This window comes from Sphingopyxis sp. MWB1 (assembly GCF_000763945.1).
Classification (GTDB): Bacteria; Pseudomonadota; Alphaproteobacteria; order Sphingomonadales; family Sphingomonadaceae; genus Sphingopyxis.
Genome location: NZ_JQFJ01000002.1, coordinates 1590441 through 1644597 on the forward strand (window position 1 = coordinate 1590441; position 54157 = coordinate 1644597).

General features: G+C 63.7%; 60 protein-coding genes and 1 tRNA gene (2 of these 61 only partly in view). 25 read left to right on the plus strand and 36 right to left on the minus strand.

The window, feature by feature from the left end:
- Positions 1 to 1171: the 3' portion of a hemolysin family protein gene (locus tag JV18_RS0108090; protein WP_033074107.1), read on the plus strand. 152 nt of this gene lie to the left of the window's left edge; the window shows 1171 of its 1323 coding nt (coding positions 153-1323); its start codon lies beyond the left edge, outside the window; its stop codon occupies positions 1169 to 1171.
- A 29-nt stretch (positions 1172 to 1200) separates the two neighbouring features.
- Here JV18_RS0108090 and JV18_RS14665 read toward each other — a convergent pair whose 3' ends face one another.
- Entirely contained in the window at positions 1201 to 2079 is an 879-nt protein-coding gene (locus tag JV18_RS14665; RefSeq protein WP_160174185.1) for a MarR family transcriptional regulator, read from the minus strand.
- Between the two features lie 383 nt (positions 2080 to 2462).
- Between JV18_RS14665 and JV18_RS0108100 the strand changes: the two genes are divergently transcribed.
- The 6 genes from JV18_RS0108100 (at position 2463) to JV18_RS0108125 (ending at position 6615) form a co-directional block, all read left to right on the plus strand.
- Positions 2463 to 3041, plus strand: a complete 579-nt coding sequence (locus tag JV18_RS0108100; protein ID WP_081944741.1) for a thermonuclease family protein — start codon at positions 2463 to 2465, stop codon at positions 3039 to 3041.
- Positions 3042 to 3442: 401 nt separating this feature from the next.
- The gene (gene crcB / locus JV18_RS0108105; RefSeq protein WP_033074109.1) at positions 3443 to 3820 is read left to right on the plus strand and encodes a fluoride efflux transporter CrcB; all 378 of its coding nucleotides are present in this window, start codon (positions 3443 to 3445) and stop codon (positions 3818 to 3820) included.
- The gene (locus tag JV18_RS0108110) at positions 3817 to 5058 is read left to right on the plus strand and encodes an RluA family pseudouridine synthase (protein WP_081944742.1); all 1242 of its coding nucleotides are present in this window, start codon (positions 3817 to 3819) and stop codon (positions 5056 to 5058) included. The genes crcB and JV18_RS0108110 overlap by 4 nt, the downstream gene beginning before the upstream one ends.
- On the plus strand, positions 5058 to 5678 hold the full coding sequence (locus JV18_RS0108115; protein WP_033074110.1) for an FMN-binding negative transcriptional regulator: 621 nt from the start codon (positions 5058 to 5060) through the stop codon (positions 5676 to 5678). The genes JV18_RS0108110 and JV18_RS0108115 overlap by 1 nt, the downstream gene beginning before the upstream one ends.
- Positions 5675 to 5929 carry a hypothetical protein gene (locus JV18_RS0108120; RefSeq protein WP_052071827.1) on the plus strand — a complete coding sequence of 85 codons (255 nt, stop codon included), beginning with the start codon at positions 5675 to 5677 and terminating at the stop codon, positions 5927 to 5929. The genes JV18_RS0108115 and JV18_RS0108120 overlap by 4 nt, the downstream gene beginning before the upstream one ends.
- Positions 5926 to 6615: an ATP12 family chaperone protein gene (locus tag JV18_RS0108125; RefSeq protein WP_033074111.1), complete on the plus strand. Its 690-nt coding sequence runs from the start codon at positions 5926 to 5928 to the stop codon at positions 6613 to 6615. The genes JV18_RS0108120 and JV18_RS0108125 overlap by 4 nt, the downstream gene beginning before the upstream one ends.
- 80 nt (positions 6616 to 6695) lie before the next feature.
- Here the strand turns inward: JV18_RS0108125 and JV18_RS0108130 are convergent, their stop codons facing one another.
- The 3 genes from JV18_RS0108130 to JV18_RS0108140 are packed head-to-tail and all read right to left on the minus strand — an operon-like array spanning position 6696 to position 9650.
- Positions 6696 to 7499 (minus strand): crotonase/enoyl-CoA hydratase family protein, encoded by an 804-nt coding sequence (locus tag JV18_RS0108130; protein WP_033074112.1) that lies wholly within the window; start codon positions 7497 to 7499, stop codon positions 6696 to 6698.
- The gene (locus JV18_RS0108135) at positions 7496 to 8116 is read right to left on the minus strand and encodes a 2-hydroxychromene-2-carboxylate isomerase (protein WP_033074113.1); all 621 of its coding nucleotides are present in this window, start codon (positions 8114 to 8116) and stop codon (positions 7496 to 7498) included. Before JV18_RS0108135 ends, JV18_RS0108130 begins: the two co-directional genes overlap by 4 nt.
- 1 nt (position 8117) lies before the next feature.
- Positions 8118 to 9650: an acyl-CoA synthetase gene (locus tag JV18_RS0108140; RefSeq protein ID WP_033074114.1), complete on the minus strand. Its 1533-nt coding sequence runs from the start codon at positions 9648 to 9650 to the stop codon at positions 8118 to 8120.
- Positions 9651 to 9780: 130 nt separating this feature from the next.
- Between JV18_RS0108140 and JV18_RS0108145 the strand changes: the two genes are divergently transcribed.
- Complete coding sequence (locus tag JV18_RS0108145; RefSeq protein WP_033074115.1) at positions 9781 to 11310, plus strand: class I adenylate-forming enzyme family protein; 1530 nt, start codon at positions 9781 to 9783, stop codon at positions 11308 to 11310.
- Here JV18_RS0108145 and JV18_RS0108150 read toward each other — a convergent pair.
- A complete protein-coding gene (locus JV18_RS0108150) occupies positions 11301 to 12260 on the minus strand; it encodes a phytoene/squalene synthase family protein (protein ID WP_052071828.1) in 960 nt (319 codons plus the stop codon). The genes JV18_RS0108145 and JV18_RS0108150 overlap by 10 nt on opposite strands.
- Entirely contained in the window at positions 12260 to 12841 is a 582-nt protein-coding gene (locus JV18_RS0108155) for a TIGR00730 family Rossman fold protein (protein ID WP_033074116.1), read from the minus strand. The genes JV18_RS0108150 and JV18_RS0108155 overlap by 1 nt, the downstream gene beginning before the upstream one ends.
- A gap of 119 nt (positions 12842 to 12960) precedes the next feature.
- On the opposite strand from JV18_RS0108155, the gene lnt reads away from it, so the two are divergent.
- The 5 genes from lnt to JV18_RS0108180 all read left to right on the plus strand — a co-directional run bounded on the left by lnt (position 12961) and on the right by JV18_RS0108180 (position 17954).
- Complete coding sequence (lnt, locus tag JV18_RS0108160; protein ID WP_033074117.1) at positions 12961 to 14568, plus strand: apolipoprotein N-acyltransferase; 1608 nt, start codon at positions 12961 to 12963, stop codon at positions 14566 to 14568.
- A gap of 49 nt (positions 14569 to 14617) precedes the next feature.
- Positions 14618 to 15844, plus strand: a complete 1227-nt coding sequence (gene metK, locus JV18_RS0108165) for a methionine adenosyltransferase (RefSeq protein WP_033074118.1) — start codon at positions 14618 to 14620, stop codon at positions 15842 to 15844.
- Between the two features lie 82 nt (positions 15845 to 15926).
- The gene (gene trmB / locus JV18_RS0108170) at positions 15927 to 16646 is read left to right on the plus strand and encodes a tRNA (guanine(46)-N(7))-methyltransferase TrmB (RefSeq protein WP_033075124.1); all 720 of its coding nucleotides are present in this window, start codon (positions 15927 to 15929) and stop codon (positions 16644 to 16646) included.
- Between the two features lie 40 nt (positions 16647 to 16686).
- Positions 16687 to 17373, plus strand: coding sequence for a guanitoxin biosynthesis heme-dependent pre-guanitoxin N-hydroxylase GntA (gene gntA, locus JV18_RS0108175; protein ID WP_033074119.1), 687 nt, complete (start codon positions 16687 to 16689; stop codon positions 17371 to 17373).
- Positions 17370 to 17954: a DUF1989 domain-containing protein gene (locus tag JV18_RS0108180; protein ID WP_033074120.1), complete on the plus strand. Its 585-nt coding sequence runs from the start codon at positions 17370 to 17372 to the stop codon at positions 17952 to 17954. Before gntA ends, JV18_RS0108180 begins: the two co-directional genes overlap by 4 nt.
- A 25-nt stretch (positions 17955 to 17979) precedes the next feature.
- Here JV18_RS0108180 and JV18_RS0108185 read toward each other — a convergent pair.
- Together JV18_RS0108185 and JV18_RS0108190 are read right to left on the minus strand one after the other, a co-directional pair.
- Positions 17980 to 18054, minus strand: a tRNA-Gln gene (locus JV18_RS0108185).
- Between the two features lie 70 nt (positions 18055 to 18124).
- Positions 18125 to 19210 (minus strand): branched-chain amino acid aminotransferase, encoded by a 1086-nt coding sequence (locus JV18_RS0108190; RefSeq protein WP_200879079.1) that lies wholly within the window; start codon positions 19208 to 19210, stop codon positions 18125 to 18127.
- Between the two features lie 78 nt (positions 19211 to 19288).
- Between JV18_RS0108190 and JV18_RS0108195 the strand changes: the two genes are divergently transcribed.
- Positions 19289 to 19795 carry a MarR family winged helix-turn-helix transcriptional regulator gene (locus tag JV18_RS0108195; protein WP_033074122.1) on the plus strand — a complete coding sequence of 169 codons (507 nt, stop codon included), beginning with the start codon at positions 19289 to 19291 and terminating at the stop codon, positions 19793 to 19795.
- 52 nt (positions 19796 to 19847) lie between these two features.
- On the opposite strand, the gene ligA is transcribed toward JV18_RS0108195, so the two are convergent.
- The 7 genes from ligA to JV18_RS0108230 form a co-directional block, all read right to left on the minus strand.
- On the minus strand, positions 19848 to 21992 hold the full coding sequence (ligA, locus tag JV18_RS0108200) for an NAD-dependent DNA ligase LigA (RefSeq protein WP_033074123.1): 2145 nt from the start codon (positions 21990 to 21992) through the stop codon (positions 19848 to 19850).
- Positions 21989 to 22297: a putative quinol monooxygenase gene (locus tag JV18_RS0108205; protein ID WP_327195758.1), complete on the minus strand. Its 309-nt coding sequence runs from the start codon at positions 22295 to 22297 to the stop codon at positions 21989 to 21991. Before JV18_RS0108205 ends, ligA begins: the two co-directional genes overlap by 4 nt.
- Positions 22298 to 22383: 86 nt before the next feature.
- Positions 22384 to 23067 carry a GNAT family N-acetyltransferase gene (locus JV18_RS0108210; protein ID WP_033074124.1) on the minus strand — a complete coding sequence of 228 codons (684 nt, stop codon included), beginning with the start codon at positions 23065 to 23067 and terminating at the stop codon, positions 22384 to 22386.
- Between the two features lie 10 nt (positions 23068 to 23077).
- Complete coding sequence (locus JV18_RS0108215) at positions 23078 to 23731, minus strand: hypothetical protein (RefSeq protein WP_235302989.1); 654 nt, start codon at positions 23729 to 23731, stop codon at positions 23078 to 23080.
- Positions 23728 to 25395, minus strand: coding sequence for a DNA repair protein RecN (gene recN / locus JV18_RS0108220; protein WP_033074125.1), 1668 nt, complete (start codon positions 25393 to 25395; stop codon positions 23728 to 23730). The genes JV18_RS0108215 and recN overlap by 4 nt, the downstream gene beginning before the upstream one ends.
- 32 nt (positions 25396 to 25427) lie before the next feature.
- The gene (locus JV18_RS0108225; RefSeq protein WP_033074126.1) at positions 25428 to 26222 is read right to left on the minus strand and encodes an outer membrane protein assembly factor BamD; all 795 of its coding nucleotides are present in this window, start codon (positions 26220 to 26222) and stop codon (positions 25428 to 25430) included.
- A gap of 68 nt (positions 26223 to 26290) precedes the next feature.
- Positions 26291 to 26989 carry a peptidylprolyl isomerase gene (locus JV18_RS0108230; protein ID WP_033074127.1) on the minus strand — a complete coding sequence of 233 codons (699 nt, stop codon included), beginning with the start codon at positions 26987 to 26989 and terminating at the stop codon, positions 26291 to 26293.
- A gap of 135 nt (positions 26990 to 27124) precedes the next feature.
- Between JV18_RS0108230 and JV18_RS0108235 the strand changes: the two genes are divergently transcribed.
- Positions 27125 to 27514 (plus strand): ArsR/SmtB family transcription factor, encoded by a 390-nt coding sequence (locus JV18_RS0108235; protein WP_033074128.1) that lies wholly within the window; start codon positions 27125 to 27127, stop codon positions 27512 to 27514.
- On the plus strand, positions 27507 to 28046 hold the full coding sequence (locus JV18_RS0108240; protein ID WP_033074129.1) for an SRPBCC family protein: 540 nt from the start codon (positions 27507 to 27509) through the stop codon (positions 28044 to 28046). Before JV18_RS0108235 ends, JV18_RS0108240 begins: the two co-directional genes overlap by 8 nt.
- A 6-nt stretch (positions 28047 to 28052) precedes the next feature.
- On the opposite strand, the gene JV18_RS0108245 is transcribed toward JV18_RS0108240, so the two are convergent.
- Positions 28053 to 28982, minus strand: a complete 930-nt coding sequence (locus tag JV18_RS0108245) for an isopenicillin N synthase family dioxygenase (protein WP_033074130.1) — start codon at positions 28980 to 28982, stop codon at positions 28053 to 28055.
- 131 nt (positions 28983 to 29113) lie between these two features.
- On the opposite strand from JV18_RS0108245, the gene JV18_RS0108250 reads away from it, so the two are divergent.
- Complete coding sequence (locus JV18_RS0108250; RefSeq protein WP_033074131.1) at positions 29114 to 29539, plus strand: EVE domain-containing protein; 426 nt, start codon at positions 29114 to 29116, stop codon at positions 29537 to 29539.
- A 6-nt stretch (positions 29540 to 29545) separates the two neighbouring features.
- On the opposite strand, the gene JV18_RS0108255 is transcribed toward JV18_RS0108250, so the two are convergent.
- The 6 genes from JV18_RS0108255 to JV18_RS0108280 all read right to left on the minus strand — a co-directional run bounded on the left by JV18_RS0108255 (position 29546) and on the right by JV18_RS0108280 (position 33122).
- The gene (locus tag JV18_RS0108255) at positions 29546 to 29881 is read right to left on the minus strand and encodes a PilZ domain-containing protein (protein WP_052071830.1); all 336 of its coding nucleotides are present in this window, start codon (positions 29879 to 29881) and stop codon (positions 29546 to 29548) included.
- Between the two features lie 65 nt (positions 29882 to 29946).
- A complete protein-coding gene (locus JV18_RS0108260) occupies positions 29947 to 30546 on the minus strand; it encodes an SOS response-associated peptidase family protein (protein WP_052071831.1) in 600 nt (199 codons plus the stop codon).
- Between the two features lie 12 nt (positions 30547 to 30558).
- Entirely contained in the window at positions 30559 to 30960 is a 402-nt protein-coding gene (gene arfB, locus JV18_RS0108265) for an alternative ribosome rescue aminoacyl-tRNA hydrolase ArfB (protein ID WP_033074132.1), read from the minus strand.
- Positions 30953 to 31636 carry an RluA family pseudouridine synthase gene (locus JV18_RS0108270; protein ID WP_033074133.1) on the minus strand — a complete coding sequence of 228 codons (684 nt, stop codon included), beginning with the start codon at positions 31634 to 31636 and terminating at the stop codon, positions 30953 to 30955. Before JV18_RS0108270 ends, arfB begins: the two co-directional genes overlap by 8 nt.
- A gap of 99 nt (positions 31637 to 31735) precedes the next feature.
- Positions 31736 to 32338 carry an NAD(P)H:quinone oxidoreductase gene (gene wrbA, locus JV18_RS0108275; RefSeq protein ID WP_033074134.1) on the minus strand — a complete coding sequence of 201 codons (603 nt, stop codon included), beginning with the start codon at positions 32336 to 32338 and terminating at the stop codon, positions 31736 to 31738.
- Between the two features lie 88 nt (positions 32339 to 32426).
- Positions 32427 to 33122 (minus strand): pirin family protein, encoded by a 696-nt coding sequence (locus JV18_RS0108280; RefSeq protein WP_033074135.1) that lies wholly within the window; start codon positions 33120 to 33122, stop codon positions 32427 to 32429.
- A 129-nt stretch (positions 33123 to 33251) separates the two neighbouring features.
- Here JV18_RS0108280 and JV18_RS0108285 point away from each other — a divergent pair, with 129 nt between their 5' ends.
- Both JV18_RS0108285 and ctrA read left to right on the plus strand, forming a co-directional pair.
- Positions 33252 to 34160 (plus strand): LysR family transcriptional regulator, encoded by a 909-nt coding sequence (locus JV18_RS0108285; protein WP_033074136.1) that lies wholly within the window; start codon positions 33252 to 33254, stop codon positions 34158 to 34160.
- Positions 34161 to 34419: 259 nt separating this feature from the next.
- Positions 34420 to 35127: a response regulator transcription factor CtrA gene (ctrA, locus tag JV18_RS0108290; RefSeq protein WP_033074137.1), complete on the plus strand. Its 708-nt coding sequence runs from the start codon at positions 34420 to 34422 to the stop codon at positions 35125 to 35127.
- Positions 35128 to 35325: 198 nt separating this feature from the next.
- On the opposite strand, the gene JV18_RS0108295 is transcribed toward ctrA, so the two are convergent.
- The 9 genes from JV18_RS0108295 to JV18_RS0108335 form a co-directional block, all read right to left on the minus strand.
- Positions 35326 to 35760 carry a PilZ domain-containing protein gene (locus JV18_RS0108295; protein WP_033074138.1) on the minus strand — a complete coding sequence of 145 codons (435 nt, stop codon included), beginning with the start codon at positions 35758 to 35760 and terminating at the stop codon, positions 35326 to 35328.
- Positions 35761 to 35862: 102 nt separating this feature from the next.
- Positions 35863 to 37185: a M20/M25/M40 family metallo-hydrolase gene (locus JV18_RS0108300; RefSeq protein WP_033074139.1), complete on the minus strand. Its 1323-nt coding sequence runs from the start codon at positions 37183 to 37185 to the stop codon at positions 35863 to 35865.
- Positions 37186 to 37282: 97 nt separating this feature from the next.
- Complete coding sequence (locus JV18_RS0108305; protein WP_033074140.1) at positions 37283 to 37807, minus strand: hypothetical protein; 525 nt, start codon at positions 37805 to 37807, stop codon at positions 37283 to 37285.
- A 171-nt stretch (positions 37808 to 37978) separates the two neighbouring features.
- Entirely contained in the window at positions 37979 to 40282 is a 2304-nt protein-coding gene (gene pnp, locus JV18_RS0108310) for a polyribonucleotide nucleotidyltransferase (RefSeq protein WP_033074141.1), read from the minus strand.
- Positions 40283 to 40531: 249 nt separating this feature from the next.
- Positions 40532 to 40801 (minus strand): 30S ribosomal protein S15, encoded by a 270-nt coding sequence (gene rpsO / locus JV18_RS0108315; RefSeq protein WP_033074142.1) that lies wholly within the window; start codon positions 40799 to 40801, stop codon positions 40532 to 40534.
- 25 nt (positions 40802 to 40826) lie between these two features.
- Positions 40827 to 41783 (minus strand): tRNA pseudouridine(55) synthase TruB, encoded by a 957-nt coding sequence (truB, locus tag JV18_RS0108320; RefSeq protein ID WP_033074143.1) that lies wholly within the window; start codon positions 41781 to 41783, stop codon positions 40827 to 40829.
- Between the two features lie 32 nt (positions 41784 to 41815).
- Entirely contained in the window at positions 41816 to 42238 is a 423-nt protein-coding gene (locus JV18_RS0108325; protein WP_052071832.1) for a DUF6491 family protein, read from the minus strand.
- Positions 42239 to 42297: 59 nt separating this feature from the next.
- Positions 42298 to 42855 (minus strand): GNAT family N-acetyltransferase, encoded by a 558-nt coding sequence (locus JV18_RS0108330; protein ID WP_033074144.1) that lies wholly within the window; start codon positions 42853 to 42855, stop codon positions 42298 to 42300.
- Complete coding sequence (locus JV18_RS0108335; protein ID WP_033074145.1) at positions 42848 to 43438, minus strand: thymidine kinase; 591 nt, start codon at positions 43436 to 43438, stop codon at positions 42848 to 42850. Before JV18_RS0108335 ends, JV18_RS0108330 begins: the two co-directional genes overlap by 8 nt.
- Positions 43439 to 43494: 56 nt before the next feature.
- On the opposite strand from JV18_RS0108335, the gene JV18_RS0108340 reads away from it, so the two are divergent.
- Positions 43495 to 45096: an AbgT family transporter gene (locus JV18_RS0108340; RefSeq protein WP_033074146.1), complete on the plus strand. Its 1602-nt coding sequence runs from the start codon at positions 43495 to 43497 to the stop codon at positions 45094 to 45096.
- Between the two features lie 84 nt (positions 45097 to 45180).
- Here JV18_RS0108340 and rbfA read toward each other — a convergent pair whose 3' ends face one another.
- The 5 genes from rbfA to rimP form a co-directional block, all read right to left on the minus strand.
- Complete coding sequence (gene rbfA / locus JV18_RS0108345; RefSeq protein ID WP_033074147.1) at positions 45181 to 45582, minus strand: 30S ribosome-binding factor RbfA; 402 nt, start codon at positions 45580 to 45582, stop codon at positions 45181 to 45183.
- 162 nt (positions 45583 to 45744) lie between these two features.
- Positions 45745 to 48303, minus strand: coding sequence for a translation initiation factor IF-2 (gene infB, locus JV18_RS0108350; RefSeq protein ID WP_033074148.1), 2559 nt, complete (start codon positions 48301 to 48303; stop codon positions 45745 to 45747).
- Between the two features lie 17 nt (positions 48304 to 48320).
- Positions 48321 to 49079, minus strand: a complete 759-nt coding sequence (locus JV18_RS0108355) for a DUF448 domain-containing protein (protein ID WP_052071833.1) — start codon at positions 49077 to 49079, stop codon at positions 48321 to 48323.
- A complete protein-coding gene (nusA, locus tag JV18_RS0108360; RefSeq protein ID WP_033074149.1) occupies positions 49060 to 50709 on the minus strand; it encodes a transcription termination factor NusA in 1650 nt (549 codons plus the stop codon). The genes JV18_RS0108355 and nusA overlap by 20 nt, the downstream gene beginning before the upstream one ends.
- Complete coding sequence (gene rimP / locus JV18_RS0108365; RefSeq protein ID WP_033075131.1) at positions 50709 to 51254, minus strand: ribosome maturation protein RimP; 546 nt, start codon at positions 51252 to 51254, stop codon at positions 50709 to 50711. Before rimP ends, nusA begins: the two co-directional genes overlap by 1 nt.
- 600 nt (positions 51255 to 51854) lie before the next feature.
- Between rimP and JV18_RS0108375 the strand changes: the two genes are divergently transcribed.
- From JV18_RS0108375 to JV18_RS0108395, 5 genes are all read left to right on the plus strand, one after another.
- Entirely contained in the window at positions 51855 to 52061 is a 207-nt protein-coding gene (locus JV18_RS0108375; RefSeq protein ID WP_033074151.1) for a cold-shock protein, read from the plus strand.
- A gap of 2 nt (positions 52062 to 52063) precedes the next feature.
- Positions 52064 to 52324, plus strand: a complete 261-nt coding sequence (infA, locus tag JV18_RS0108380) for a translation initiation factor IF-1 (protein ID WP_033074152.1) — start codon at positions 52064 to 52066, stop codon at positions 52322 to 52324.
- 223 nt (positions 52325 to 52547) lie between these two features.
- Entirely contained in the window at positions 52548 to 52757 is a 210-nt protein-coding gene (locus JV18_RS0108385) for a hypothetical protein (RefSeq protein WP_235302997.1), read from the plus strand.
- 113 nt (positions 52758 to 52870) lie between these two features.
- A complete protein-coding gene (locus JV18_RS0108390) occupies positions 52871 to 54019 on the plus strand; it encodes a cell wall hydrolase (RefSeq protein WP_052071834.1) in 1149 nt (382 codons plus the stop codon).
- Between the two features lie 30 nt (positions 54020 to 54049).
- On the plus strand, positions 54050 to 54157 hold the 5' end (the start) of the coding sequence (locus JV18_RS0108395) for a VOC family protein (RefSeq protein WP_033074154.1). Its footprint extends 279 nt past the window's final position; 108 of the gene's 387 nt are visible here — the first part of the coding sequence; its start codon is at positions 54050 to 54052; its stop codon lies off the right edge, out of view.

The window sequence follows — 54157 nt, forward strand, 5'->3', positions numbered from 1 at the left end:
CCGCCAGCTTGCCGCCGATCCGGGGCGATTCCTGTCAACCGTTCAGGTCGGCATCACCCTGATCGGCATTCTGGCCGGTGCCTATTCGGGCGCCAGCCTGGGCGGACCGGTCGGCGAACGGCTGCAAAGCTGGTTCGGCCTTGATCCGCAAACGGCGAACACCGCCGGTTTCGCGGTGGTAATCGCACTCACCACCTATGCCTCGCTGATTGCGGGCGAGCTGGTGCCCAAGCAATTTGCCCTGCGCGCGCCCGAAGCCATCGCCAGCGTCGTCGCGCCGATCATGTTCTGGCTGTCGCGCGTTGCGGCGCCGCTGGTCTGGTTGCTCGATACCAGTTCCGCACTGGTGTTCCGCCTGATGGGCCTCAAACGCGAATCCGAAGACCGGGTGACGGCCGAGGAATTGCACCTGATCGTCGCCGAAGCGTCGAAATCGGGGGTGATTGAGGAAAGCGAACGCGCGATCATCTCGGGCGTGGTGCGCCTCGCCGACCGGCCGGTGCGCGAGGTGATGACCCCGCGCAAGGATGTCGACTGGATCAATATCGCCGCCGATGCCGATGCGGTGCGCGCCAAGCTGCTGGAAACCCCGCACACCCGCCTGCCCGTCGCGCGCGGTTCGGTCGATGACATCGTCGGCATTGTGCAATCGCGCGACATTGCCGCTGCCCTGTTTCGCGGCGAAACGCTCGACCTTGAAAAGCTCACGCGCCCGGCAAAGGTCATCCACGACCAGATTGACGCAATGGATGCGCTCGAAAGCCTGCGCGCCGCCGAAGTGCCGATGCTGCTGGTCCATGATGAATATGGCCATTTCGAAGGGTTGGTGACCCCCGCCGACCTCATGTCCGCAATTGCGGGCGAATTCGCCTCCGACCAGGATATCGGCAGCGAACCGTTCGTCACCGAGCGCGAGGACGGCAGCTTGCTGATCGCGGGGTCGATGCCCGCCGACCAGATGGCCGACCGGCTGGGGATCGAACTCGACGATGATCGCGACTATGCCACCGCCGCCGGCCATGCGCTCGCCATTTTGAAGCATCTTCCGACCGAGGGCGAAAGCTTCATCGACCGCGGCTGGCGCTTTGAAATCGTCGATATGGACGGGCGCAAGATCGACAAGCTGCTCGTCAGCCAGCATTCACGCGCCGAAAGCGAAGCGACCGCCTGACGCGCGCCGCGCGGGCGCCCGCCCCCCGGTCACTCCTCCAGCGCGTCGAAATAGCGGCCCATTGAATCAAACGCGCCTTGCGCCAGCGCGATGAAGATGCGCCGCCCGTCATGCGGATCGGCCTCGCGCAGGAAAAGCCCCGCGTCGGTCATCGTCTTGATCCAGCGCAGCGCGGTTGTCGCAGGCACCGCCGCCGCGATGCACAGGCTCGACACCGAAACCGGCTGTTTTTCCAGCCGCGCCGCATATAGGTCGAGCAGCATGTCCCAGGCGGGATCGGCGAACATGTCGGCGGGGAAATATTGCTCGCGCATCCGCCGCTGTCGCAGCAATCGGCGCACCTGTTTCGCGCGCTGCCGCTCGAAATTCCCGTCGTCCGCTGTCAGCGCCCCCGGCATTCCCCGAAAGCTGCGCCCCGGCGCCTGGACCTGCGCCAGCGGGTCGGGCCGCGCCCTGTCGGCGCCCAGCCCGTCATATCCCGGCAAGCCGCTTTCGCGCGCGGTCAATTGCCCCAGAAAGCGGGAAATGCGCGCCACTTCCTCCTGCAGCCGGTCGATCCGTTCCATGGCCGTGTCGCGCGCAATATCATGCAGGACCAGCCGCCGGTCGGGCTGCGCCGAAACCAGCGCCGCGAGCCGCTCCGCCGCGGTCGGATCGACAAGCCATTGCACCGGCCTGTCGGCAGGCAGCATGGCCATCATCCGGTCCAGCCCGGCCAGCGAGGTTTCGCAGACGAGGCCGCATGTCCCCGCATCGGCAAAGTCCGCAATGGCGGAAAGCAGCCCCTCCTCCACCTTGTCGTCCGTGCGGAGCCAGATGATGTCGAGCCGCACCATCGCACGCATATGATCGACCGCCTGCGCGGGCGGAAGGGCCGCGGCGAGCCGGGCGCCGGGCAATTTTTCCATAAAGGAAAAGTTTGCGGGATCGCCAATTCCCAGAATTACGGCTTCAAATTGTCGATCGCTCCCAAATTGGAAGTAATAATCAAGGCCAGCCCCGCCGCCTTCCACTTCATTCTGATTACAAAGCGTCCCGTCATATTGCGTCATATGCCCTGCCCTTTGTTACTCCGTCTCGGCGTCCTTATGCCGTCACTTCGGCCCCATCATTCTTTTCTTCGGTCCTATTTGCCGTCAAAGCGGAGTGAGCCACCCCTTGTCAGAAAAGACGATGGGACAAGGCCGGGGAGAATTTGGTCCGATTTGGACATTATTTACTCTGACCGTCAACCATCTTTCCGCCATCACCTCGCTTGCCAATGAGCATTTGAGCGGGCAGTCATAGGGACATGACGAACCGCCCACCTTCCTTGTGGCGCGTGAAATGGCGTCGGCGGCTGCGGTCGCTGATCTCATTGATATTGCTGGCGGGCATTGCCTATGCCGCCTGGGTCTGGGCGCCTGCGCCGCCGACCAAAGTCCCGCTGGTCCATGTAATCGACGGCGACAGCCTGGAAGTGCGCGAGGGCGAGGAGGCGCTGACCTTGCGCCTGATCGGCGTGGACGCGGTGGAATATCGCCAGACCTGCAAGCGCGCGAGCGGCGCCCCATGGGATTGCGGCAAGGAGGCGCGCACCGCGCTCGTCAAAATGGCGGGCAAGGGACCGCTGAGCTGCGACCTGCGCGCGCGCGACCATTATCAGCGCACCCTTGCCACCTGTCGCACCGCCCCCGCGCCCGACGGCATCGACCTTGCCGCCGAAATGGTGCGCGCGGGCTGGGGCGTCGCGAACAGCGACGATTATCGCTATGAAGAGGTGGAAGCACGCGAGGCCAAGCGCGGCATATGGCAGGGCACGTTCGACCGCCCCGACTATTGGCGCACCACGAACCGGCAGACCGAAACCCCGCCGCCCGGCGGCTGGTGAAGCGCAAGGCCCCCGGCGTTTGGGGATAAGCGCGGAGACGGGGAGAAGCCGTGCCGCGATGCGGATTTCTTTTGGCGAGATGGACCCCGGATCAAGTCCGGGGTGACGAAGCAGTTAGGCGGCGGCGACCAATATCTGATTATTTAGCGCGGAGGCCGCAGAGAACGCAGAGATGGGCGATGTCTCTCCCCACATACACACCGTCATTGCGAGGCGCCCGGATGCAATCCGGGGGGCGAAGCAATCTCCTGCTATAGGCCTTGCATGGACGCCCGCTGGGGATTGCTTCTTCCCCGCTTTCGCCGGGGCTCGCAATGACTTTACGGGGAAGGGGGAAGGAGGCCGCAGCTTCCTTTCCGCAATACTAGGCGCTGCGCGATTTTACCGCTAGGGCAAGGGGCATGAACAGCCTGATTTTCGTGATGCTGGGCGGCGCGGTGGGCGCGGGGCTGCGCCATTTGCTGGGCCAGGCGATGCTGGCGCGGCTGGGGCCGGGCTTTCCCTGGTGGACTTTGACCGCGAATATTGTAGGCAGCCTGGCGATGGGCCTGCTGATCGGTTGGCTCGCACGGCAAGGCGGCAGCGATGGCGCGCGGCTGTTCCTGGGGGTCGGGCTGCTTGGCGGCTTCACCACCTTTTCTTCTTTCAGTATGGAATTCTGGATGCTTTTCGAACGCGGTCAGGCCGCTCAGTCGCTGATCTATGCGCTGGCGTCGCTCGTCGGCGCGCTTCTTGCCTGTGCGCTGGGCCTTTATATCATGCGGCAGGTGCCGGCATGAGCGGGAAGGACAAGATGATGGGCGCGATCGACGCGAAGGACAGCGCCACCATCGGCGAAGAGGATGACGGCATCCGCCTCGACCGCTGGTTCAAACGGCATCGCCCCGGCACCCCCCATGCGCTGCTCGCGCGCTGGGCGCGATCGGGCCAACTGACGCTTGATGGGCAAAAGGCCGATGTGTCCGACCGCATTGTTGCGGGGCAAAAGCTCGCCATGCCGACGCCCCCCGCCCCGGCGACCCCGCGCCCCGCGCGCAAGGACCGCCCGCTGACCGACGCCGATATCGCCCTCGCCGAATCGATGCTGATCCACCGCGACGCGGCGGCGCTGGTGATCAACAAGCTGCCCGGCCTTGCGACGCAGGGCGGGACCAAGACCGACGCCCATGTCGATGGCCTGCTCGACGCGCTGAAATATGATGCGCCCGTCCGGCCCAAGCTCGTTCACCGGCTCGACAAGGATACGTCGGGCGCGCTGCTCATCGCGCGCACCCCGCGCGCCGCGGCCTGGTTCGCCAAGGCCTTTTCGAACCGCAGCGCGCGCAAAACCTATTGGGCGATTGTCGTCGGTGTTCCCGATATCGCGCAGGGGGAGATTGACCTGCCGCTCGCCAAACAGCCGGGTTCAGGGGGCGAGAAAATGCACGTCCATGACGATGGCCTGCCCTCCAAAACCCGCTATCGCATCATCGAACGTGCCGGCAACAGTGCGGCATGGGTCGAACTGCAGCCGCTCACGGGGCGCACCCACCAGCTTCGCGTCCATATGGCGGCGATCGGCCATCCGATTGTCGGCGACGGCAAATATGGCGGCAAATCCGCCTTCCTCACCGGCACGATCAGCCGCAAGCTGCACCTGCACAGCCGGCGCCTTCGGATCGATCATCCCGATGGCGGCGCGCTCGATGTTTCGGCCGACCTGCCCGACCATTTCGCTGCCAGCCTTGATGCGCTGGGCTTTGACCCGCTGCTCGGCGAGGTCCTCACCGAAGAGGAGCCGCGCACCCCGCCCAAAGCCGCCGAAAAGGCCAGAGCAAAGGCCCATGCCAAACAGGTACGCAAGGCGCGGCGCGGCGAGCGGCGCACGCGCAGCACCACGCCGTCGGCAACGCTGAAAAAGGCGCCGCGCAAAGGGAAAAGCACGGGCAAGCCCGTCGCCCGGGGCAGCGGCCCCGCCTCGCCCGGCGGCGCGCGCAAACCGGGGACGCGGGGTCCTGCCCCAAGAAAGCCGCGCTGATGCATCCCAATCCCGCTTTCCGCCCCGCGCAGGATGATCTTGCCCCGCTGATCGTGCGCGAAATCGGCTTTGCCGCGATTTTCGCCGCGACCCCCGACGGGCCGCGCGTCGCCCATGCCCCGGTGGTGCTGAGCGAGGATGCGAAACGGCTGCAATTTCATCTGGCGCGCGGCAATGGGCTGACCCGCCATCTCGATGGGCAGACGGCGCTGGTGGTTGTGCAGGGTCCCGACGCCTATGTCAGCCCCGGCTGGTATCAGGACGCCGATCAGGTGCCGACCTGGAATTATGTCGCGGTCGAGATGGAAGGCCCGGCGCGCAAGATGGACGATGAGGCGCTCGTCACCCAGATTGACGCCCTGTCCGCGACGCATGAAGCGCGCATCGGCGCGACCCCGCCCTGGACGCGCGACAAGATGGATGCGAAAAAATTTCAGCAGATGACGCGCGCGATCATCGGCTTTGAAGTGGAAGTTGCCGCGTGGCGCACCACGGTCAAATTATCGCAGAACAAGCCCGAGGGCGAACGCGAGCGCGTCGCCGCCGGGCTGGATGCAACCGGCCATGGCGCGCTCGCCCGCTTGATGCGCCATCTGGGCGGCGATAGGGGGGCGGCATGATGACCGCTGAGGACAGACTGGCCCGCAAACGCTATTTCGCGCTCAGCCTGATGCGGATTGTCGGCGCGCTGCTGGTCATGATCGGCTTCGTGCTCATTCGCGGCGGGTTTGAACTGGCGGGGCAGCCCGCCGACCGCTGGATCGGCACCGCCATCGTTCTGCTCGGCGCCTTTGATTTCGCGGTCATGCCGCGCATTCTGGCGCGCCGCTGGCGCTCGCCGCAATCGACCCCGCCGCCGCCACAGCCATGAAGCGTTTCTGGAAGGAAGCCGCCGCCGTTCCGCAGGACGGCGACTGGGGGGTCACGCTCGACGGGCGGCCGGTTCGTACCCCGGCGCGCGCGCCGCTGCGGGTCGAAAGCCGCGCACTCGCCGACGCGCTCGCCGCCGAATGGACGGCACAGGGCGAAGATATCGACCCCGCCTCCATGCCGCTGACCGGTCTCGCCAATGCCGCGCTCGATCTTGCCGCGCCTGACCCCGCCGCCTTTGCCCGGCCGATCGCTGCTTATGCGCAAAGCGACCTCTTCTGTTATCGCGACGACCGCGATTCCGCGCTCCAGGCCGAACAGGCGGCGGCGTGGAACCCCCTGCTCGCCTGGGCCGAGACGCGGCACGGCGTCGAATTTGCGCTGGCGCAGGGCGTGCTTCCCATCGACCAGCCCGCCGCGACGGTCGCGGCGCTGGAACGCGCCGTTCACGCCCTCGACCCCTTTCGCCTCGCCGCCCTCGCGCCGATCGTTACCATTGGCGGATCGCTGGTGGGCGGGCTGGCGCTGATCGACCGGGCCTTTGACGCCCACGCCCTGTGGCAGGCGGTGTGCCTCGACGAGCTTTATCAGGAACGTCGCTGGGGCGCCGACAGCGAAGCCCAAAAGGCGCGCGCGCGCCGCGAGGCCGACTGGCACCATGCCGCGCGCTTTCTGGATCTGCTCTAAAGCCCTGCAGCGCCGGTAGAAGCGGGTTACGCTTCATCCCGGGCCATGTTGCGTGGCACTTTCGCAAACTTGTGTGCTGCTTAATCGGCGAAGTTCGGCTTGCGCTTTTGCATATGCGCCATCACCGCCTCCATCTGATTGGGGGTGCGGATGACCTTGACCTGCTCATCGCTTTCGGCCTGCAAAATCTCGGCATCGCTTGCATCGGCCAGCATGTTGCACAGCCGCTTGGCGCCGCGAATGGCGTGCGGGTTCTTGTTCGCGATCGTCCGCGCCAGATCCATCGCATGCGCCAGCGGATCGTCGGACACATGGGTGGCAAAACCCAATATCTTCGCCTCTGACCCCGTAAACTCGCGATTGGTATAGATCATTTCGCGCAGCACATCGTCGGCGACCTGCGTGCGCCACAGCGCCATGCCCGCGACATCGGGAACGAGGCCCCAGCGCATTTCCATGATCGCGACGCGCGTGTCGGGATGGACAATGCGAATATCGGCGGCGGCCATGATCTGGCTACCCGCGCCAAAGGCGACGCCATGCACCGCCGCGATGACCGGAACGGGAATTTCGCGCCAGCCCCAGGCGGCATATTGGGCATTGTTCGCAATCCCCTTGGTGCGGTCGGACAGGCTGCCCCCCGCGCTGCTCGCGCCCGGATCGCGATCGGCGGAGAGGCTGGAAAGGTCGAGCCCGGCGCAAAAGGCGCGTCCCTCGCCCGACAGCACAACGACCCGCAGGCCTTCCATGGCCTTGAGGGTGTCGACCGCCTCGATCAGCGCTTCCCACATGGCGGGGTCGAGCGCGTTCAGCTTGTCGGCGCGGATCAGCCGAACGTCGGCAATGCCATCGTCCAGCATCGTGATCGAAATACGGTCCTTCATGGGAGAGTCCTTTCCAGCGCCGCTTCGACGAGCGGCAATTGGTCATTGCCAAAATACATATCCGCGCCATCGACGAAAATCGTCGGCGATCCATAGCCGCCGCGCGCGACCAATTCCTCTGTATTGGCGCGCAGCCGAGCCTTCACGGCATCGCTGACCGCCGCCTGAGCCACCGCCGCGCCGTCGAGGCCTGCCCGGTCGGCAACGGCGATCAGGACGGCGGGATCGTCGAGATTTTCCTGCGCGCCGAAATAGGCGTCAAAGGCGCCGCGCGCGAACAACGCGAGCGCCGCCTGATCCTCCTCCAGCGCGCAGCAAAAGCGCATCGCGGCGACGCTTTTCGCCGGATGCCACCGCGAGGGGAAATTCATCGGCACATCGGCCAGCCGCGCCCAATCCTTCAATATCTTCCAGCTATGCTCGAGCTTGCGATTGTCGGCCTGTTCGCGGGCCGCATAGACGGCGGGATTGACCGCGTTGAACACCCCGCCGACCAGGATCGGGCGATAGCGCACCGCCGCCCCCGTCCGCTGAAGCACCACGGGGAGGTTGTGAAAGGCGAGGCAGGTCCAGGGCGAGGAAAGGTCGAAGAAAAATTCGACGCGCGCGGCGGTCATATCAAGCCCCCACTTTTGCCTTTTCCCAATAACGGTCGCGCAGCAGCCTTTTGTAAAGCTTGCCCGTATCATGGCGCGGCAGCGCATCGGTGAAGTCGATGCGGCGCGGGATTTTCACCCCCGACAATTTTTCGCGCGCAAAGGCGATCAGCTCATCCCGAAATTCATCGGTGGCATCAGCCATATCGGCCAGCTGGACGACCGCGATCACTTCCTCGCCCATTTCCTCATGCGGGCCGCCGACCACCGCGACATCGGCCACTTTGGGATGGGTGACGAGGTGGTTTTCAATCTCCTGCGGATAGATATTCACCCCGCCCGAAATGATCATGAAGCTTTTGCGATCGGTGAGGTAAAGAAAGCCGTCGGCATCGACCTTTCCGACATCGCCCAGCGTCGTCCACCCCCTTGAATTGCGGCTCGCCGCCGTTTTTTCGGGGTCGTCATGATATTCGAAACTATGCTCGCTTTCGAAAAAGACGATCCCCTCCTCGCCCACGGGAAGCTCGGTTTCCTTGTCATCGGCCATGATATGCACCGCGCCGTTAAGCGGACGCCCGACCGTGCCCTGGTGCGAGAGCCAGTCGGCGCTGGAGGCAAAGGTCATCCCATTGCCCTCTGACCCCGCATAATATTCGAGCAGGACCGGACCCCACCAGTCGATCATCGCCTGCTTGACCGGAATCGGGCAGGGCGCAGCCGCGTGGATCGCGCCCTTCATCGACGACACATCATATTGGGCGCGCACCGCCTCGGGCAGTTTCAGCATGCGGACGAAATGGGTCGGCACGAATTGCGCGCTGTTGCAGCGATATTTTTCAATCGCCGCCAGCGCCCCTTCGGGATCGAATTTCTTCATCAGGACAACGGTGCCGCCCAGCCGCTGCACCGTCATCGACCAGCGCAGCGGCGCGGCGTGATAAAGCGGCGCGGGCGACAGATAAATGCTGTCGGGGCCAATGCCAAAGGCCATGCCGGCAAGCATGACCAGCTTGTTCGGCGCGTCGATCTCAGGCTCTTCGGGAAGCGGCACCTTCACCCCCTTGGGCCGCCCGGTGGTGCCGGAGGAATAGAGCATATCGACCCCGGCGCGTTCATCGGCAATGCGTTCAGCCGGCATGGCGGCGAGCGCCTCTTCGATCCGCGGCCAGCCCGGAATGTCCCCGCCCATCGAGAAACGCTCGATCTGCGTCTGCAGCGCCTGCGCGGCGGGCGCGAGGCTGGCCGAGACGATCAGCAGCTTTGCGCCCGAATTTTCGAGAATATAGTCGGTTTCATCCTGCGTCAGCCGCGAGGAAATGCAGACATAGCGCAGCCCCGCGCGCTGCGCGCCCCAGGTCAGCCCATAATAATGGGGCGTATTGTCGAGCATGAAAGCGACGACATCCTCATGCCCCAGCCCATATTTGCGGAAAAGCTGCGCCGCGCGGTTGGAGGCCGCGTCCATTTCGCCAAAGCTAATCGTCTCGCCCGTTTCGGCGACGATGACGGCGGGTTTGTCGGGGTGCGTGGCGGCGTGGACGGAAGGGTGCATCGGTCATCTTCTCCGGGATTATCGCTTTTCTTGTTTCCCAGATGAGTAGCGAGTTGAAACTTTTGGTCAAGCAGCCTGGCTCGACCCGCTGCCCGATTGCGCCCGGCCGATGCTGTGCTAACCCAAGGGCATGACTGCTCTGGAACTGCTCGACCGCGACTTCGCCACCCTGTCCGACCTGGTTCGCGCCCATGCCGCCGAACGCCCCGATGCCGTAGCGGCGGCCGATCCCGACCGGCGGCTAAGCTGGGCCGAACTCGATGCGCTGGCCGACCGAATCGCGGCACGCTTGCAGGCCGAGGGGCTGACAAAAGGCGAATGCACCGCCATTGCCGGGCTGAACAGCGTCGAGCAGATTGCGGTGATTTTGGGCACGCTGCGCGCCGGCTGCGTCGCCGGGCTGATCACCAACAGTGCGACGGGCGCGCAAATGGCGGCGATGATCGCCGATACGGGCGCGCGCCACCTGTTTCTGGACAGCGCCGCCGCCGCAAGCCTGGAGGGGCAGGCGGTTGCCGCGCCGCAGCGCATCGCAATGGATGACAGCGATGCGGGCGAGGCGCTGGGCCAATGGATGGCGCCCGAAGGCAGCGCCCCCACGCCCGTCCAAATCGCGCCCGAAGACGGGTTCAACATCATCTATTCATCGGGGACGACGGGCACGCCCAAGGGCATTGTCCAGAGCCATGGGATGCGGTGGCAGCATATTATTCGCGGTGCCCCTGCCTATGGCCCCGCCGCGGTGACGATCCTGTCGACGCCGCTTTATTCGAACACGACGATGGCGAGTTTCATGCCGACCCTGGGGTCGGGCGGGCGCGTGGTGCTGATGAAGAAATTTGACGCGCGGGGCTTTCTGGAACTGGCCGAGCGCGAGCGGGCGACCAATACGATGCTGGTGCCCGTGCAATATCGGCGCATCATGGCGCTGGAGGACTTCGGCCGGTTCGACCTGTCGAGCTTTGTGATGAAATATTGCACCTCGGCGCCCTTTCCCGCCGCGCTGAAGGCTGACATATTGAAGCGCTGGCCCGGCGGGCTCGTTGAAATTTACGGGATGACCGAAGGCGGCGCGGCCTTTTTGCTGGAAGCACACAAATATCCGGACAAGCTGCATACGGTGGGCCAGCCCGCGCCGGGGCATGTGGCGAAGATCATCGACGAGGGTGGCAAGGAATTGCCGCAGGGCGAAGTCGGCGAAGTGGTCGGGCGCAGTCCGGCCATGATGACGGGATATAATAACCGGCCCGACGCGACCAAGGCGATGCACTGGCGCGACGGCGAGGGGCATCTTTATTACCGCCATGGCGATATTGGCCGCTTTGACGAGGATGGTTTCCTGACGCTGATGGACCGCGCCAAGGATATGATCATATCGGGCGGGTTCAACATCTATCCCAGCGATCTGGAGGCGATTTTGCAGGCCGATGCGCGGGTGATCGAGGCAGCGGTCGTGGGTATGCCAAGCGAGGAATGGGGCGAGACGCCGGTGGCCTTTGTCGTGCTGACGCCCGGCGCCGACGCCGAAAGCGTGCGCGCCGACTGTAATGCCAAGGTCGGCAAGACGCAGCGGCTGAGCGCGATCAAGGCCGTTTCCGAATTGCCGCGCAGCCCGATCGGCAAGGTGCTGAAGCGCGAGCTGCGCGATGCCTATGCCTGATCCGCGCGGGGGCGGGTCCACAATCCTTCGCGGTTGATCCGCCGCTGCGGCGGACGGCGGAGCACCGACCAGCCCGCGCGTGCCACCCAGCCGAGCTTGGCAAAAAAGGAGGTGCGGGCGCGGTGGTCCCACGCATGATCGCCGCGCGCGCGCACCTCGCGGGCGATATCGCCATAAATGCCCGTCGCGGCGAGCACCGCCCAGCGGCTGCGCGGTGGCAGCTTGCGCGCGCCCCAGCGCGCCGAGGCTTCATATTCCTCCGCCATTTCAGCGAGCCAGCGCGCCATCACCGACAGGCGCGGGCGAAAGGCGGGGTGCATATGCTGCCCCGGCGGAATGTCGAGCTCGACCATCCATTCGACGGGCAGATAGCAGCGGTCGGCGGCGGCATCCTCCGCGACATCGCGGGCGATATTCGAAAGCTGAAAGGCGATGCCAAGGTCGCTCGCCCGGTCGAGGGTGCGCTCGTCATCGGGGTCGATCCCCATCACCAGCGCCATGGCCACCCCGACCGCCCCCGCGACATGATAGCAATAAAGCAGCAGATCATCCTCGCTGCGCGGGCGCCATTCATCGACGTCGAGCGCAAAGCCCGCGATGATATCGTCGATGAGGCCGCGCGGAATCGCGACCTGTTCGAGCAGCAGGCCCAGCGCGTCAAAGGCCGCCTCCCCCGTCGGGCGGCCCGCATAGGCGGCATCGGTGAGCGCGCGCACCCGCGCGAGCGCTGCCTGGGGGTCATGGTCGTCGGTGGCCATGGCGCCGCCATGATCCTGCCCGTCGATCAGATCGTCGGAGGCGCGGCACCAGGCATAGAGGAGCCAGACACGTTCGCGCGTTTCGCGATCGAAGAGCTGGCTGGCGAGGGCGAAGCTTTTCGATCCCTGGGCAATGCTGTCATAGGCAAAGCCGTGCAGATCATGCGCTTCATATCCCCCCGGCGAGCGCATCAGAGATCGTCGGCCTTCATCGCAAAGATCGGTTCATGCGGTTCATAGGCCGCCATCTTGTCGAGCAATTCGTCGAGCCCCGCATCGACGATCATGATCCCTGCATGGGCGGGGCGGACAAAGCCAACCTCGATCATATGGCGGTTGAAGGCGATGAGATCATTGTAGAAGCCCGCTGCGTTGAGCAGGCCCACGGGCTTGGCATGATAGCCAAGCTGCGCCCAGCTGATCGCTTCCCACAGCTCGTCCATCGTGCCGGTGCCGCCGGGAATGGTGAGGAAGCCGTCGGACAGGTCGGTGAACATCTTCTTGCGTTCGTGCATCCCCGAAACAATGTGCAATTCGGTGCAGCCGCGGTGCGCGACTTCGGTGCCGACGAGCGCTTCGGGAATCACCCCGATCACCTCACCGCCTGCTTCCAGCGCCGAATCGGCCACGGCGCCCATCAGCCCAAGGCGCCCGCCGCCATAGACGACGCCAATGCCGCGTTCCGCCAAGGTGCGGCCGACATGGCGAGCGGTTTCAATATAGACAGGATCTTCGGGGGTCGCGGACCCACAGTACACAGCAAGTTTTTTCATTCCCCTCCCTTACCCGCGGACCCGGCGCAAAGTCGAGATGGAGCGGACGCCCGCTTTTGCCCCGAAGCCGCTGTCATTGATCCTGATCATTGTGAGCGATGATTGCGGCGGCTAAGACGATGCCCGTGACCGCGCCCCTTACCCGCTTCGCCGCCCTTGCCGCCCGCTGGCCCAAAATGCTGGCCTTTGCGCTCGGCCTTGTCTCCGCGACCGGCTTTGCGCCGCTGGGCCTCTGGCCGCTGACGCTGCTGGCGCTTGCGGGGTGGATGGGGATGGTGGCGCACAGCGGGGGCGGATGGCGCGCGCTGGGGCTGGGCTGGTGTTTTGGGCTGGGGCATTTTCTCCTCAGCCTCAACTGGATTGCGACGGCCTTTACTTATCAGGCGGCGATGCCGGCGTGGCTCGGCTGGGTGGCGGTGCTGCTGCTTGCCCTTTATCTTGCGCTTTTTCCGGCGCTGGCCGCCTGGGGCGCGTGGATGGTCGAACGGCGGCTGGGCGCGCGCGAACTGGCCCCGGCGCCGATGGTCAGCGCGCCTTTTGTGCTCGCCTTTGCAGGGGTGTGGAGCCTTTCGGAATGGCTGCGAAGCTGGCTTTTCACCGGCTTTGCCTGGAACCCGCTGAGCGTCATCAACCTGCCCGCGAGCGCGCCGGTGATATGGGTGGGAAGCTATGGTGCATCGGCGCTCGTCATCCTGTTTGCCGGGGCGCTGTTGCTGCTCGCCCTTCGCCGCTTTCGCCTCGCCGCGGCCTTTGCGCTGGCGCCGGGGCTGATTGTTGCGCTCGCCATGCTGACCGTTCACCACCAAGGGGCGCTGGCCAGGAGCGAGGATCGCCCTGCCCCGACCCGCATCACCCTCGTCCAGCCCAATATCGGGCAGGAAGACAAGTGGGAGGGGGACAAGGCCGCCGCCAATTTCGAAAAGCTGGCGCGGCTGACGCAGCCCATCGACGACCAGCCGCGGCTGATCCTGTGGCCCGAGGCGGCGATCCCCGACTATCTGGAGAGCGGATATCCGCTTTATTATTATGATCATGCCCCCGCCTTTGCGCGCGCGCGGCTCGCGGCGCTGATGAACCCCGGCGACCGGATGCTGCTCGGCGCGCTGCGGCTGGAATTTGATGCGAAGGGCGAGGCGGTGGGCGCGCGCAACGCGGTGCTGAGCGTCGATGCGAGCGGCAAGCTGGGGCCGCATTATGACAAGGCGCATCTGGTGCCCTATGGCGAATATCTGCCGCTGCGGCCGATATTGTCGGCGCTGGGGCTGTCGCGGCTCGCCCCCGGCGACATTGATTTCTGGCCCGGCCCCGGGCCGCGCTCGATCCGCCTGGGCGATTTGGGGCGGGTCGGCCTGCAAATTTGTTACGAGATCATCTTTTCAGGCCAGGTGGTCGACCGGGCGAACCGCCCCGATTTTATCTTCAACCCGTCCAACGACGCCTGGTTCGGCGCGTGGGGGCCGCCGCAGCATCTGGCGCAGGCGCGGCTGCGCGCGCTGGAAGAGGGACTGCCGGTCATCCGTTCGACCCCGACCGGAATCAGCGCGGTGATCGCCGCTGACGGACGCATCGCCGCCTCCATCCCCATGCACCGCGCAGGGAGGATCGATACCGAAGTGCCGCCGCCCCACGCCCCGACGCTGTTCGCGCGTTTCGGCAATGGGCTGGCGGTCGGATTTGCGCTCGCCCTCCTCGCGCTGGCCATTGCCATGCGCGCGCGCCGACGCTAACAGAGCGTCACATAAACTTTTCTTTATATCACTTCAAAGAAAGTCTTTCATGCGCAACAGCTTCCTCTTCACCTCCGAAAGCGTGTCCGAAGGGCATCCCGACAAGGTGGCGGACCAGATCAGCGATGCGATCGTCGACCTGTTCCTGTCGAAAGACCCCGAGGCGCGCGTCGCGTGCGAGACGATGACCACAACCCAGCTGGTTGTGCTGGCCGGCGAGATCCGTTGCAAGGGCGTCTATGAAAATGACGCCTGGGCCCCCGGCGCGCTGGATGAGATTGAAGCGACCGTCCGCAAGACGGTGAAGGAAATCGGCTATGAGCAGGAGGGTTTCCACTGGGAAAGCTTGCGCTTTGAAAATAATCTCCACGGCCAGTCGGCGCATATCGCCCAGGGCGTGGACGAAGCCGCGAACAAGGATGAGGGCGCAGGCGACCAGGGCATCATGTTCGGCTATGCCGCCGACGAAACGCCCGACCTGATGCCCGCAACGCTGGATTACAGCCACAAGATTCTGCAGCGCATGGCCGAAGATCGCAAATCGGGCAAAGCGCCTTTTCTGGAACCCGACGCCAAGAGTCAGGTCACGCTGCGCTATGCCAATGAGCATCCCGTCGAGGCGACGGCCATCGTCGTTTCGACCCAGCATGTGCCGGGATATTATTTCCACAATGGCGAAGGCGATGAAGCCAAATATGCGACGCTGCGCGATTATGTGAAAAGCGTCATCGCCGATGTGCTGCCCGCCGAACTGCTGACCGACAATACGGTCTATCACATCAACCCCACGGGCCGTTTCGAAATTGGCGGTCCCGATGGCGACGCCGGGCTGACGGGCCGCAAGATCATCGTCGACACCTATGGCGGCGCCAGCCCGCATGGCGGCGGCGCCTTCAGCGGCAAGGACCCGACCAAGGTCGACCGCTCGGCGGCCTATATCACCCGCTATCTGGCGAAGAATATCGTCGCCGCGGGACTGGCCCGCCGCTGCACGATCCAGCTGAGCTATGCCATTGGCGTCGCCGAACCGCTGTCGGTCTATGTCGACCTGCACGGCACGGCGGCGAATGGCGCAAGCGAAGCTGCGCTGGAACAATTGCTGCCGCAACTGGTGCGCCTGACGCCCAAGGGCATTCGCACGCATCTGGGCCTCAACAAGCCCATTTATCGCCAGACCGCCGCCTATGGCCATTTCGGGCGCCAGTCGAACGGCGATGCTTTCCCCTGGGAACGCACCGATCTGGTCGACAAGCTGAAGGCGGCTTTTCCGGGCTGAGGCGGCCCCGCCGCCTGCCGGGACGGCAAATGATCAAAGCGGGGGCTTTCGCCGCGCGGTGCTGCGCGCTAACGCCCGCGCCATGACTGCTTATAAATCCGGCGACCCGACGACGCTCAACCGCCTTTATGGCCGTTCCAAGGGCAAACCGCTGCGCGCGGGCCAGCAGGAGCTGGTCGACCAGCTTTTGCCGCAAATTGCCGTGCCCGCCGACGGCAAGGTCAGCGCGGCGCGGCTGTTCGGCGAAGACCGGCCGCTGCATTTCGAAATCGGCTTTGGCGGCGGCGAGCATATGGCGGGGCGCGCCGACATGCTGCCCGATCATGGCTTCATCGGCGCCGAACCCTTTATCAACGGGGTCGCACAGGCGCTCGTCCATGTCAGCGGCGATCATGGCGCGCATCCGCCGCTCGCCAATGTGCGCATTCATCATGGCGACGCGCTGGAGGTGCTGCGGCGCATTCCCGATCATGCGCTGAGCTTTGCCTATCTGCTTCACCCCGACCCCTGGCCCAAGGCGCGCCATGCCAAGCGGCGGATGATGAATGACGGCCCGCTCGACCTGATCGCCGCCAAGCTCAAACCCGGCGGCGAATTTCGCTTTGGCACCGACCATCCCGTCTATCTGGAACATGCGCTGATGGTGATGCGGCGTCACCGCCACCAGTTTGAATGGCTCGCTGAAACCGCCGATGATTTCCTGACCCGCCCCCCCGGCTGGCCCGAAACCCGCTATGAAGCCAAGGCCCGGCGGCAGGGGCATGAGGTCTGGTATTTTCGCTATCGGCGCCGGGCTGATTAGGAGCAGGGAGCCATTTGGGATGATGTTCGTTGCCTAGGGCATGAACGCTGATCCTGCTAACCCGGCCTCGCGCCATGGCGACATTTTTGAAGATTTTATCCGCTCGGCGGATTTTCCCTGTGTCGGCGCAAAATCAGCGCTGGCGCGGGGGCAGCTGAAAATATTGCCCGCCGCCGATATCCGAAGCGCGTGGAACGATCTGGAGATCCACCGCGAGCTGATCGACTGGGCCGCCGATTATCGCGCCAATAAGAACGGATTTCGCAGTCTGGCGGTGTTGTTCGACGGGCCGATCGACCTTGATGAAGAGGAATTTGAGCGGGCGCTGTGGAATCGGGTGCAATCGCTCGCGGACAAGGATAGCTGGAAGGGCATAGGCTATGACCCCCGCGTATCCGCTAACCCCGATGACCCGCATTTTTCGCTGAGTTTCGGGGGCGAGGCCTTTTTCGTCGTCGGGCTGCATCCCCGGGCATCGCGGCCGGCGCGGCGCTTTGAACGGCCCGTGCTGGTCTTCAACCTGCATGACCAGTTTGAGCAGCTGCGCGAAGAAGGGCGCTATGAAAAGATGCGCCGGACGATTTTGGAGCGCGACGAGCAACTCGCGGGAAGCATCAATCCGATGCTGGCGCGCCACGGCGATTCGAGCGAGGCCATTCAATATAGCGGGCGCCGCATCGACGGCGACTGGACCTGTCCCTTTCACGACCCGAGGGCCGCATCATGACCCATCGCATTGCGCCGCGCAGCGGCACCGCCTTCATCCTGAAAAAAGGCGAGACGCTGCGCGTTACCGATCCCGAAGGCGGGCAGGTCAGCGACCTCCTCGCCTTTTCTGCGGCCGATCCCAAGGAGGTGGTCTCCAACGGGCGCACCTTTGATTATGAAGAGACGATCCGGCTGACGGCGGGGCACCGCCTCTGGTCCAACCGGTCGAACCCGATGCTGGAAATTGTCGAGGATGGCGTCGGCCAGCATGATTTTCTGCTGACACCGTGCAGCGAGGCGACCTTCCGGCATTTCTATCCCGATCAGCCCGTGCATCGCGGCTGTTTCGGCAATCTGGCCGAAGCGCTGGCGCCTTATGGCATCGAAGCCGATGCCATCCCCGTCGCCTTTAACCTGTTCATGAATGTCCCGGTGGCGCCCGATGGCGCGATCAAGGTGATTGCGCCGACGACCAAGGCGGGGGACTTCATCCGCCTGCGCGCACTCACCGACCTCATCATCGGCCTGACCGCCTGCTCTGCCTATGATAGCTGCGGCGGGACCTTCAAGCCGATTGATTATGTGATTGAAAGCGCCTGAAACGGCGCCGCACTTCGGACCGGACTGGCTGGGGCGGCAGGATTCGAACCTGCGCATGGCGGTACCAAAAACCGCTGCCTTACCGCTTGGCTACGCCCCAATGCCGGTGCGCGCGCTCCTATACAGGCGGCGCGCAATTGGCAAGCCGCTTAGCGCGACATTCAGCCCCCTTAAAGGCGGGTGACCCAGCCATAGGGATCGGCGGCGCGGCCGCGCTGGATGTCGACCAGCCGGTCCTTGAGCATGCCCGTTACCTGCCCCGGCCCGCCCGCGCCGATGGTGAAGCTGGTGTCGCCGCGCGTCACCTTGCCGACCGGGGTGACCACAGCGGCGGTGCCGCAGGCAAAACTTTCGGTAAGGCGGCCGCTTTCCGCATCCGCCTGCCACTGGTCGATGGCATAGGGTTCCTCGCGCACCGTCAGCCCGGCGTCACGCGCCAGCGTCATCAGCGCATCGCGGGTGATGCCCGGCAGGATGCTGCCGGTGAGCGGCGGGGTGATGATGCTGCCGTCGTCAAAGACGAAGAACATGTTCATGCCGCCCAGCTCCTCGATCCAGCGGCGTTCGGCGGCGTCGAGGAAGACGACCTGATCATGCCCCTTGGCAATCGCCTGGCTCTGCGCGATCAGGCTGGCGGCATAATTGCCGCCGCATTTGGCGGCGCCCGTTCCGCCCGGCGCCGCGCGGGTATAATCGTCCGATACCCAGAGCGAGACGGCGGGCGCGCCCGATTTGAAATAATTGCCGACGGGCGAGGCGATGACGAGGAAATGATATTCCGACGCGGGCTTCACCCCCAGAAACACCTCGCTCGCATACATGAAGGGGCGCAGATACAGCGCACCGCCCTCCACCGGGGGGAACCAGTGAGCGTCCACGGCGACGATCTGCTTTACCGCTTCGATGAACAATTGCTCGGGCAGTTCAGCCATCGCCATGCGGCGCGCGCTTTCGTTGAAGCGCGCGGCATTGGCCTCGACCCGGAACAGCGCCATCGACCCGTCGTCGAGGCGATAAGCCTTCAGCCCTTCGAAAATTTCCTGCGCATAATGGAGCACCGCCGTTGCCGGATCGAGCGAGAGCGGACCGCGCGGCATCACCTGGGCGTCGTGCCAGCCGCGATCCTCGCTATAGCGGATCGAGACCATATGATCGGTGAACACCCGCCCGAACACCGGATCGGCAATCGCCGCCGCCCGGACATCGTCCGCCATCGGGCTGGGGTGCGGCACATGGGCAAAAGCGGGAGCAGTCATCGATAAGCCTGTCATTCAAGGGTTGAGCAATACTGCGCCTCTTGCCAAAGCCGGGCGCGAGGCGCAACGGTAGTCGCCATGAGCGAAGAAAATTTTCTTTCACAAGTTCCCGCTGCTTCTGCCCTTTTCTTGCGCGAAGATGAAGTGCGCCGGGGAATCGAATTTCTGTTTTTTGCCCATGCCGCGCTGTGGCGCAGCGTCGATGCGCGGCTGGCGGAGCATGAGCTGGGCCGGGCCCATTATCGCGCGCTCTATTTCATTGCGCGCCAGCCGGGCCTGACGGTCACCGACCTGCTCACCCTGCTCGGCATTACCAAGCAGTCGCTGGGCCGTGTGCTGAAGGAGCTGGAAGCGCGCGCGCTCGTCACCTCCCGCCCCGGCAATCGGGACCGGCGGCAAAAGGAATTGCGGCTGACCGACAGCGGGCGGGCACTGGAGAAAAGCGTCTTTGCCGCGCTGCGCGATGCGATGAGCCGCGCCTATACCCATGCGGGTCAGGCGGCGGTCACCGGATTCTGGCAGGTGAGCGAAGCATTGATGCCGCCCCGCGACCGCGCACGCGCCGTAGCGCTGGGGCAAGGCTGACAGCCAGCGCGAGCGCGCGGAAGCGGCTGCCCATCAGACCGGGAAAGCGCGCTCACTCCGCAGCGGCGACAATCGCCGCCCATTCGGCCTCGTCGATCACCTTGATGCCCAGCGCGCTCGCCTGTTTGAGCTTTGAGCCCGCGCCCGGTCCGGCGACGACAAGATCGGTCTTGGCGCTGACCGATCCGGCGGCCTTGGCGCCCAGTCGTTCGGCCTGCGCCTTGGCTTCGTCGCGGCTCATCGTTTCGAGCTTTCCGGTAAACACCACCGTTTTTCCCGACACCTCGCTGTCGCGCGTTTCGACGACATAGGGCGGCGGCGAGACTTGGGTGAGAAGATCGTCCCACAGCGCGCGATTATGCGGTTCATGGAAGAAATCGGCGAGCGCCTCGGCCACGGCGGGGCCGATGCCGTCGGCGCGCACTTCCAATATCGCCTTGATGGCTTCGAGGCGGCGGGCGGCATATTTGCCATCGGATTCGGCTTCGCCCTGCGGATTGGCCTCAGCCCATGCGCGCAATTCATCGGCCTTGTCCGGAAGGCGCGCGAGATCGCCCAGCCCCTTGAGCAGATCGCGCGCGGTGACCACGCCGATGTGCCGAATGCCAAGGGCGAAGAGCAGCCGCGCGGCATCGGGCGACCGCTTTGCCTCAATGGCGGCAAGAAGATTATCGACCGATTTTTCCTGCCAACCTTCGCGCGCGAGCAGTTCGCCGCGATGGTCTTTCAGCCGGAAAATATCCGCCGGTCCCTTGTCGAGCCAGCCCAGTTCGAGAAATTCGGCGATGCTCTTTTCGCCCAGCCCCTCGATATCGAGCGCGCCGCGGCTGACGAAATGGCGCAATCGTTCAAATTTCTGCGCCGGGCAGATCAGCCCGCCGGTGCAGCGCACATCGACCTCGCCCTCTTCGGCGACAGCTTCGCTGCCGCAGGCGGGGCAATGGCCCGGAAAGACAAAGGGCGCGCGCTCTTCCTCGCGGGTGAGATTGTCGACGACCTGCGGAATGACGTCGCCCGCGCGCTGGATGACGACCCGGTCGCCGGGGCGCACCCCCAGCCGCGCAATCTCGTCGCGATTGTGCAAGGTGACGTTGGAGACGACCACCCCGCCGACGGTGACGGGGGTGAGGCGGCCCACAGGGGTCAGCTTGCCCGTGCGGCCGACCTGGATCTCGATCGCTTCGAGGCTGGTCTGCGCGCGTTCGGCGGGAAATTTATGCGCGATCGCCCAGCGCGGCGCCTTGGCGACAAAGCCCAGCCGCGCCTGCCAGTCGAGCCGGTCGACCTTATAGACGACGCCGTCGATATCATAGGGAAGCTCGGCGCGTTCGGCCTCTATATGCCGATAGTGCGATAATGCTTCCTCGACCGTGTCAAAGCCGCGGAGCAGCGGCGATACCGGAACGCCCCAGCTTTCGATGCGCTTGATCATCGCAAATTGCGTCGCCTCGGGCACATCGCTCGTTTCGCCCCACCCATGGGCGAGGAAGCGCAAGGGGCGCGCGGCGGTGACGGCGGCATCCTTCTGGCGCAGCGAACCGGCGGCGGCATTGCGGGGATTGGCAAATTGCCGCGCCTTGGCGGGGTCTTCGGCTTCTTCAAGCAGGCGGCCGTTAAGCGCCGCGAAATCATCCTTGGCCATATAGACCTCGCCGCGAATTTCGAAGAGGTCGGGAACGTCGCCCTCCAGCCGCCCGGGAATGTCGGCGATGGTGCGAACATTGGCGGTCACATCCTCCCCTACCATGCCGTCGCCGCGCGTCGCCGCCTGTACCAGCACCCCTTTTTCATAGCGCAGCGAACAGGACAGCCCATCGATCTTGTCTTCGGCGGTGAGTGCGACCGTTTCGCTGTCGCCAAGGTGGAGGAAGCGCCGCACCCGCGCGGCAAATTCCTCTATGTCTGTGTCCGAAAAACCATTGTCGAGGCTCATCATCCGCGGGGCATGGCTGACCTTGGCGAGCGGTGATCCCTCGACGGCGGAGCCGACCAGCCGGTTGGGACTGTCAGCGCGGACGAGGTGCGGAAATGCCGCTTCGATCGCATTGTTGCGCTGAACCAGCGCGTCGAAATCGGCGTCCGAAATCTCCGGATCGTCATCGGCGTGATAGCGCTGGTTATGATGGCGGATGCTTTTGGCCAGCCGCATCAATTCATTGGCGGCCTCAGCTTCCGACAGCGATTCAATATCGGTCATGCGCCGCCCTTGGCCACGGGCGTAAATTCAGCGCGCGTACCGAAACCGGCGATCAGCGGACGCCCCTTGGCAATGGCCGCCTGCACCGCGGGAAGCTGAAGCGAGGCGGCATGTGCCTCCTTCGACACCCAGGTTTCCACGATCCACAGCGCGTCCGGATCGGCGGCATCTTCGCCGACCAGATAGCTGAGATTGCCGGGCATATCGCCGGTTCCTTCGGTGAGGATTGCGGCAAGCGCGGCGCGCTGACCCGGCTTGGCCATCATCTGGCCGAGCAGGCCATAGGTTGCGGTGCCATCTTCCATCTGCCTCTCCCATGCTTGCAAGCGACCGGGCGGTAACAAGGCTGCTGCAACCGCAGCAAGTCCGGCCAAATGATGCCGCCGTCCCATCATCGCGCGACTGCCAGAAGGTGGATGTCGCAGCGCCTGGCAAAGCCCAGCGATTCATACAGGCCGATTGCCCCGGCATTGTCGGCATAGCTGTGCAGAAAGGGCCGGTCGCCCCGCAGCGCCATTTCGCGCATGACATGGGCGATCAGTGCGCGGGCAAAGCCCCGCCCCCGGCAATCGGCCCATGTCGCGACCCCGCTGACTTCCGCCATGCCCGGCATCAACATGCGCTGCCCCGCCATGGCGAGGAGGCGCCCCTGTTCGACGATGCCGTAAAAGGGACCATAGAAGCGTGTCTTGCTGCCCCAGGGACCGGGGCGCGCATGATCGGCGAGCGCCGCCATATCATCGGCATGGTCCTCGCCGAGCGGGATGATCGGCGGATCGCCGGGGCGCGGCGCAGGCGGCGGCCCTTCGGCCACCATCTGGGCGAGCGTGGCGCGTTTCACTTCGCGCACCCCCGGCGGGAGCGGCGGCGGGCTGCGTTCGACAATCCAAAGTTCGCCCGCCTCCGGGACCAAGCCGGCGAGCGCCGCCTGCGCCGCCGCGCCCTCGTCAGCAGCGGCACCAAAAGGGCCATAGCCCGGATCAATCCGCCGCGCACGCGCATCCCCCTCCGCCAGATGCGCCTGCCGCCCGCAGAGCATCGACCAGACGGGGCGGTCGAGGGGGTGAGAAAACATCAAACCCTCCCTATCCCAGCGCAATCGCCGAAACTGGAGGAATAGTCTGCCCTTCAAAAGCTTGGTCAGAATATTTCCCCTTTGCATCGACCCAATGCAAAAAGAGATGTGCAGACCAGCGATTGGGGTTCGGAGTGATTCGTCCGTGCAAACGGTGTACGCCTTGATATAAAACCGCATCGCCTGACCGCATGGGAAGCGACGCGTAAGCCTCTTCGCCAAAATTCTCATCAGCGCGCTCGCGAGGGGTCGTTATATATTCAGACCCTACTTCCAGAGACCAAGGCCGATCATCACTTGTTGCAAGCAGCAAAGACAAGCTATGTTCGCACGCATAGCGATCCGAATGTACCCGGCATATGTCCCCGGCGCGATATATGCGGAAATAACAATAAGTGGGACGAAGGTCTTGCCCCGTCAACGCTGAAATCGCGGGCGTCATTCCCCACAAAAAAGAGAGCATGGGCATATAGTGCATCCCATATAGCTCCACGGCTTCGGTCTTGAGCAGCGCCGATCCGCGCTTCAGCCTATCCAGTGATACTCCGCCGCGGTCGAGATCGGATTTTAATGTGGCCAGAAATGCATGTGTCACATCACTGGGCAAAAATGTCGGCAAATGAAGATAGCCTTGCTCTTCATACATATCCGCCTGATTAGTCACACCGCCTCCATTAGTCTGTCCGCCTGCGCGCGGGCTTCGGCTGTCACTTCGGCGCCGGAGAGCATGCGGGCGATTTCCTCGCGCCGTGCGGCCGCGTCCAGCGCGCGCACGCTGGTGCGGGTGACGACGCCTTCGCTCGATTTGGCGATGAGGAAATGCGCGCCGCCCTTTGCCGCCACCTGCGGGCTGTGCGTCACGGCGAGCAATTGCTTGCCCGCCGAGGCGAGCCGCGCGAGCCGTTCGCCGATCGCGCTGGCCACCGCGCCGCCCACGCCGCGGTCAATCTCGTCAAAGATGATCGTGTCCGCGCCGCCTTCCTCTGCCAGCGCCACTTTGAGCGCGAGGATGAAGCGCGACAGCTCGCCGCCGCTCGCGATTTTGGCGAGTGGGGCAAAGGGCGCGCCGGGATTGGTGGCGATAAGAAATTCGACCCGGTCCATACCCTCCGCGCCCCAGCGCTCGGCCGGCAGGGGTTCAACCAGCGTCTGGAACCGCGCGGCGTCGAGTTTCAGCGGCGCCAATTCCCCCGCCACGGCGGCATCGAGGCGCGCGGCGGCTTTCTTGCGCTGATCCGACAGGGCGATCGCGGCATGGGTATAGGCGGCGGCGGTGTCGCGCACCGCGCTTTCCAGCCGGGCAATCCCGGCGCCCCCGCCCATGATGCTGTCGAGCCGCTGGGCGAGATTGTCCGCCAGCGCGGGTAATTCATCCGGCTGGCAGCCATGTTTGCGGGCCAGCGCGCGTAGTTCGAAGAGGCGCGCTTCGGTCGCCTCCAGCCGTTCGGGGTCATATTCCATCGCCCGCGCGGCCTCGACCAGCTTGGTTTCGGCGTCATCGGCGTCGATGATCGCCCGGTCGAGGCTGGCCAGCGCCTCGGCCAGCAGCGGATGATCCCCGGCCAGCCGGTCGAGCCGCCGCGCCGCGCCGCGCAGCAACGCGGGGCCGCTGTCGCTGCCCTCAAACGCCGTCATGATGGCGGCGAGATCGCCCGCGATGCGCTCCCCCTTTTGCATCGCCGCGCGCGCTTCGGCGAGTTCCGCTTCCTCATCGGGCTGGGGGTTCAGCGCCTGCAATTCGGCGACACAATGTTCGAGCCATTCGCGGTCGCGCTCGGCGGCATCGAGCGCGGCGCGGGCCGCTGCAAGCTGCTCCTCTGCCGCGCGCCATGCAGCGTGCGCCTCCGCCACCGCGCGCGTGTCGGCGCGGGCATAGGCGTCGAGCAAGGCGCGGTGCCCTGCGGGAGCAAGCAGCCCCCGGTCATCATGCTGTCCGTGAATTTCGACGAGGTGCGGGCCGATTTCGCGCAGCAGCGCCGCCGAGCAGGGCTGGTCGTTCAAAAAGGCGCGGCTGCCGCCATCGGCCTTGACCGTGCGGCGGATGAGCAAGGGCTCGCCCGCCTCCATCGCGATATCATTGTCCGCCAGAAGCGCAGCCAGCGGGGTGTCGGCAGCAGGCGGCGCAAAGCTTGCCACCACCTGCGCGCGGTCGGCGCCCTGCCGTACAAGGCCGGTATCGGCGCGCGCGCCCAGAACCAGCCCCAGTGCGTCGAGCAGGATCGACTTGCCTGCCCCGGTTTCGCCCGTGAGCACGCCCAGCCCTGCCTCGAAATCGAGGTCGAGCCGTTCGATCAGAACGATATTCGCAATAGACAAAGCGGTCAGCACAAGCAGCCCTTACCGCAGAACAAAGCAGGAATCTACGCGTCGGGTGCGTAGCGCTGCATCAATTTATAGGCGCGCTCATACCATTCATTGCCGGGATAATTTGCCCCGAGCACAGCAGCCGACTTTTTCGCTTCTTCCGGAATGCCCAGCGCCAGATAGGATTCGGTGAGGCGATAAAGCGCCTCGGGCGTGTGGCTGGTCGTCTGGAATTTGTCGACAACTTCGCGGAAGCGAATCGACGCGGCAAGCCAGTTGGAACTGCGCTGGTAAAAGCGGCCGATTTCCATTTCCTTGCCCGCCAGATGGTCCTCCACCAGATCGAGCTTCAACCGCGCGTCGGCGGCATAGCGGCTGTCGGGATAGCGGCGGATCACTTCACCCAGCGCGGCCTTGGCCTGTTCGGTGATTTTCTGGTCGCGCGTCACATCGCTGATCTGCTCATAATAGCTGAGGCCGATCAGATAAAAAGCATAGGGCGCGTCCTTATTCCCCGGATGAATGGCGAGGAAGCGCTGCGCGGCTTCGATCGCGGGGGTATATTCGCGGTCCATATAATAGCTGAACGCGCTCATCAGCTGCGCGCGGCGTGCCCAGGGCGAATAGGGGTGCTGGCGCTCCACCTCGTCGAACAAGGCGGCGGCAATTCGATATTGCTGGCGGTCGAGCCGGTCCTGTGCCGCGCGGTACAAGGTATTGACGTCGCGCGCGACATAGCTGGTGTCCTTCTTGACCCCGGCCCCTCCCCCGCAGGCCGCAAGCAAGGGCGTGATGACGAGGGCGGCGGCGAGCATGCGCGTCGTGGCGCGCGAAGAAGGACGCTGAGTCATGCGCGCGGTATAGCCACAGCGCGGATGAACGCAAAATAAATGATGGCCTCTTGCTGCGAGCGCATATTTTATTCGGATGAAGCAGGAGCGGGGGCCGACCCCGCCCCCTCTTGCGCCTTTACCACGCAGCCGGGAAGCGGGTCAGCGGGCGCGGGCACACGGCCGGCGGTCTTGATCGTCACCATCGGATCGAGAATCTGCCCGCGCATCACCCCGTCGCCCGCGGTTGGCGAAACCGGCGCGTTGAAAATAGCCTCGGCCACATCAGCGCCCGCGACAATTTCACCAAAGACAGCGAAGCCGTGGCCATCGCCGCCCGGTGCGTCAGCATCAAAGCCCTTTATGTCCGAAAGGAGCAGGAAGAAATCGCTGGAGGCATCTCCGGGGTTGAGCCGCGCCATCGACAGCGCGCCCTTGCAATTGGTGAGGCCGGTCTTGGTCGTCGGCTCATGCGCAATGGGCGGGAAGTTCCGCCGCGCATCGCCGCGATTGCCTGCCTGAACGAGCTGGTTTGCCGGACCCCAATTGCGCGTCGAGCGATAAAATTGGAACCCCTCCATCCTTTTGGCATCGACATAGCGCAGGAAATTGGCGGCGGTGACCGGCGCGCGCTTGTCCTCGATTCGCACAATGATCGTGCCAAGGTCGGTATCAAGCGCGACATGCGGGCGGTCTTCGGAGACCGGCGCCGAAGGGATGGGATCGGGCGCCGCTTTCGCGGCTTCGGGCTGCAACAGCAAAAGAGCGGCAAGCGAGAGGGTCAGCATTGGCCCAGCATAAGCGACAAAAATTCCCGTGACGAGCCTCTTGTCGCCCTGGGCAAAAAGTTGCGCGCGAAGCCGGTGCAGCAGATATTAAACCGATTGGTTGACAATTAAGGCCGCGCCTGATTATTTAACCACATGGTTGAACATGATTCGCAACATCTCGACACAATTTTTCACGCACTGGGCGACGCGACGCGCCGGTCCATGCTGGGCGCGCTGGCGGAGCGCGAATGCACCGTCGGCGAACTGGCGGAGCCCTTCGCCATGTCGCTTGCCGCCGCTTCCAAACATATCAAGATGCTGGAAAAGGCCGGGCTGGTCCGGCGCGAGGTGCGCGGGCGCACGCATTTTTGCAGCCTTGATCCCGCCCCGCTGATGCGCGCCGATCAATGGCTGGCCATGTATCGCCGCTATTGGAGCGACCGCCTCGACACGCTGGAGGCGTTGCTGCGCGCAGCGGGCGGTCCCCCGTCCACGCCCCCTACCCCCTCCCCAAAGAAGAAGAAGGAGAATGACGATGAATGATGTTATTGCCGCCGATGATTTCGGCGTCCTGACCGAAGCTGCCACGCTGACCATATCGCGGCTTTTGCCGGGGTCGGCCCAGCATATCTGGTCCTATCTGGTCGACAGCGACCGCCGCCGCCAATGGCTCGCGGCAGGCGCGATGGAGGAAAAGGCCGGAGCGTCGGTGGACTTTGTCTGGCGCAACGACGAACTGATGGACGATCCCGGTCCCCGGCCTGACAGCGTCGGCGAGGAGAATCGCATGACCTGCGAGATCCTTGTCATCGAGCCGCCCCACCGGCTGCAGATCAGCTGGGGCAGCACCGGCGGGGTGACCTTCACGCTGGAAGAACGCGGTGCCGACACGCTGCTGACCATCACCCATCACCGGGTCATGGAAAGGGGCACGCTGCTCGCCGTCAGCGCAGGCTGGCACACGCATCTCGATGTGCTGGTCGCCAAGCTCGGCGGCGAAACCCCGCGTCCCTTCTGGCCCGAATGGCAGCGGCTGCGGGCCCTCTATGACGCGCGCTTTGCCGCGGCCGGATAAGGCGTCCTATTTGATCAGACCAATCTCGCGCAGCCGCTGCTGAAGATAGGCGTCGGCTGTGATCGGCTCGGGATAAAGGTTCGGATGATCGGCATCGATGCAATTGTCGAGCGTTTCGATGAGATAATCCGACCGGAAATGCAGAAAGAAGGGCATGGAATAGCGCGCAATGCTCGCGCGCCCTTCATCCGGGTTGCGAACGCGGTGGGTGGTCGACGGCAGGCGGTTATTGGTCAGCCGCTGCAGCATGTCGCCGACATTCACCGCCATCGCGCCCGGCGGCGGCGAGACCGGAAGCCAGCTTCCATCCTTGTCGAGAATTTCCAGCCCGGCCTCTTCGGCGCCCAGCAGCAGGGTGATGGTGTTGATATCCTCATGCGCTTCGGCGCGAATCCCCTTCGCGGGGGCTTCGACCGGCGGATAATGGAGCAGGCGCATCACGCTGTTGCCGTCGCGAATGCTGTCGTCGAAGAAGTCGGGCGCGAGGCCCAGATAGCGCGCGATGCCCGATAGAAGCCGCGCGCCGACGCGGTCGAATTCGGCGAAGAGCCGCTCAAATGTCGCGCGGAAATTGGCGACTTCGTCCGGCCAGACATTGTTCGGCTGTTGCGCGGCCAGCGGATGTCCAGCGGGAAGGTCGCGCCCGACATGCCAGAATTCCTTGAGGTCAACCTCGGTCGCGCCCTTGGCGATTTCGGTGCCGAAGGGCGTATAGCCGCGCGCACCGCCGCCGCCCGCGATATGATAATGCCGCTTGGTTTCTTCGGGCAGGGCGAAAAATTGCCGCGCCTTGTCCCAGGCGTCGTCGATCAGCGCCGGGTCGATGCCATGATCCTTGATCATCGCAAATCCGAAGCGTTCGAAGGAGCCCCCGAAATCGCGCGCGAAATCCGCGTCCGAAAGCGACAGGGAGATGAGGGGAACGGCGGCAGTCATATTGTCATCCAGAGCAAGAGAGTAACCCGGCCAGCCCGCGCTGGCCCTGAAAGCGATGTAGGCCCGCCGCCCCCGCGGCGAAAGGGAAAAAGCCATTTGCCCCGGCGTCCGGCTCGGCTAAGCCTGCCGCCATGAGCAAACAATATTGGCTGATGAAATCCGAACCCGATGTCTATGGCTGGGACGAACTGATCGCCGAAGGCGTCGGCATGTGGGATGGCGTTCGCAACCACAGCGCCAAGCTGAATATGATGGCGATGAAGGTGGGCGACGAAGCGCTTTTCTATCACAGCAATATCGGCAAGGAATGCGTCGGCATCATGAAGATTGTCGAGGAAAGCTCCCCCGACCCCACCGCCGAGGAAGGCTCGCCCTGGGTCATCGTGCGCGTCGCGCCGGTCCGCAAGCTGGACCGTCCGGTGACTTTGAAAGAGATCAAGGCCGATCCCGCACTGGCTGACATGGACCTTATCCGACTGTCGCGCCTGTCGGTCGGTCGGGTGCGCCCCGAGGAATGGGCGCATATTCTGAAGCTGTCCGAAACCCCGGCAGGCTGAGGGTTATCAGCGCAGTTGCTTTGCCAGATGCTCGGTCACCGAGGGGTGCAACGGGCTGGAAAATTCACAACCGCAACTTGTCCCGTCAACCCGGCGCACGATGGATTCGCGCATTTCAAGGCCCGGCAGGTTCACCCACAGCCTGGTTCCCACTTGCGGCGGCGAAAAGGCGAAGAAGCAAAAGCCTGTCGTGGAAATGTCGAACAATTCGACGTCGAAAGGTTTGCGCCCGGCCTCCCGCAACCGCGCACGCGCGCGCACATCGCTGCGGTCAGCGCGGCGCGCCTCCTTGGCAGGTGTCGCTGGCGAAACGGTGAAATTGGTGTCGGCGGACACAGGCATACCCCTGTTTTCTGTCTTGTTACGCGACGCTTTTATGCCGCGATTGGTTATCGAGGCATGAAAGATCAGGGTAAATATTGCGGCTCCGGGCGGTCCTCGATCGCCATATCCTGCCCCGGAAAGGGACGCACCAGCGCGGCCGCCTGGCGCCACTCAGCCTGCATCCAGCGCTGTTCATCCTCGGCGCGCAGAATGAGGGGCATGGTCAACGCGCCATGATGCCGCATCAGCCGGTTGGCCTCGACCGTGAGTATGGCAAAGCCTGGCCAATCCTCCCCCTGCCGGTGAATCCCGGCAAAAGCGAAAATCGGGCGTTCGGGCAAGGACGCCCATAGCTGGCGCCGCGCACCGGCAGGACCGGACCAGAGAGCAAAGCTGGTGGCGGGAATGAGGCACCGCAATTCGGCATGGCGCAGCGTGCCGATCCAGAAAGGGCTCGACAGATTGCGGACATGGGTGACGGGCGCGGTCCCGCGCGGAGGCGGAGGCACGCCCCATAATTTGGGGCGCAGGAACCGTTCGCCATCCGCCCGGCCATTTCCGACGATGACGGGCGCCGGGCGCCCCGGGGTGACATAGCCCTTCTCCCAAGGATCCTTGCCTGCCCACGCACCGAAGCGTGAGGCAATTTCCGCCGCCGGGGCATCGAGACGATAGAGGTGCATGAAGCTTCGGTCTTAGTCGACACTCCGCACCCGGCCGCGCCCGGCCTTGATCGCGCTGCGCGCCTTTTTGCCATCGACGCGGCGCGCCTTGGCGGCCTTGCTCGGCTTGGTCTTGATCCGGCGTTCGGGGCGGACGAGAGCGGCGTCGATCAGGTCGCTGAGGCGCTGGCGCGCGTCGGCGCGATTGGCTTCCTGTGTCCGGAAGCGGCGCGCGAGAATGAGAAGCTCGCCATCGGCGGTCCATTTGCTGCCCGCCAATTGCTTGAGCCGCCGATAGGCGTCGGGCGGCAGGCCGAGCGCATAGACATTGACGCGAAGCTGGCAGGCGGTCGCAACCTTGTTGACATTCTGCCCGCCGGGGCCGGAGCCTGCCAGAAAGCGCTCCGTAATCGCGCTTTCGGGAATATCAGCCACGGGAGGGCGCTGCGCCCTCCGGCGCGGTGAAGCCTTGGGCGATGAAACGCTCCGGGAAAGGCGCCTCGGCGACGATCGGGGGCTTGGCGCCGCGCTGGACGACGAGGCGCTCGGCGTGGAGCAAGGTTCGGTCCTTCGCCCCGCCACGGCCATAGACGGGATCGGCGAGGATCGGAAAGCCAAGTCCTTCCAGCGCATGGACGCGAAGCTGGTGGGTGCGCCCGGTTTCGGGACGAAAGCGCAGGAGGGCGCGGCCATCAACCTCGGCGAGCTTTTCCCAATGGGAAATCGCCGCCTTGCCCTTGGCATCGCCCACCATGCGCCAGCCGCGTTCGGCGGTCGACACCTTGGCCAGCGGCAAGTCGATGGTGCCGCGTTCTTCAACCGGCACCCCCTCGATGATGGCGAGATATTGCTTTTCCACCTCGCGATTTTCAAACGCGCGGGTGAAGCGGCCATGCGCCTTGGGATTGCGCGCGAGCAGCAGGCAACCCGATGTGTCGCGGTCGAGCCGGTGCACCGCGAGCGGCCAGCGCTTGAAGCCGAAGCGCAGCGAATCGAGATGATTTTCGAGGCTGAGGCTGCCGTCGCGCGGCGCATCGACCGGCAGCCCGTCGGGCTTGTCGATTACCAGCGCCTCGCCGTCGAGGAAAAGAATGCGGTCGGTTAAAAGCATGGAAGGCGCTATAGGCGCCCTGCCCCCGCACCGAAAGCGCAAACATCCCGCCGCGCGGCTGGACGGCGGCGCGGCGGGATGCGTGGTGTCGGGAAAAGATCAGGCCGCGAGTTTGGCCGCCGTGCGCGCCGCGCGTTCGCCCAGATAGCGCGCACCGCCAAGGTCAGCTTCGCTGGGCTGGCGCGATCCGTCGCCGTCGGCCAGGGTGGTGGCGCCATAGGGGGCGCCGCCCTTTACCTCATCGACCCCCATTTGCGCGGCATAGCCATAGTCGAGGCCGACGATGGTCATTCCGAAATGCAGCAAATTGGTGAGGATGCTGAACAGCGTCGTTTCCTGCCCCCCATGCTGGGAGGCCGACGAAGTAAAGGCCGCGCCGACCTTGCCATGAAGAAGCCCCTGCGCCCAGACGCCGCCCGCGGTGTCCCAGAAGCTCGCCATCTGGCTCGACATGCGGCCGAAACGCGTCGGGGTGCCGACGATGATCGCGTCATAGTCGGCGAGCAGCTTGGGATCGCTGAGGACAGGATGCGCGGTATCGGCCTTGAAACCGGCTGCCGCCACCACCTCCGGCGGGGCGGTTTCGGGAACGCGGCGAATATCGACCTCGGCCCCGGCGGCGCGTGCGCCTTCGGCAACGGCGTCGGCCATCTGTTCGATATGGCCATAGCTTGAATAATAAAGCACCAGCAACTTGGTCATGGTTCGTCCTTTCGGTCATGGAAATGGCAAGCAAGGGGTGGGCCGCCGCCCGCAAGGGAGGGGGTGGGCGGCGGCCCGGGGAGCGGGGTCAGAGGCTGTCGACGAGCACCAGTTCGGCGTCGTCCAGAGCCTCGACCCGGATGGTATCGACATCGCGGATCGCGATGCCGTCGCGCGGATCGGCGTCCGTGCCATTGACGCGGATGCGGCCCTTTGCCGCGACCAGATAGGCATGGCGGCCCGCGCCAAGTTCATAGCTCACGGCGCCACCCGCCGGCACCGTCGCCGCAGCGACCCGGGCATTTGCACGGATCGGCAACGCTTCATCGCCCTCGATACCGCTGGCGAGCGTTACAAAGCGGCCTGTGCGGTCGGCCTTGGGGAATTGCCGCTGCCCCCAGCCTGGGTTACCGCCGGGCTGGTCGGGGATGATCCAGATCTGGAACAGGCTGGTGTCGGCATCTTCGAGGTTGAACTCGCTGTGCGTCACCCCGGTCCCGGCACTCATCACCTGCACATCGCCCGCTGCGGTGCGCCCGGTGTTACCCATGCTGTCGCGGTGGGTAATCGCGCCGGTGCGGACATAGGTGATAATTTCCATGTCGCGGTGGGGGTGCGGCGGAAAGCCCGACTGGGCGGCAATGACGTCGTCGTTCCAGACGCGCAGCGCGCCCCAGCCCATGCGATCGGGATCGTGATAGTTGGCGAAGGAGAAATGATGACGGGCATCGAGCCAGCCATGGTTGGCGTGGCCGAGGCTGTCGAATTTGCGAATGGCGATCATGGCCGTTCCTTTCACTGGGTGGCACAAGCTTGATGCCCGTGCCCCGTGTCAGGTCCCAAAATAGCGATTGGTTCTGTTTCCAAAACAGCGCATATGGAAAAACATTGTTTCCATATGTGAGATGATCCGATGCCATTACCCGATTATGAAGGATGGGCCTGTTTCGTCGCCGTGGCCGAAAGCGGGAGCTTTACCGCCGCCGCCGCGAGTCTGGGCCTTTCCAAGGCCAGCGTGTCCAAGGCCGTATCCCGCCTTGAAGCCGCGCTGGGCCTGACGCTCCTTCATCGCAGTTCGCGCACCATATCGGTGTCGACGGTGGGCGAAGGGCTGTTGGATGAGGCGCGCGCGATGGTCGCGGCGGCCACGGCGGTGACCGAGGCGGCGCGCGGCGACCGCGTCGATCTGGCCGGCCCGATCCGCCTGGCCGCCCCCATGAGCTTCGGCATTCGCATATTGGGGGAGCCCATTGCGCAATTTCTGGTCGATCATCCGGCGGTGGAAATCGAGCTGATGCTGAGTGACGCGCGCCACGACCTGATTGCCGATGGCATTGATCTGGCCATCCGTATTGCGCCGCTGGAAGATTCCCGCCTGCTCGCGCGCATCATCGCGCCCGTTCCCACCGCACTGGTGGCAAGCCCCGGCTATATCGAACAATATGGGATGCCCCGCCATCCGCTTGACCTCGCACGCCATCGGCTGATCGGCTATGGTCACCGCGAACGCGCCCGGCCGCTGCATTTCCGGCGCGCGGATGAGGAAGCCACCGTCATTCCCACCGGGCCGCTGTTCGCCAATAATGGCGATATCATGGTGCCGCTGCTCGTCGCCGGAGGGGGAATAGCGGCGCTTCCCAATTTCATAACCGATACGGCGCGAGCGTCCGGAGCGCTGATGACAGTGCTGAACGACTGGACACTGCCGCCCAATGCCCTTCATCTCCTCGCGCCGCCCTCCCGCCTTCGCCCGGCGCGAGTGCGGGCGCTGTCGGATCATTTGATGAGCAGCCTTAAATTATCCTGTGAAGCCGTCGGTTGAGGGTATTGGATCAACGCCGCGGGAAAGATATGCGTCCTCGTTCCAACCATCAACGGGCACTCTTCCCATCAAAATTCAGCGCTGAATTGCCCTGTCGATCGTGGAATTCAGCGATTTAATTCAAAATTAACCTTTTCCCTTCATCTCTTTCATGGTTAATATTTCGGGCGGGCCCAAGAGGGGGTTCGCACAGTGGCGCGTATGATGGCCTGGCGAACGGATTGCGGGACCATCGTGGGAAACAATCAAGGGGTGCCCAATGCGTATTTTGCTGATCGAGGATGAGCCGACGACCGCAAAGGCGATCGACACGATGCTCACCACCGAGGGCTTCAATGTCTATACGACCGATCTGGGCGAGGAAGGCCTCGATCTGGGCAAGCTCTATGATTATGACATCATCCTGCTGGACCTGAACCTGCCCGACATGCACGGCTATGACGTGCTGAAAAAGCTGCGGACAGCCAAGGTGCAGACGCCGGTGCTGATCCTGTCGGGCATTTCGGAAATGGATTCGAAGGTTCGCTCCTTCGGTTTTGGCGCGGATGATTATGTCACCAAGCCTTTCCACCGCGACGAGCTGGTGGCGCGCATCCATGCCGTTGTTCGCCGGTCGAAGGGCCATAGCCAAAGCGTCATCAAGACGGGCAAGCTGGCGGTCAATCTCGATACCAAAACGGTCGAGGTGGATAATGCGCGCGTGCATCTGACCGGCAAGGAATATCAGATGCTGGAATTGCTCAGCTTGCGCAAAGGCACGACGCTGACCAAGGAAATGTTTCTCAACCATCTTTATGGCGGGATGGACGAGCCCGAACTCAAGATTATCGACGTGTTCATCTGCAAACTGCGCAAGAAACTCGCGCTCGCCTGCGGCGGTGAGAATTATATCGAGACCGTCTGGGGCCGCGGCTATGTGCTGCGTGACGTTGACGATGAGGGCAATGAGGTCCGGCGCGTCGCCTGAGCTTTTCCAAGTTGCAAGTTTAAAAAAGGGGGCGCCGGCGCGAAGCGATTCGCGCCGGTTTTCTTTTGCGAAGGTTTAGCTATTGGCGAAAAAAGCGGCGACCTTCCGCTTCGCGGGGTCAAGATGGCCGGCGCACCTAATTTGCAGGAATGGCATAAGCGCCGATGTTATCCCGGCCCCTAATAACGAAGAGGGCTGTCAGGATTTGCTGCCATAATGGCCGGGGCGCGGCGCCGTGCCCGACAGGCCTGGCCGCCACGCCGAAGTTGCCGGGGGCCGCATGATCTGAAATTCGCCCTTGCCGTCCGCTGGTATGATCGCTTCGCCGTCGGCGGAGCGCAGACGCCCGGCCTCAATGGATTTATCGGTTTCAAGGCCGAATTGCTTGTCGCGAACCCAGCGCACGGTAGCTGCCATGGGTTCATGGCCCGGCATGAGCAGCGTGACCCGTTCGCCAATGTGCAGGGCATGCGGGCCGCGCCCGCCAACGCCGGTTTGGGAAATGTTGCGAATCGTAACGTCGAACTGACCGAGCCGTTCGCAAGCAAGCGACGCCTTTACGAGGCGCGATTGCCGAGGCTGGCGCTTTTCTGAAGCTGCATTGGCGTCGGTTTCAACCTTTGACGTGGACATAAGCGACCCGATTATTCTGAACCCCCGCGAACAAGGGGCCTTCATTGGTCCTTGATGCCGGTCTAACCCAAAAAGGTTAATATAAGGGTGAAGCCACGCTTTCTAGCTGCGCGGCGCCATCCCCGCAAAGGTCACCAGGCTTTCCGCGCCATCGGCCGAAAGGCTGGATACACCGAAAAAATGATCGTCGATCTGCACCCCGTCGAGCCGCAGTTCGGGCGCAACCCCCGCCGCCACATCGCGGCTGTCGGTCCAGTCCTGACTGTCGGCGCGGCGCCAATGGATGCGATAAGCCGCCGCGCCGTCGACGGGCTTCCAGCGTACCAGCGTGTCCGAACTGACCGCGCCGTCGATGGTCGCCTCGGCGGGTGCAGGCGGCGCTTTGGCCAGTTCGCGCGCGAGTGCGACATTGAGCGCAGTCACGCGCGCGAGATAGGGGAAATCCATCTCGTCGACCGTGTCGCCATATTTGCGCCCGTCGTCGGTTCGCACATCCTGATGCTGATGGTCATAATCCTCGACCCCCGCAGTAAAGCGCACCGCCGGATAGCCAAGCTCCAGCGCGGGGAGATGGTCGCCGCCGCGCCGGAAGCGGTCGGGACGGCGGACGGCGAAAACCTCCAGCTCCACGCCCGGCGCCTTTTCCGCGACGCGGATCGCCGCCTTGGCCAGCGCGCGCGAGGGACCGTCATCCTCCGCGCCGATAGCCCGGCGCGTCATTTGCGCTGCAATATCTTCCGAGGAACGAATGCCCTCGCTGAACACGCGCACCCGGTTGGTGACGATTTCGCCCTCCGTCCCGCGCGTGCCGCCGACAATATCATTGTTGAGCAGCGCCGCGACCTGCCATCCCTGCTCCCTTGCATGGCGCGCGAGCAACTGCCCGCCCCACAGCCCCTGTTCCTCGCCCGAGAGCAGCGCATAGACGATGGTTGCGCGATGCTTTTCCTTGGACAAAAGCCGCGCCGCCTCGATCACCAGCGCGGTTCCCGAGGCATCGTCATTGGCTCCGGGCGCATCGCTCGTAAAATCGAGCGGATCGGTCACCCGGCTGTCGATATGGCCCGACAGCATGACGATATGCGATGGGTCGCCCGTGCCTTTCTGGATCGCCAGCACATTTTCGATCACGACCCCATCGGGCGCACGCAGCCCTTCGAAGCGGTCGGCGATGCGGGTGATCATCAGACAGTCGCCACAGTCTTTTGAAATGCGTTCAAATTCCGCCGCGCCCCAGTTGCGCGCCGCGCCGATGCCGCGCGCCGGATCGCTTGCCGACGACAGGCTGTGGCGCGTGCCGAAGGAAACGAGCTTTTCAACCATCGCCTTCAGCCGCTGCGCATCCGGCGCCTCGCTGGCTTGCGGTTGGGCCAAAGCCATGGGGCTGGCGAGACAAAAGGCGGCGGCAAGGAGTGGTCTGATCATGCCGCTTTGTGCGGCGCAATTAGCCAAGATGCAAGCGGCCCGCCGCTGCCAAGGCAGGGCGGGCCACCCACGCGACGATCTGGCAAATCAGCCGGAGTTACCGCAGACCGGAAAAGTCGATATCCTGCACCCGGCCGTAACGCACATCGCATTTGAACTTGCCGCGATCATAATAGCCGCCCCGTCCCCAGCGCCCATTATAGCCATCGCGAACAACGACATTGCCCTTGACCCGATAACCACCTTTACGGCGATCAACATCGGTGATTTGCGTCACGTCGGTTCGGCCATAGCGCCGACTATTGCGCTCAACCGCGCGGACACAGCGATCGACGGCGGCGCGGCTGCCGCCATAGCGGCGCTGGTCATAGCCATAGCCATCCCGGTCGTAACGATCCCCATAGCGATCGTCATAATCATAGCGGTCGCGACCCGAAGACAGCAGTGCGGCTAGTCCGCCGATCACCACAGCGCCAGCGATGATTTCGCCTGCACTAATGCCATCGCCATCCCGGTCATGATAGCGGTCGCGCGCGCTGGCAGGGCTGGCACTCAGCGCCATGGCGCCCGCGACAGCAGCGCCGATGGCGGTTTTGGTAAAGGGTCGGAATGTCGAGGCCATGGGCGTTCTCCTGAAATAACGGCGACCTTTTGCCGCCTGTTAACGCCCTTTTAGCCAAGGCGCGGTGACGCCGTGCTGAACCTGCCGCTTATCTGGCGTTCAGACTTTCTAACGCGGCAAAGAAAAAGGGGCCGCAAGCGCGACCCCTTTTCCTGTTTCAGAGTGACCCGATCAGTCCTTCAGAAAATCGGGCACATGGCCTTGATCTTCAGGGACATTATCGGCCCGGTCGCGGCGCGGGCCACGGCCTTCGCCATCACGGCGCGGACCGCGTCCACCGCGGCCACGGTCGCCCCGGCCTTCGCCGTCACGTCCACGGTCGCCGCGGGGTCCGCGATCACCGCGCGGTTCGCGCGCGGGGCGGGTGTCTTCGAGTTCCTCGCCGGTTTCCTGGTCAACGACGCGCATCGACAGGCGGACCTTGCCGCGCGGGTCGATCTCGAGCACCTTGACCTTGACTTCCTGACCTTCGGACAGGACATCGGCGACCTTTTCGACGCGCTCGTTGCGGATTTCGCTGACGTGGACGAGACCGTCCTTGCCGCCCATGAAATTCACGAACGCACCGAAATCGACGAGGTTGACGACCTTGCCGTCATAGATTTTGCCGACTTCGGCTTCCTCGACGATGCCCGCGATCCACTTGCGTGCAGCTTCGATCTGGTCGAGGTCCGACGAGCTGATCTTGATCAGCCCTTCGTCGTCGATATCGACCTTCGCGCCCGTCGTTGCGACGATCTCGCGGATCACCTTGCCGCCGGTGCCGATGACGTCGCGAATCTTCGCCTTGTCGATCTGCATCGTTTCGATGCGCGGTGCGTGCGCCGACAGCTCGGTGCGGGCTTCGCCCAGCGCCTTGGCCATTTCGCCGAGGATGTGCGCGCGGCCTTCCTTCGCCTGGTTCAAAGCGGCTTCAAAGATTTCGCGCGTGATGCCCGCAATCTTGATGTCCATCTGCATCGTGGTGATGCCTTCGGACGTGCCCGCGACCTTGAAGTCCATGTCGCCGAGATGATCCTCGTCGCCGAGAATATCCGACAGGATCGCATAATCCTTGCCTTCAAGGATCAGGCCCATCGCGATGCCCGACACGGGGCGCTTGATCGGCACGCCGGCGTCCATCATCGACAGCGACCCGCCGCACACCGACGCCATCGACGACGAACCGTTTGATTCGGTGATGTCGCTGGTCAGGCGGATCGTATAGGGGAACTCGTCCTTCGTCGGCAGCACGGGGTGCAGCGCACGCCATGCCAGCTTGCCGTGGCCGACTTCGCGGCGGCCCGGCGCGCCGAAGCGGCCGACTTCGCCGACCGAATAGGGCGGGAAGTTATAGTGCAGCATGAAATTCTGATACGACAGGCCGTTAAGGCCGTCGATCATCTGTTCCGCATCCTTGGTGCCGAGCGTGCAGGTCGCGATCGTCTGCGTCTCGCCGCGGGTGAACAGCGCCGAGCCGTGCGCGCGGGGCAGGAAGTGGGTTTCAGCGACAATCGGACGGATTTCCGTCGTGGTGCGGCCGTCGATGCGCTTGCCTTCCTTGAGGATGGCGCTGCGGACGATTTCGGCTTCAAGCTTCTTGGTGAGCTTGATGCCCGCCATCACCTGCTGCGGCTCAAGCCCGTCGGCGGTGAACTGTTCCTTCGCCTTCGCGCGCGCTTCGTTGAGCGCGTTCGAGCGCGCCGACTTGTCGGTGAGCTTGTAGGCGGCGGCAATGTCCTTGCCGATCAGCTTTTTCAGCTTGTCCTTCAGCGCGGCATTGTCGTCCGACGATGCGATTTCCCAAGGCTCCTTGGCGGCCTGTTCAGCGAGGCTGATGATCGCCTTCACGACGTCGCGGCACGCATCGTGCGCGAACATCACGGCGCCAAGCATGACCTCTTCCGACAGCTCATTGGCTTCGGATTCGACCATCATCACCGCGTCATGCGTCGCAGCGACGACAAGGTCGAGGTCGCCTTCGGCAACCTGCTCGTCGGTGGGGTTGAGGATATATTCGCCATCGACATAGCCGACGCGCGCGGCGCCGATCGGGCCCATGAAGGGCACGCCCGAAATGGTGAGCGCAGCCGAGGCCGCAACCATCGCCAGAATGTCAGGCTCATTATGGCCATCATAGCTCAGAACCTGAGCGATAGCGTTGATTTCGTTATAGAAACCTTCGGGGAACAGCGGGCGGATCGGACGGTCGATCAGGCGGGAAACCAGCGTTTCCTTTTCGGTCGCGCCGCGTTCGCGCTTGAAAAAGCCGCCCGGAATGCGTCCGGCAGCCGAGTATTTTTCCTGATAGTGAACGGTGAGCGGGAAGAAATCCTGTCCTTCCTTCACCGTCTTGGCGGCGGTCACCGCGCACAGGACAACGGTTTCGCCAAGGGTCGCCATGACGGCGCCATCGGCCTGACGGGCAACCTTGCCCGTTTCGAGGGTCAGCGTTTCACCGCCCCACTCGATCGATACTTTCTTCACATCAAACATGCATTTTCCTTCGCCCGCCGGGCCCTATGCCGGGCGGGGCCTCTTTTTCCGGGCAATCCGGCCCGGGCGGTGCGGGGCGTCGGTCTGCCCCAAATGGCGAACCCGCCGGATGCGGGAAGCCCCTTCCTGTTCCCCGGCGAATACCGGGGCCCATATCCACGGTACGGCGCGAGGCCGCCCTGGATCCCGGCATTGGCCGAGATACACAAAATGAAAGCGGCTCCGAACCCGGAGCCGCCCTCTCTATTCTTATTTGCGAAGACCCAGCTTCGCGATGAGGTCGGTGTAACGCCCCTCATCCTTTTTCTTCAGATAGTCGAGCAGGCTGCGACGCTTGTTGACCATCATCAGCAGCCCGCGGCGGCTGTGATTATCCTTGTGGTGCGACTTGAAATGCTCGGTCAGCGTGTTGATGCGATCGGTCAGGATCGCGACCTGCACTTCGGGCGAACCCGTGTCACCCGTGTCGCGCGCATGTTCCTTGATCAGTTCGGCCTTGCGCTCAGCGGTAATCGACATGTCATTCTTCCTTCGACATCGATGCTTACAAATTAAAGCCGCGCACGATTTTCAGCGTTCCGGCTGAAACTTCAACCAGGGCGACGGGGCGCATTTCGCTATCCCTTGCCCAGTGAAGCCCGTCGTGCGTGCTAACCCCGGTCCAGACACGACCCTGACGGATCGCCCCTGCCGCTTCCGGGGAAAGGTCAAGAGCCGGGATGTCGACCAGCCCTGCCTCGAGCGGCAGAATGAAATCTGATTGCGCGGCGCCTTGGCCGAAAGCGTTCAATTTGTCCAGCGAAATCGCCTGATCGAGCGCAAACGGCCCTGCTTTGGTGCGGCGGAGCATGGTGACATGACCAACGCTGCCCACGGCGCGGGCAATATCGCGCGCAAGGCTGCGGATATAGGTGCCCTTCGACACATGGGCGGTGAGGGTAATCGATTCAAGCTTCCCTTCCCCGCCCTCGTCACCCCGGACTGGATCCGGGGTCCATTCAACGCCCGCGGCAATGGATGCCGGATCCAGTCCGGCATGACGAAGGGAATGGATCGTCACCGCCCGCGCCTTCATCTCCACCGCTTCGCCCTTGCGGGCGCGGTCATAGGCGCGCTGACCGTCGATCTTGATCGCCGAATAGGCCGGCGGCACCTGTTCGATCGCCCCGGTGAAGCGCGGCAGAACAGCTTCGATATCAGCAAGCGTCGGCCGCACATCGCTGGTCGCGACCACTTCGCCCTCGGCATCAAGCCCGGCGGTCTCGGTTCCGAAGGCGATGGTGAAATCATAGATTTTGCTGGCATCGAGCATCCGCCCGCAAAGCTTGGTCGCCTCGCCCAGCGCAATCGGCAGCACGCCGCACGCGAGGGGGTCGAGCGTGCCGCCATGGCCGACCTTCACCTTGCCCAGCCCGGCCTCGCGGCAGACGCGCTTGACCGCGCCCACCGCCTGGGTCGAGCCGAGGCCCACAGGTTTGTCCAATATGATCCAGCCGTTCATTCCGGCCCGCTAGAAGGGCCGAAGCCCTTCTGTCAATTTGCCTTGGACTTTTCTGTGTCCATGACATCCTTTGCCTTGTCGCGCTTCGACGGGGGACCGTCAGAGGTCACAAAGGACGAAAGCGGGCAGCGTTCACCGCGAACGATGATCGTCGAAAAGCGGTCGAGGCGCGAGGTGCCGCGGGTATCGACGCCAATCGCCTGGGCAAAATCGGCATCGCGGCAAATGCCGGCGAACTGGCCATAATACCAGTCACCGCGGCGATCCTGAATCCAGACGCCCCGATCCCGGTCGGCGCGCCAGTTGCGAATCGAGCTGTTGCTGGGGAACACAATCCCCGCCTCTTCACCAAGGACGCGCTGCTGCTGCGTGTCAGCTTTTGCAGGTTCAAATGCCGCCGCCCCGGTGAGAGGGAGAAAGGCGGCGGCCAGCGCAAGCATGATATTCCGTGTCATTATTCGAGTCTTTCTTTTACCTGTTTCAAGACCCTGGCCCTGCCCTTTCCTTTAGCATTTCAAGCTGAACCGGCGCTGACCCGGCCCTTCCATTCCTCGGCAAGCAGCGACCACAGGCCGCAATCGCGCACAAAGCCGGTCCAGGTGATACGTTCGGCGCGCAGCACGCCTTCCTTGGTGCAGCCGAGCTTGGCCACCGCTGCTTGACTGCGCCGATTGCGCTCGTCGATCCGAAATTCGATCCGGCGGATACCGACGCCAAAAGCATGGTCGATCATCAACGCCTTCATCCGGTCATTGAGGCCGGAGCCGCGCAGCGCCGGATCGAGAAAGCTGTTGCCGATCTCGACCGTCTGCGCCGAAGGATCAGGCCGCAGCCAGGCGGTCATCCCCACGAGCCTTTCGTTCAGCAACACGGCATAGGGCATGCGCTTGTCATGGCTCAGCAGCGCGTTGAAGCTGGCATCGAAATGATCGGGATCATAGCTCGACGAATAAATCGGCCAGATGTCCAGATCGGCGGCGCACACCGCGCGCAGGGCTTCGCGATGCGCTTCGGCCAGCTTGACGAGCCGCAATTCACCATTGCCGAGTTCGACATAGAGTTGATCAAGCATCGCTCACCTCGCGGCGCTTTTGCATGAAATGGCGGCGGCACATGGCGACATAGCGGTCGTTGCCGCCGATTTCGGTTTGCGCCCCCTCCACCACCGCCCGGCCCTGTTCGTCGACGCGCAAGTTCATCGTCGCCTTGCGCCCGCATTCGCACACCGCCTTGAGCTCGACGAGCGCGTCGGCAATGCCCAGCAAGGCCGCCGAGCCGGGAAAAAGCTGCGCAGCAAAATCGGTGCGCAGTCCATAGCAGAGTACGGGAATATTCGCCTCATCGGCAAGGCGCGCGAGCTGGAACACCTGTTCGCGCGTCAGAAACTGCGCTTCATCGACCAGCAGGCAGGCGAGCGGTCGCCGTGCGTGCTCGGCCATGCTTTCCGCCCAAATGTCGCTGTCGGGGCTGAATTTATGCGCCTCGGCCATCAGGCCGATACGGCTCGTCACCTGCCCCGCGCCATAACGATCGTCGAGCGCGGCCGTCCAAAGCATTGTCTCCATGCCGCGCTCGCGATAGTTGAAGTCGGCTTGCAGCAGCGTCGTCGATTTGCCGGCGTTCATGCTGGCATAATAAAAATAGAGCTTGGCCATTTGCTGGCTATAGTGGCCACCGCCTGGACGACAACAGGATAGAGCAGAGGATTTCCATGACCGCATCGCCCGCCCCCAACGCCGCCCTTCCCCCGCAAAAGGGTATTTTGGGATGGATTGAGCGGGTGGGTAATCGCTTGCCCGATCCGGTCGTCCTGTTCCTGTGGCTGGTCGCGGGGCTGGTCGTGCTGTCGGCCATCGCCGCAGCCGCGGGCTGGTCGGCGCTTCATCCGACCGAAATCGACCCCGAAACGGGGCGTCAGAAAGTAATCGCCGCAACCAGCCTGCTCAGCCCCGAAAATATCGCGCGGCTGTGGGTCGATATGCCCGTGACCTTCACCCATTTTCATCCGCTCGGCTATGTGCTCGTCGTCATGCTGGGGGCCGGGGTGGCCGAACGCAGCGGCCTGTTCGGCACCGCGATGCGCGCCAGCGTACGCGGGGCGTCGCCCGCGCTGCTCACCCCGCTGGTGGCATTGGTGGCAATGATGGGCAATCTGGCCGCCGATGCCGCTTATGTCGTGCTGATCCCGCTCGCCGCCGTCATTTACCATGCCGCCGGACGTCATCCCGTTGCCGGTATAGCCGCCGCCTTTGCGGGCGTGTCGGGCGGCTTTTCGGCTAATCTTTTACCGGGCCAACTCGACGCGTTGCTGTTCGGCATTACCGAGGCGGCAGTCGAAACCGTGTTTGGCGACTGGCAGGCGAATATTGCGGGCAATTGGTATTTTATCGCGACGATGCTGTTCATCTTTCTGCCCGTCATCTGGTATGTCACCGACCGCATCATTGAACCCCGCCTGGGTCAATATGTGCCGGCAGGCGCCGCAGCAACGGGCGAGGCCGGCGAACGCGATCGTCCGCTGACCGATGCTGAACGCAAGGGGCTGCGCCATGCCGGACTGGCGATGTTGTTCGTCGTTGGCCTGTGGCTGCTCTTTACCTTTGGCCCCGGCACGCCGCTAATCGACGAAACCGCGCCGCCCGAAGCGCAGCTTTCGCCCTTTTATCGTTCGCTGGTGGCTGGATTCTTCCTGCTCTTCCTTCTGGCCGGCTGGGCCTATGGCCGCGCGACGGGGGTGGTCGGCAATCATCGCGACCTCGTCAAGATGATGAGCGAGTCGATGGGCGACATGGCCTATTATCTCGTCCTTGCTTTTGCCGCAGCGCATTTTGTCGCCATGTTCGCCTGGTCCAATCTGGGGTTGATCCTCGCCGTGCATGGCGCGGATGGTTTGCGTGCCATGGACCTGCCCGCGCCGTTGCTGCTGGGCGCCATCGTCTTGCTGACCGCTGTGCTTAACCTGTTCGTAGGGTCGGCGAGCGCCAAATGGGCGCTGCTTGCTCCGGTCATGGTGCCGATGCTGATGCTGCTCGGCATCAGCGCCGAAATGACCACGGCGGCCTATCGCGTCGGCGACGGGGCGACCAATATCATCACCCCGCTGATGGTCTATTTCCCGCTGATTCTGATCTTCTGCCAGCGCTGGCAGCCCAATTTCGGGCTGGGCAGCCTTGCCGCGACGATGCTGCCCTATTCGATCGGGCTGCTGATCAGCGGGTTGGCGATCGTCGTGCTGTGGGTCGGGCTCGACCTGCCGCTCGGGCCGGGCGCAAGCGTGCATATTCCGGTGCCGAGCGCTGCATCGGCGCCGTGATCTGGAATCGGTGACAGAAGCTACCGCTGGCCGCGCACCGGTCAGCGGTAGCGGACGCGACACGGCACCCGATAGGAGCTCAGCCTAGTCCCCGCTGCGATCCTCAAGGTCGCGCGCCACTTTCGGGTCGCGCAGCAGCCGGTCGATATGGCTGGCCTCGTCAAAGCTTTCGTCGGGCAGGAATTTGAGCTTCGCCGCATATTTCATGCGGATGCGGCTCGCCACCTCGCGCTGAAGATAGGCGGTATTGGTCCTGAGCGCCTTGATCACGGCCTCTTCATCGCGGCCGAGCAAGGGTTTCACAAAAACGGTGGCATGACGCAGATCAGGCGACATGCGCACTTCGGTGATGCTGACCGGATGTTTGGTCAGCACATCGTCATGGACGTCGCCGCGCTGGAGAATTTCGCTCAGTACATGGCGCACCTGTTCGCCTACGCGCAACACGCGGACGGAAGGACCTTCGGATTTTTCGCTATGCCGCATGCCACCCTCCATGTGCCCGCGCGAAGACGGGGGTCGAGAGCTTTACGGCGCCAATGTCAGATATAGATCGTTCCACAGCGGGGTTCATCTCTTCGATTGCGCGCAGCGGCTCCACGTTACCCTGACCACTCTGGCCCCCGCTTTCGCGGGGGCGCAAGGTGATTACAACGTCCGTTCGCGTTCCTCGACCTCGAAGACTTCGAGGTGGTCGCCCGGCTTGATATCGTTGGTATCGGCCAAGACGACACCGCATTCGAGACCGGCGCGCACTTCGGCGACATCGTCCTTGAAACGGCGAAGCGATGCAATGGTCGTGGCCGAGACGATGACATCGTCGCGGGTAAGACGCGCGTGGAGCCCTTTGCGAATCGTCCCTTCGAGGACCAGCAGACCGGCGGCCTTGTCGCGCTTTCCGGCCGGGAAAACATCCTTGACTTCGGCGCGGCCAACCACGGTCTCGACGCGTTCGGGGCCAAGCTCGCCAGCCATTTCCTTCGCGACTTCCTCGGTCAGATGATAAATGACATCATAATAGAGGAAACGGACTTTTTCGCGGTTCGCAATCTCGCGCGCCTTGGCATTCGGGCGGACGTTGAAACCGATGATCGGCGCGCCGGTCGAAGCCGCCAGCGTCACATCGCTTTCTGTAATCGCGCCCGCGCCCGAATGGAGCACGCGCACGCGAATCTCGTCGGTCGACAGCTTGTTGAGTGCGGTGACGATCGCTTCGACGCTGCCCTGCACATCGGCCTTGATGACCACCGGATATTCCAGCGTCTTGGCCTTGTCAGCCAGCGCGGAGAACATGCCCTCCAGGCTGACCGGCGCCTGCGCAGTCCGCTTTTTGAGCGCCTGCTCCTGACGATAGGCAGCGACTTCGCGGGCACGGCCTTCATTTTCGACGACAGTGAGCGTGTCGCCCGCCATCGGCACACCGCCAAGGCCGAGCACTTCGACAGGCGTCGAGGGGCCAGCCGCCTTCACCTGCTTGCCCTGATCGTCGATCAGCGCACGGACACGGCCGCTTTCGGCGCCGCAGACAAAGACATCGCCAACCTTGAGCGTACCGCGGCGAACGAGGATCGTCGCCACCGGACCGCGGCCCTTGTCGAGCTTGGCTTCGACCACCGTGCCTTCGGCATTGCGGTCGGGGTTCGCCTTCAGCTCCATGATTTCGGCTTGCAGCGCGAGGGCATCGAGCAAGCCGTCGAGATTCTGCTTTTTGAGCGCCGAAACCTCGACATCCTGCACGTCGCCGCCCATCGCCTCGACGATGATCTCATGCTCGAGCAGACGCTCACGCACGCGCTGCGGGTTCGCGCCTTCCTTGTCGACCTTGTTGATCGCGACGATGATCGGCACCCCTGCGGCCTTCGCATGGTTGATCGATTCGATCGTCTGCGGCTTGATCCCGTCATCGGCCGCGACCACCAGGATCGCGATGTCGGTGACATTGGCGCCGCGCGCGCGCATCTCGGTAAAGGCTTCGTGGCCCGGCGTATCGAGGAAGGTAATGACACTGCCATCCTTCGTCTTCACCTGATAGGCGCCAATATGCTGGGTGATGCCGCCGGCTTCGCCCGCCTGCACATTCGCGCCGCGCAGCGCGTCGAGCAGGCTGGTCTTGCCATGGTCGACATGGCCCATAATCGTGACCACGGGGGCGCGGGGCTTCAGATCCTTGGGATCGTCAACATCTTCGTCATGACGAATATCAATATCGCCTTCGCTGACGCGCTTGATCTCATGCCCGAATTCGGTGACGAGCAGTTCGGCGGTGTCCTGGTCGATCGTCTGGTTGACGGTAACCGGCATGCCCATCTTGAACAGCGCCTTGACGAGATCGGCGCCCTTTTCGGCCATGCGGTTCGCCAGTTCCTGCACGGTGATCGTGTCGGGAACGATGACTTCGCGCACCTGCTTTTCGCGCGGACCGCTCGACACCTGATGCGAACGCTTTTCCTTTTCGCGTGCGCGCTTGAGCGCGGCGAGGCTGCGGGCGCGCGCGCCTTCATCCTCGTTAAGGGCGCGCGTGACGGTCAGCTTGCCCGACTGGCGGCGATTGTCGCCGCCCCGGCTCGGTTTCGATTCCGGACGCTTGGGTTCGGGCCGCTTGGGCGGCTCGACCGGCGTGAAACGACGTGGAGCCGGTGCTGCCGCGCGCGGAGCCGGAGCAGGTGCGGGCGTCGGCGCCGCAGCATCGGCTTCGGGCGCAGGAGCCGCACTGGCGTCTTCTGCCTTGGCGGGTGCTTTGTCCGGTGCCGGCGCGGGCTCTTCCTTTTGCTGCGCTTCGGCGCGCGCTTCGGCAGCGCGGGCTTTTTCTTCCTCAAGGGCCTTGGCGCGTTCGGCCTCTTCGCGGCGGCGCGCTTCTTCAAGCGCAGAGAGGCGCGCTTCTTCCGCCTCGCGCAGCAATTGCGCCTGACGTTCCTGACGCGACATCAGCGTATCCGCCTCGCTCGCACGGCGCACGGGCTTGGGAGCCGCCGCCTCGGGCTTGGGAGCCGGGGTGGGAGCGGGAGCGGGGGCGGCCTTCGCCTCTTCGGCTTCGGGTGCGGGAGGAGCCTCACCAGGGCGGCCGATGACGCGGCGGCGCTTCACCTCGACCACCACCGTATTGCGGCGACCATGGCTGAATTGCTGCTGCACCTGTCCGGCCTCGACCGTCCGCTTCAGCCCAAGGGGCTTGCGGCTACGGGTCGGTTTGTCCTGTTCGTCACTCATCGAAAAACATCATTCCTTCAAAACGCATCGTTTCGGGCATCGCCCGAATCTTCTGCCCGCACTCCCGCATTACGGGAATCCCCATCAGGGCCACGGTTGGCCGCGTCCCTACTCCATCCGGTGAAAAACTGCCAGCGGGTCAAATGCGCCAGCACCCGGTCGGCGGCGCGGGCGTCGATAAAGCCCAGATGCACCGCATTTTCACGCCCCAATGCCATAGATAGGGTCTGTCGGTCCACCGGCAAGACCAGGCCTTCGCGGCCCGAGCCTTCCTCACCCTCTCCCACGCGCCAGGCCTGGGCCAATTTTCGGCGCCCGTCCTCGCCTGCATCGGCGGCATGAAGCAGTTGGCGAAGTTGCCCGCGCCGCGCGGCCTGTTCGATGCGGTCGCTACCGCTGATCAGAAAACCTGCGCGCGCCTCCAGCCCCAGCCGACTCAGCGTTGCGCGCTCAAGCTGGACAGCGATCCGCTCGCCCAGATCGTCGGGCAGGGTAAAGCCATTATCGTGGAGCGCGCGCGCCAATCCGCCGCGCAGTCGTCCCTTGGCCTGCGCCGCCTCCAGCTCGGCGCGCGTCACGCCGATCCAGCCCCCCCGTCCGGGCGCCTTGCCCAGAACATCGGGAAGAACGAGCCCGTCAGGCCCAAGCGCCAGCCGCACCAGCCTTTCGGCTGGCGCAACTTCGCCGGTCACGACACAGCGTCGCTCGGGCGTGTGCTGGCCGCGCTTTCCCGCGCGGTCGGTGTCGCTCAGCTGATCATTGCGCGGGGTCCGCATCGGCGGCCTCCCCGGTTTGCGCGTCTGCCGAAGCTTCGGCATCGGCAGGCGCGGCTTCGGGCTCGTCGTCGAACCAGTGCGCGCGCGCCGCCATGATGATCTCGTTGCCCTGCTCTTCGCTCAGGCCATATTCGCCAAGCACACCGCCCTTGTCCTCGGCGCGTTCGCTGCGCGCGGGACCACGGCGATTATCCTGCCGCTTCTTGGCGATGAGTTCGTCTGTCGCAAGATCAGCGAGATCGTCGAGCGTCTTGATGCCCGCCTTGCCGAGTGTGACCAGCATCGCTTCGGTCAGATGCGGAATCTCGGCCAGCGCATCTTCGACGCCGAGACCACGGCGCTCTTCGCGCGCGGCTTCTTCACGGCGCTCCAGCGCTTCGCTCGCGCGGCTCTGCAGCTCTTCGGCCAGCTCGTCGTCAAAGCCTTCGATGCTCGCCAGTTCGTCGAGGCCGACATAGGCGACCTCTTCCAGCTCGCCAAAGCCTTCGGCGACCAGAAGCTGTGCCAGCGTTTCATCGACGTCCAGCTCTTCCTGGAACATCGTCGACCGCTCGACAAATTCGCGCTGGCGCTTTTCGCTCGCATCCGCCTCGGTCATGATGTCGATCTGGCGGCCGGTAAGCTGGCTTGCGAGACGAACATTCTGGCCGCGGCGCCCGATCGCAAGGCTCAACTGATCGTCGGGAACGACGACTTCGATGCGGCTGTCATCCTCGTCGATGACGACGCGCTGCACCGTCGCGGGCTGAAGCGCGTTGACGACGAAGGTCGCCGTATCTTCGGACCAGGGAATGATGTCGATCTTTTCGCCCTGCATTTCCTGCACCACCGCCTGAACGCGGCTGCCCTTCATGCCGACGCAGGCGCCGACGGGGTCGATGCTGCCATCATAGCTGATGACGCCGATCTTCGCGCGGCTGCCCGGATCGCGGGCGGCGGCCTTGATCTCGATGATGCCGTCGTAAATTTCGGGCACTTCCTGCGCGAACAGCTTTTTCATGAAATCGGGGTGCGCGCGGCTGAGGAAAATCTGCGGTCCGCGATTTTCGCGGCGCACCGACAGAATGAGCGCACGAACGCGGTCGCCGACGCGCATCAATTCGCGCGGGATCTGCTGGTCGCGGCGGATCACGCCTTCGGCACGGCCGAGGTTGACGACGATATGGCCAAACTCGACCGACTTGACGACGCCGGTGATGATTTCACCCGCGCGGTCCTTGAACTCTTCAAACTGGCGCTCGCGGTCGGCTTCGCGGACCTTTTGGAAGATCACCTGCTTTGCCGACTGGGCGTCAATACGGCCAAGGTCGACCGCGGGAAGCGGATCGACGATAAAATCGCCAACCTTCGCATCCTTTTGCAGCTTCTGCCCCTGCGCCAGGTCGACCTGCTTGAAATAATCATCGACCTGTTCGACGACTTCGACGACGCGCCACAGGCGCAGGTCGCCCGTCTGCGGGTCGAGCTTGGCGCGAATGTCGTTTTCAGCGCCATAGCGGGCGCGTGCCGCACGCTGGATCGCTTCCTCGATCGCCTCAATGACGATCGCCTTGTCGATCATCTTTTCGCTGGCCACCGAATTGGCAATGGCAAGCAGTTCGGCCTTGTTGGCGGAAATGGCAGTGGCCATCAGTCCTGTCCTTCTTCTTCCATTTCGTCGGCGCCCTCGATCGAGAGCGGAACGGTTGCGGCAATTAACTTGTCGGTCAGCACCAGCTTCGCCGTTTCGATATCGTCGAAAGGCAGCTTATGCTCGACCTCTTCCTTATCCAAAATCATGACATTCTCGCCATCAAGGCCGAGAAGGGTGCCGTTGAAGCGCTGACGCCCGTCGCGTTTTTCCTTCAGCGTCACTTTTGCCTCATGCCCCGCCCAGTCGGCAAAGTCGGCCATGCGCGTGAGGGGCCGGTCGATGCCGGGCGAGGACACTTCCAGTCGATAGGCGCCCTCGATCGGATCCTTGCCCGCTTCTTCAAGCGCGTCGAGCTTTTCCGAAATGCGCCGCGACAGATCAGCGCAATCTTCGATCGTCAACTGACGCGTATCCGGACGCTCCGCCATCACCTGCAAGGTCGGATCGCTATCGCCGCCGAAGAAAGCGACGCGCACAAGCGCCAGGCCCATTGCCTCGGCTTCGGGTGCGATAATCGCATTGAGGGCGTCAAAATCGACCAAATTCATATCCCGCGTGGAACGACCGACAAACCATGCAGGAAAAGCCGCCGCGGCCTGCGGCCCCGACGTCCCAACTGGCTAGCCATGTCAAGAAGTAGAGGCGCGTATAAACTGCAGCGGGGACAAGAGCAAGGGAGAAGTCAATGGCGAAGAGCGTGAGCCGGGCAGCGGATAATCACGCGGAAAAGCGCCTGCCCCGCAGCTTACCGCACATCCTCCCCGTCTCCGCCGCGAGGGACGCCATAGTGCGCCTCATCGGGGCAATGGGCATTCGAGATGGCTTAAGAATCGATCCAGAGAAATGGTGCGCGGTTCCAAATATCCTGCACAGGGAATGAGGAATATCGCGTATCCATCACAAAATATTTCAGCTTGCCTGCGGGAGAATTACGTCTTTTTTTGCCCTTTCCGCCAAGCCTTCCTCATTTTCTATTTAAAGAGAAAATTTGACTTTTCTTCCATGGGGCCGCATATGCCATCTTGCTAACGTCGCCTGCGACGGAAATTGATGCCTTTGGCTGAGACTTCCCTTCACATGCTACCAGCTCGTCCGGCGCTGTTGCCGGGCGACATTCTATGTTTTCGTGAAAGGAAACACTCATGCCGATTGGCACCGTAAAATTTTTCAACGCCGACAAGGGTTATGGCTTCATCGCGAACGAAGATGGTTCGGGTGACAGCTTTGTCCATATCACCGCAGTTCAGAATGCTGGCATGCACACGCTCGAGAAAGAGCAGCGCCTGTCCTATGAACTGGAAACCGGTCGCAACGGCAAAGAATCTGCGATCAACCTCGCACAGGCCTGATTTTGGCCAAAGAGGAAGCCATCAGTCTTGATGGCACGATTGATGAAATCCTGCCCGATGGCCGTTTCGGCGTCGTGCTGGAAAATGGTCATCGCATAATCGCCTATACCGCCGGTCGGATGCGTCGTTTTCGTATCCGATCGGTCGTAGGCGATGCCGTACGGGTCGAAATGACCCCCTATGACCTCACCAAAGGCCGCGTCGTTTATCGTGAACGCGGTCCTGGCGGCCCCGGTGGCGGCGGTTCTCGAAAACATCGTTAGCGCTCGCCCCGCCGCACTTTTACATAAAAACAGAAATAATTATGCAACCTACAACTTCTTTTTCTTTTCGTTCGCGCGCGGCTCAATTGCTGGCGCCTGGAAAAGCGACGCCCGCCGCCTTCTTGCATCAGGGTCGGCCCTCGCCAACGCTCAGCCGTTATGAACTTCGTCGGCTCATCGCCGACATGGTTGATTGAACGCATCACAAGGTATTCTCATGTCGATGACCAGCCAATTCTATCGGACCCAGGCTGAAAAATGCCGGGACGATGCGGCAAACGCCTCGCTGGTTCAGGTTCGGGAACGCAATATGCGCGCCGCCGCGGCATGGCAGGCAATGGCGGACAAGCTGGTCCGCACCGAAAGCGCCCGCTCAGCGCGCGAAAACAAGGCCGCTGCCGTTCCGCCGGGAACGGACGAGCCGAACATTTAGCGGGCGAGCACCGCTTCCTAAACTGCAACACTTTCTTGGCGATTATGCGCATAAGATAGTCTCGCCCCGGCAATGCAATGATTCGTGGGCGACCGATCAGATTTTATGCACATATGAAAAGCGAACTCGCCCTTGATGCCCGCTCCGCGTGGCGCGACCCTGTTCCGGGCGAGAATTCGTCAGGACCGGGCCGTAACTTCTGGATTGCATTGGGCGTGGCCGTTGCGGCGGCCTGCCTGATCATGCTGCTGTCGAGCGGAAAGCTGCGGGCTTCCTCTTTTTTTGCGCCCTATCAGGTCAGTGTGCCGGTCGATTTCAAACCGCATGATCCCGAACGCTGGGCCCTCATGAACTCTGCGACTTACAGCGATGCGCTCAAATTGGATCCCAGCCTGCCCGATCCGCGCAGCGTCGATTTTTCCGAAGCTTCGGGTGAGCCGCCCGTGGACCCCGGCAGCTTGCGCGATCAGGCCTTCGTCGGCCCCCCTGCCAAAAGCTATGCGTTCCGCGGGGCTACCGCGCTCGACCGCGAACGCGCCCATTATTGCCTGACGGCCGCCATTTATTATGAGGCCGCGTCCGAAACCGACGACGGAATGCGCGGCGTCGCGCAAACCGTGCTCAACCGTGTGCGCCACCCCAGCTTTCCCAACAGCGTGTGCGGTGTCGTCTTTCAGGGATCACAGCGTGCGGGCGTGTGCCAGTTCACCTTCTCCTGCGATGGCGCGATGGCCCGCAAGCCCAGCCGCGACAACTGGCTGCGCGCGAGCCGCGTCGCCTCGGCGGCACTCGGCGGCGCGGTGTTTCCGAAGGTCGGCCTCGCCACCCATTATCACACCACCGCCATCTGGCCGCGCTGGGGCAAAAGCCTGGTGATGACCAACATCGTCGGCGCGCATATTTTCCACCGCTGGCGCGGCCGCTGGGGAATGCCCGATGCGTTTCGCGCGCCCTATCCGGGGCGTGAACCGGTGCCCGGTCCCTATATGCCGGTCGCGCAGCAACTGGCGATCCTGAAGGGTCAGGGCGCCGCGGCCCTGTCCACCCCCGCTGCCTCGGCGATCGAGAGCAGCGCCGCCACCCTTCCGGCAAGCGGCCCCGCGCCCCTGCCCGCCGCCATCGCGCCGCAGGACCGGGCGGCGGGCAGCAGCCCCGCACCCGCCAAGGCGGCAGCGCCCGCGCCAACCTATACCGATCCCCGGCTCAACCAGTCCGGGCAAATACGCGATGAATATAAGGGCAGCGGAGAATGGATTCGCTGATATCATGCCCCTTCCAAGAGGGAGGGACTCATGGCTCATGTAAAGGGAATAGGTGGTTTATTCTTTCGCGCGCGCGATCCGGACGCCCTGGGCCGCTGGTATCGCGAGCGCCTTGGCGTCGGCGCGGGATGCGTCGCC

Excerpts from the sequence above, each read along its gene's own strand:
- JV18_RS14665 (WP_160174185.1), bottom strand. The coding sequence starts at position 2,079 with ATGGAAAAATTGCCCGGCGCCCGGCTCGCCGCGGCCCTTCCGCCCGCG.
- JV18_RS0108100 (WP_081944741.1), top strand. The coding sequence starts at position 2,463 with ATGACGAACCGCCCACCTTCCTTGTGGCGCGTGAAATGGCGTCGGCGG.
- crcB (WP_033074109.1), top strand. The coding sequence starts at position 3,443 with ATGAACAGCCTGATTTTCGTGATGCTGGGCGGCGCGGTGGGCGCGGGG.
- JV18_RS0108110 (WP_081944742.1), top strand. The coding sequence starts at position 3,817 with ATGAGCGGGAAGGACAAGATGATGGGCGCGATCGACGCGAAGGACAGC.
- JV18_RS0108115 (WP_033074110.1), top strand. The coding sequence starts at position 5,058 with ATGCATCCCAATCCCGCTTTCCGCCCCGCGCAGGATGATCTTGCCCCG.
- JV18_RS0108120 (WP_052071827.1), top strand. The coding sequence starts at position 5,675 with ATGATGACCGCTGAGGACAGACTGGCCCGCAAACGCTATTTCGCGCTC.
- JV18_RS0108125 (WP_033074111.1), top strand. The coding sequence starts at position 5,926 with ATGAAGCGTTTCTGGAAGGAAGCCGCCGCCGTTCCGCAGGACGGCGAC.
- JV18_RS0108130 (WP_033074112.1), bottom strand. The coding sequence starts at position 7,499 with ATGAAGGACCGTATTTCGATCACGATGCTGGACGATGGCATTGCCGAC.
- JV18_RS0108135 (WP_033074113.1), bottom strand. The coding sequence starts at position 8,116 with ATGACCGCCGCGCGCGTCGAATTTTTCTTCGACCTTTCCTCGCCCTGG.
- JV18_RS0108140 (WP_033074114.1), bottom strand. The coding sequence starts at position 9,650 with ATGCACCCTTCCGTCCACGCCGCCACGCACCCCGACAAACCCGCCGTC.
- JV18_RS0108145 (WP_033074115.1), top strand. The coding sequence starts at position 9,781 with ATGACTGCTCTGGAACTGCTCGACCGCGACTTCGCCACCCTGTCCGAC.
- JV18_RS0108150 (WP_052071828.1), bottom strand. The coding sequence starts at position 12,260 with ATGCGCTCGCCGGGGGGATATGAAGCGCATGATCTGCACGGCTTTGCC.
- JV18_RS0108155 (WP_033074116.1), bottom strand. The coding sequence starts at position 12,841 with ATGAAAAAACTTGCTGTGTACTGTGGGTCCGCGACCCCCGAAGATCCT.
- lnt (WP_033074117.1), top strand. The coding sequence starts at position 12,961 with ATGCCCGTGACCGCGCCCCTTACCCGCTTCGCCGCCCTTGCCGCCCGC.
- metK (WP_033074118.1), top strand. The coding sequence starts at position 14,618 with ATGCGCAACAGCTTCCTCTTCACCTCCGAAAGCGTGTCCGAAGGGCAT.
- trmB (WP_033075124.1), top strand. The coding sequence starts at position 15,927 with ATGACTGCTTATAAATCCGGCGACCCGACGACGCTCAACCGCCTTTAT.
- gntA (WP_033074119.1), top strand. The coding sequence starts at position 16,687 with ATGAACGCTGATCCTGCTAACCCGGCCTCGCGCCATGGCGACATTTTT.
- JV18_RS0108180 (WP_033074120.1), top strand. The coding sequence starts at position 17,370 with ATGACCCATCGCATTGCGCCGCGCAGCGGCACCGCCTTCATCCTGAAA.
- JV18_RS0108190 (WP_200879079.1), bottom strand. The coding sequence starts at position 19,210 with ATGACTGCTCCCGCTTTTGCCCATGTGCCGCACCCCAGCCCGATGGCG.
- JV18_RS0108195 (WP_033074122.1), top strand. The coding sequence starts at position 19,289 with ATGAGCGAAGAAAATTTTCTTTCACAAGTTCCCGCTGCTTCTGCCCTT.
- ligA (WP_033074123.1), bottom strand. The coding sequence starts at position 21,992 with ATGACCGATATTGAATCGCTGTCGGAAGCTGAGGCCGCCAATGAATTG.
- JV18_RS0108205 (WP_327195758.1), bottom strand. The coding sequence starts at position 22,297 with ATGGAAGATGGCACCGCAACCTATGGCCTGCTCGGCCAGATGATGGCC.
- JV18_RS0108210 (WP_033074124.1), bottom strand. The coding sequence starts at position 23,067 with ATGTTTTCTCACCCCCTCGACCGCCCCGTCTGGTCGATGCTCTGCGGG.
- JV18_RS0108225 (WP_033074126.1), bottom strand. The coding sequence starts at position 26,222 with ATGACTCAGCGTCCTTCTTCGCGCGCCACGACGCGCATGCTCGCCGCC.
- JV18_RS0108230 (WP_033074127.1), bottom strand. The coding sequence starts at position 26,989 with ATGCTGACCCTCTCGCTTGCCGCTCTTTTGCTGTTGCAGCCCGAAGCC.
- JV18_RS0108235 (WP_033074128.1), top strand. The coding sequence starts at position 27,125 with ATGGTTGAACATGATTCGCAACATCTCGACACAATTTTTCACGCACTG.
- JV18_RS0108240 (WP_033074129.1), top strand. The coding sequence starts at position 27,507 with ATGAATGATGTTATTGCCGCCGATGATTTCGGCGTCCTGACCGAAGCT.
- JV18_RS0108245 (WP_033074130.1), bottom strand. The coding sequence starts at position 28,982 with ATGACTGCCGCCGTTCCCCTCATCTCCCTGTCGCTTTCGGACGCGGAT.
- JV18_RS0108250 (WP_033074131.1), top strand. The coding sequence starts at position 29,114 with ATGAGCAAACAATATTGGCTGATGAAATCCGAACCCGATGTCTATGGC.
- JV18_RS0108255 (WP_052071830.1), bottom strand. The coding sequence starts at position 29,881 with ATGCCTGTGTCCGCCGACACCAATTTCACCGTTTCGCCAGCGACACCT.
- JV18_RS0108260 (WP_052071831.1), bottom strand. The coding sequence starts at position 30,546 with ATGCACCTCTATCGTCTCGATGCCCCGGCGGCGGAAATTGCCTCACGC.
- JV18_RS0108270 (WP_033074133.1), bottom strand. The coding sequence starts at position 31,636 with ATGCTTTTAACCGACCGCATTCTTTTCCTCGACGGCGAGGCGCTGGTA.
- wrbA (WP_033074134.1), bottom strand. The coding sequence starts at position 32,338 with ATGACCAAGTTGCTGGTGCTTTATTATTCAAGCTATGGCCATATCGAA.
- JV18_RS0108280 (WP_033074135.1), bottom strand. The coding sequence starts at position 33,122 with ATGATCGCCATTCGCAAATTCGACAGCCTCGGCCACGCCAACCATGGC.
- JV18_RS0108285 (WP_033074136.1), top strand. The coding sequence starts at position 33,252 with ATGCCATTACCCGATTATGAAGGATGGGCCTGTTTCGTCGCCGTGGCC.
- ctrA (WP_033074137.1), top strand. The coding sequence starts at position 34,420 with ATGCGTATTTTGCTGATCGAGGATGAGCCGACGACCGCAAAGGCGATC.
- JV18_RS0108295 (WP_033074138.1), bottom strand. The coding sequence starts at position 35,760 with ATGTCCACGTCAAAGGTTGAAACCGACGCCAATGCAGCTTCAGAAAAG.
- JV18_RS0108300 (WP_033074139.1), bottom strand. The coding sequence starts at position 37,185 with ATGATCAGACCACTCCTTGCCGCCGCCTTTTGTCTCGCCAGCCCCATG.
- JV18_RS0108305 (WP_033074140.1), bottom strand. The coding sequence starts at position 37,807 with ATGGCCTCGACATTCCGACCCTTTACCAAAACCGCCATCGGCGCTGCT.
- pnp (WP_033074141.1), bottom strand. The coding sequence starts at position 40,282 with ATGTTTGATGTGAAGAAAGTATCGATCGAGTGGGGCGGTGAAACGCTG.
- rpsO (WP_033074142.1), bottom strand. The coding sequence starts at position 40,801 with ATGTCGATTACCGCTGAGCGCAAGGCCGAACTGATCAAGGAACATGCG.
- truB (WP_033074143.1), bottom strand. The coding sequence starts at position 41,783 with ATGAACGGCTGGATCATATTGGACAAACCTGTGGGCCTCGGCTCGACC.
- JV18_RS0108325 (WP_052071832.1), bottom strand. The coding sequence starts at position 42,238 with ATGACACGGAATATCATGCTTGCGCTGGCCGCCGCCTTTCTCCCTCTC.
- JV18_RS0108330 (WP_033074144.1), bottom strand. The coding sequence starts at position 42,855 with ATGCTTGATCAACTCTATGTCGAACTCGGCAATGGTGAATTGCGGCTC.
- JV18_RS0108335 (WP_033074145.1), bottom strand. The coding sequence starts at position 43,438 with ATGGCCAAGCTCTATTTTTATTATGCCAGCATGAACGCCGGCAAATCG.
- JV18_RS0108340 (WP_033074146.1), top strand. The coding sequence starts at position 43,495 with ATGACCGCATCGCCCGCCCCCAACGCCGCCCTTCCCCCGCAAAAGGGT.
- rbfA (WP_033074147.1), bottom strand. The coding sequence starts at position 45,582 with ATGCGGCATAGCGAAAAATCCGAAGGTCCTTCCGTCCGCGTGTTGCGC.
- infB (WP_033074148.1), bottom strand. The coding sequence starts at position 48,303 with ATGAGTGACGAACAGGACAAACCGACCCGTAGCCGCAAGCCCCTTGGG.
- JV18_RS0108355 (WP_052071833.1), bottom strand. The coding sequence starts at position 49,079 with ATGCGGACCCCGCGCAATGATCAGCTGAGCGACACCGACCGCGCGGGA.
- nusA (WP_033074149.1), bottom strand. The coding sequence starts at position 50,709 with ATGGCCACTGCCATTTCCGCCAACAAGGCCGAACTGCTTGCCATTGCC.
- JV18_RS0108375 (WP_033074151.1), top strand. The coding sequence starts at position 51,855 with ATGCCGATTGGCACCGTAAAATTTTTCAACGCCGACAAGGGTTATGGC.
- JV18_RS0108385 (WP_235302997.1), top strand. The coding sequence starts at position 52,548 with ATGACCAGCCAATTCTATCGGACCCAGGCTGAAAAATGCCGGGACGAT.
- JV18_RS0108390 (WP_052071834.1), top strand. The coding sequence starts at position 52,871 with ATGAAAAGCGAACTCGCCCTTGATGCCCGCTCCGCGTGGCGCGACCCT.